Here is a 56986-nt window from a genome sequence, read left to right as displayed (position 1 = left end):
GGGCTCAGGCCGCCGGTTGCTCCCATCACGTCCAGCTTGCCCGGGATGGTGAGGTGCATCTCCCAGAAGCGGTTGGTGCCGGTCCACGGGAAATGCGGATTGCCGAGCACCAGGCCGCGGCCGTCGGGCGTGGCGTTGCGGCCGAAGGCCCAGCCGTTGGAGCCGAGTTCGCCTCCCTCGGGGTTGGCGTTGAAGCTGTGCCGGCGGATCTCCGCGACGGCCTGCGCCAGCGGCACCGTCGCCTCGCTCGTCTTCGCGCCCGGGGAGGGCGGCGCCGCGGCGAGCACGGCACCGGCCAGCGCGCCGAGTCCACCCTGGATCATCGACATCTCCGTGGTGCGCGAGAGGTCGGCGAGCGTCATCGGTCGCACCCACGGCTTGTTGCGGCAGGCCTCCGGCAGGCCGGCTGGTCCGGCGTCCTGCAGGTAGCGGTTGTAGCCGGCGACATAGCCGCGCAATGCGGCCTTGACCTCTTCGCCATTCGCGGCCCCGGCGCGTGCCAGCGCGGCATCGTCCATGTGGGAGCGCACGAACAGGTCGATCTGCGCGTTGGGCAGCCGGCCGAGGCCCAGTTCGCCCGTCGCCTGCGGGCCGAGGAACAGGGAGCGTTCGCCGCGAACCGTCAGCAGGTGCTCGGCGGTCTGGCAGACGTTGTCCTGGGCATGCGCGTAGGCCACGCCGTAGGCGATGCCCTCGTAGTCCGGCGCAGTGATGTGGGCGATGCCGTAGGTGGTGCGTTCGATGGTGACGCTGCGTGCGCCAGGTGCGGGCGTTGTCGCGCAGGCACTGAGCAGGGCCGCGAGAGCGAGGGCGATGGCGTGAGGTGCGCAGCGGAAGGTGGATGTCATGTTCAATGATTCGTAAGCGGAACGGCTGCCGATTAGAGGTCGTCCCCGCAGCCGGCCATTGCGTGATAACCCGACTCAGGTGTCGCCGGTTTGTCAGCTGCCGGTGGCGTGCTCCATGGCGGCGCCTCAGCCGCCGACGTGCGTGCGGTCGCGGAAGAGATCGTGCAGGCGCAGCGTCAGGCTCTCGCCGTCGAGAACAGAGATGAACAAGCGGCGGCGCTCGATTTCTTCCAGCAGCCGGGCCGCGCGTGGATTGCCGCTGATCTGCTCGCAGCGCGGCACCGTGAGTTCGGGAAGCACCGAGCAGCGCAGCAGAAATTCCCGCAGTTCGCCAGAAAGACCTTCGAACACTTCGCTTGCCAGGTATTCGAAAAGGTGGCGACGGTTGTGCCAGCCGCCCTTGGGCGCGATCCCCGCGGGTCGTTCCGACGTTTCGAGGCTCAGACAAAGTCCGGCCGCCCAGCCGTGGGTCCGATCCAGCAGACGCTCTGCCTGCTCGGAATCGTCCCGCCCCGTGACATGGCGCCAAAGGTCCTGCACTTCCTTCTTGGAGAAGCCCAGGGTGAGTTGCAGCGCCGACGTCGGCGGTGTCCTCAGCCCCCGAAGCGCGTGCGGTACCAGTTCGCGGCCTGCATGCGCGAGGCCAGGTCGAGCCGGTCGAGGATGCGCGCGACATGGCGCTTGACGGTGTGCGGGCTCAGGTCCAGGGTCCTGGCGATCAGCTTGTTGCTGAGCCCGGCGGTCAGCAACGCGAGGACTTCGAGTTCTCGCGGACTGAGGCCCGCATCCTGCTGGGCTGCCCGGCTGCGCGGCTTTTCCTGCGCGCCGGCCTGGAACTGCCGGGCCGTCTCGGCCCATTGGCGCAGAACTGCCAGCCCTTCCCTGGACGCAGCACCGTCCCACGTGGCGAGCGACAGCCGGGTCAGGACCGGGAGGCCCACGATCAAGACCTGGCCCACATTGCCGCTCGCCGTCACCTGCTTGATCAGCGGCTCCAGCGCTCGCCACGCGGCAGCCGGCGAACCATCGGCCAGCTCGGCGAGTGCCAGTTGCGTTCGCACGGTCACGTCCAGGTAGACCGAGTCGAGCAGGGACGACTTCGTCACCAGTTCGCGCAACATCGCGAGGCCCTCGCCGAGGTGGCCGTCGTGCAAGGCCAACTGCGCTTCGAAGCTGTGTATGAGCATCTGCGTGCAAGGGTTCTCGCGGCCTGGCTCGACCTGGAACGAGCGCAGGTGCGTGCGCACGGCCGTCCAGTCGTCGAGGGCGACGCAAGCCTTCACGAGGATGCCGAGGACGGCGAGATACATATCGCTGGAGCGGTCCAGCAATGAAGCGTGCGCGGCGATGACGTCGCGCGTCGCGCGCAGGTTGTCCATGTCGTCCCTGGCAACCTGGTACAGGACCTTCAGCGTGGCCAGCCGGATGCGCAAGCCCGAGGGCTCGCCGAGCCAGCGGGAATCTTCTTCGATGTCCTGCAGCACCGTTCCCAGTTCGGCGAGCCTGCCTTGCCAGAGCAGCACCCAGGCTTCCATCACGTGCAGGGACCAGTGCCCCTCGCCTGCGGCGGCCCTGGCGCCGCGCAGCAGGCGTTGAAGCTGCGCGCTCACGCCGGGGCGGCCGAGAAAGATGTTGAAGAGCGCCATGCAGCGAAACCACAGTTCGGCGCTGTCGCCTCGCGTCAGCAGGTCGACGACCTTGGCGAGGCGATTGCCGGGTCCGTCGACCGGGCCGTGATGGCCCTCGTACCAGAAGTCGATCACCTCGCTGAGCGTCTCGGTTTCCAGGTCCATGGGCCGGGAGCGAATGGCCTGGCCCAGGCGTTTGGCCGCCTGCATCTGGCCGCAGAAGATCATGGCCAGCGCCTGCATGGCCCGGGCGTGTTGCGCATCGTCGTGACGCGCCAGCGCGTCGAAGCCGGCCGCGGCATGCTCCATGCTCGACCGTACCGTGGCGTACTGGTATCGCGGCCACGCGCACAAGCCTCGGGCATAGGCCAGCCAGGGCGAGCGGGCCTGGATGTCGGCCGGGAACTGCTCGATCATGCGGATGATCTGGGCGCTTCTGTCGTCCGCCAGCATGTGCGCCGTCCCGTCGGCCAAGCTCTGCTCGGCCTCCTGCCAGGCGCCCGCGCGCAGGTAGGTGAGCGTGCGGCGCAGGGGGTCCGCCTCGCCCTGGCCGGCGAGGCGCAACAGCGTCGGGACTTCTTCGGGATGGAGCCGGCGCAGTCGCTCCTCCAGGAAATCGCGAAAGAGGTCGTGCAGGCGCAGCGTGAGCTCGTCGCTGTCGAGCATCGAGCTGAATAGCCGGCGCCGCCCGAGTTCCTCCAGCAGTTCAGCCGCGCGCGGGTTGCCGCTGATCTGCTCGCAGCGCGGCACCGTGAGTTCGGACAGCAACGAACAGCGCAGCAGAAACTCCTGCAGTTCGCCCGGGAGATCTTCGAGGACTTCGGTGGCCAGGTAGTCGAACAGGTGGCGGCGGTTGTACCGCGCTTCCATCGGCGCCCTGTTGGCCGACTTTTGCGATGCCTCGAGGCTCAGGCAGAGTCCGGCGGCCCAGCCCTGGGTCCGCTCGAGCAGGCGATCTGCCTGCTCGGGGTCGTCTTCGCCGGTGGCGTGGCGCCACAGATCCTGTACTTCCTTCCTCGAGAAGCTCAGCGCGGTCTCGTCGAACTCGGCGACTTCCCGCCGCGCCCGCCAGCGCCCGAGCGCCAGCGGCGGCTCCACGCGCGAGGCAATCACCAGCGTCCAGTTCGGCGGCAGGCCTTCGAGCAACTGGTTCAGGAACTCGAAGACGCGCGCGTCCGTGACGGCATGCAGGTCATCCAGCACGAGCACGCCGCCGTCCGGCGTGTCGGTGGCTTCGAGCGTGTTGAGCAAGGCCGACGCCGCCTCGCGCAGGCGTCCCTGGTCCACCCGCTCGAGCAAGGCCTCTGGCGCCAGGCGCCATGGAGGATCCAGCGGCTCCAGCGCTTCGATCAGGTAGGCCAGCAGCCGCTGGAGATCGTCGTCTTCGTCGGTGGTGAGCCAGGCGACCGCACAGCCCGCGGGAAGCCGTTGCAACTGTCGCGACAGGGCAGCCGTCTTGCCGTAGCCGGCCGGTGCCACCAGAAGCACCAAGCGCCGGCTCGCCAGCGCCTCGCCGAGCTGCCGCTCGAGCTCGCTGCGTTCGATCAGGCCGCTGCGGAAACGGGGCGTCTGGATCTTGGCTCTGGCGAGGCTGGCGGATTGCATGCGCCCCTCAGCCGTTGAAGCGTGCTCGGTACCACTCGGCCGCCTGCATGCGCGAGGCCAGGTCGAGCCGGTCGAGGATGCGTGCGACATGGCGCTTGACGGTATGCGGGCTCAGGTCCAGGGCCCGTGCAATCAGCTTGTTGCTTCGGCCTTCGGCCAGCAATGCAAGGACCTGGAGTTCCCGGGCACTGAGACCCCCTTCCTGGGGTCCCGAGGCACGCGGCTGCACCTGCGAGCCGTCTTTGAACCGGCGCGCAATCTCGAGCCATCGGCGCAGGGCTGCGAGCCCTTCCCCGGAAGCGGCGCCACCCCACGGCGCGAGCGACAGCTCGGTCAAGCCTCGCAGGCCAGTGACCAGGACTTGCCCGACATCGCCGCTGGCCGATACGCGCTCGATCAGCGGCTCCAGCGCTCGCCAGGCGGCTGCTGGCGAACCACCGGCGAGCTCGGCGAGCGCAAGCTGTGTCCGCACCGTGGCATCGAGGCTGTTGGTGTCGAACAGGGCTGATCTTGTCGCCAGGTCGCGAAGCGTCGTCAGTGCCTCGCCAAGGTGTCCTTCGTGCATTGCCAGCTGCGCCTCGGAGGCGCGCAGGAACATCTGCAGGCTGGCGTTCTCGCGGCCGCTATCGACGTGAAACGAAGGCAAGTGCATGCGCACGGCAGGCCAGTCCCCGATGGCGGCGGAGGCCCTCACGGCGACGGCGAGGTACGACAGTGCCAGTTCGCCTGAGCGTTCCAGCAAGGCGGCATGCGCGGCGATGGCGTCGCGGGTTGCGCGCACGGCGTCCCGGTCGTCGCAGATCACCTGGTACATGACCTTCAGTGTCAGCAGCCGAATGCGCAAGCCGGGGGGCTGGCCCAGCCACTGGGAATCTTCCTCGATCTTCTGGAATGCGGCTTCCAGCTCGGCGATCCTGCCTTGCCAGAGAAACAGCCAGGCTTCCGTCAGGTTCGCATTGGCCTGCAGGGACCAATATCCGTCGCCTGCGGCCGCCCTGGCGCCGTGGACCAGGCGCTGGATCTGCGCGCTCATGCCGGGGCGGCTGATGAGCACGTTGACGCGAGTCTGGCAGCGAAGCCACAGTTCGGCGCTGCCGCCTCGAACCAGCAGGTCGACGACCTTGGCAAGGCGCTCGCCGGGTCCGTCGACCGGGCCGTGGTAGGCCTCGTACCAGCAGTCGAGCAGCTCGCTGAGCGTCTCGGTTTCGAGGTCCATGGGACGGGAGCGAACAGCCTGGCTCAGGCGCCGGGCATCTGCCATGTGGCCGCAGAAGAACATGGCCAGCGCCTGCATGGCCCGGGCGCGCTGCGCGTCGTCGTGCCGCCCCATGGCGTCGAACCCGGCCGCGGCGTGTTCCATGGCCGACCGTACCGCGCCATACTGGTAGTGCGGCCAGGCGCACAGGCCCCGGGCGTAGGCCAGCACGGGCGACTGGGCCTGGATGTCGGCGGGAAACTGCTCGACGAGGCGAATCACCTGGTTGCCTTCGTCGCAGGCCAGCATGTCTGCCGTGGCATCGGCCAGGCTCTGCTGCGCTTCGTCCCAGGCGCCCGCGCGCAAGAGCATGAGCGTGCGGCGCACCGGGTCTGTCTCGCCCTCGGCGGCAAGGCGCAGCAGGGCCGGGACTTCCTCCGGATGGATACGGCGCAGGCGCTCTTCCAGGAAGTCGCGGAAAAGATTGTGCAGGCGCAGGGTCAGCTCTTCGCCGTCGAGCACGGAAGTGAACAGCCGGCGATGCTCGATGTCCTCCAGCAGCAGCGCCGCGCGCCGATTGCCGCTGATCTGCTCGCAGCGCGGCGCCGTGAGCTCGGAAAGCAGGGAGCAGCGCAGCAGAAACTCCTGCAGCTCGTCCGGCAAGTCCTCGAGAACCTCGCTGGCGAGGTATTGGAAAAGGTGGCGGCGGTTGTGCCAAGTGCCCGTGGGCGCACTGGCCGTCGATTTTTCGGATGCTTCGAGGCTCAGGCAGAGCCCGGCGGCCCAGCCTTGAGTGCGCTCGTGCAGGCGCCCCGCGCGCTCCGGATCGTCCTGCCCGGTGGCATGGCGCCACAGATCCTGCACTTCCTGCCGCGAGAAGCTCAGGGCCGTCTCGTCGAACTCGGCGATTTCGCGCCGCGCGCGCCAGCGCCCCAGCGCCAGCGGCGGCTCCAGGCGCGTCGCAATGACGAGCGTCCAGTTCTGCGACAAGCCTTCGAGCAGGTGGCCCAGGAACTCGAATACGCGGGCGTCCGCGACGGCATGCAGGTCGTCCAGCACGATCACGCCGTTGGCCGTGTCGGTGGCCTCGAGCGCGCCGAGCAATGCGGCTGCGGCCTCGCGCAGCCGGCCCTGGGCCACGAGCTCGAGCAAGGCCTCGGGGGCCAGGCGCCACGGCGGATCGAGGGGTTCCAGCGCTTCGATCAGGTGGGAGAGGAGCCGCTGCAGATCGTCTTCCTCGTCCGCCGTGAGCCAGACGACGGCGCAGCCTGGAGGAAGCCGCTGCAGCTGTCGCGACAGCGCGGCCGTCTTGCCGTAGCCCGCTGGTGCCACCAGAAGCACCAATCGTCGGCTCGCCAGTGCATCGCCGAGGTGCTGTTCCAGATCCTCGCGCTGGATCAGTCCGCTCCGGAAGCGGGGCGCCTGGATCTTGGCTCTGGCGAGGCTGACGGACTGCATGGGAATCGGACTATAGACCTGCGGCACAGCCGTGCAACGGCGGCAAATCCGCATGGATCACCGTTGAATCATCTCGCCGGGTAGGAGAAGATGAAGACTGTTTCGATGCCCGGGGCTTGGCCGAACGACATGCGAAGACGCCTCTTTCTTGCGAGTGCCACGGCGACGCCCGTCACCCTGAGCGCCTGGCCAGCCCATGCGGAGGACTACCCGGTCAAGCCGATCCGCCTGGTTGTGCCCTTCGGTGCCGGTGGTGCGGCCGATTTCACTGCGCGCGTGGTCGGCCGGGTTCTCGGCCAGCGGCTCGGCCAAAGCGTGCTGGTGGACAACCGCCCGGGCGCGGGCGGTGCGGTTGCCGGCGAATCGGTGGCCCAGGCCGCGCCGGATGGCTACACGCTGCTACTGATGACCAACGCCACGGCGGTGAGCCAGAGCCTGTTCAAGCGCCTGCCTTTCGATGCACGCAAGGACTTCTCCCCGATCTCCTCGCTGGGCCAGTTCGATCTGGCGCTTGTCGTGCCAGGCACTTCGAGCTTCGAGAGCCTGCGGGCATTGCTCGCGTTCGTCCGGCAGCAGACCGGCGGACTGAATCTCGGCACCGTCAACGTCGGCAGTACCCAGCATCTCGCGGCCGAGCTGTTCAGGTTGTCGGCGCAGGTCGACTTGCAGGTGGTGCCGTTCAACGGCACGCCGGCCGTGATCGCCGCACTGCGCAGCGGGCAGATCGATGCGGCCGTGGAGTTCCTGCCACCGCTCATGCCGCAGATCCAGGCTCAGAATATTCGCGCTTTGGCCGTGTTCGGCGAAACGCGTTCGCCACAGCTGCCGCTGGTGCCCACGGTGGCACAGAGCGCCGGGATCGAGGGTTTCAACGTGAGCTCGTGGAGCGCGCTGGCCGCGCCCGCGAAAACGCCCCGCGACATCGTCACTCGCCTCGCACGCGAGGTACGGCAGGTGCTCCAGTCGGAAGAGGTGAAGAAGCAGTTCGCGGACGTGAGTGTCGAGCCGCGCGCCAGCAGCCCTGAACAACTGGCGACGCTGCTCGACTACGAGATCAGGCGCTGGGGCGAGGTGATCGCGCGTGCCCGCATCCCGCGCCAATGAGCTCTGGTGTGCTGGCCCTACAGCAGCGACTCGATCGGCAGCAGCGACAGGAAGTCGACCCACAGGCGCCGCAGCCAGCGCGTATCGGGCTCGCTGCTGTAGCGTGTCTCGCCGTCGGGGCCGCGGTCGATCCACTCCATGCCGCCTTTTTGCGGCAGGCGCACCTCGTAAGCCTGGGTCGGCACCGCCTGGTCGATCTCCACGCCCAGGCGCCGGGCGAGCGTGGGGCTGTCGATCACGACGCCCATCTCGGTGTTGAGGTGCACCGAGCGCGGATCGAGGTTGAGGGAGCCGACGAAGATGCGGCTGCGGTCCACCGCGAAGGTCTTGGCATGCAGGCTCGCGGCCGAGCTGCCGCCGGGATTGCGGCGCTTTTCCTCCTCCGGCGGAGGCGGCGGCGCGGCGCCGGGCTTGAGCTCGTAGAGGATGACGCCGGCCGTCAGCAGCTCCTTGCGGTAGCGGGCATAGCCGGCGTGCACCGCGGCGACATCGGTCGCGGCCAGCGAGTTGGTCAGCACGCGCACCACCACGCCGCGCCGGGCCAGCGCGGCGAGTTCCTGCGCGCCCTCCGCGCCGGGCACGAAGTAGGGCGACACCAGGTCGAGTTCGCGCCGGGGCTCGCCCATCGCTTGCTTGAGCAGGGGGAACATGAGCTGCTGCTCGTGCCCTTCGGGCGCCTGCACCTTCGACGGCAGGTCGCTCACGACGTGCGCATCGGCCCACTCGAAGGGCAGGCGGCGCGCGGCCACCTCGCGCATCAGCGGCGTCTGGCGCACGGCCTCCAGGTAGTCCTGCGTCTGCGGCTGCTGGCGCAGGCCGGCCCATTGCGCGAGCAACCGCGCCGCCGCGTCGGGTGGCGGCTTGCCGAGCAGGGCAGTGGCAGGGTAGGCGGCCTCGCTGTTCCAGTACAGGTCGAACTGCCGCGAGACCTCGCGCACCACGGGCCCGACCGCGACGACGTCGAGGTCCTGGAAGCCGAGCAGCTGGTGGGCCCCGTAGTATTCGTCGCCGACGTTGCGGCCGCCGACGATGGCGACCTGGTTGTCCGCCGTGAACGACTTGTTGTGCATCCGGCGGTTGACGCGCGAGAAGTCGAGCGCGAAGTCCCCGGCCCGCAGGCCGCGGTTGGGGAAAGGATTGAAGAGCCGGACCTCGAGCTTCGGATGCGCATCGAGCACGGCCAGCGTGCCGTCCAGCCCGCTGGTGTTGTTGTCGTCGAGCAGCAGGCGTACGCGCACGCCACGCTCTGCCGCCGCCCAGGCGGCCTCGAACAGCAGCTGCCCGGTGGTGTCGCCGCGCCAGATGTAGTACTGCATGTCCAGGCTGCGCTCGGCCGCCTGGGCCAGCGCCATCCGCGCCGCGAAGGCCTCGCGGGCGTCGATCAGCGGCAGGATGCCGGTGAGTCCCGGATGCGCGGCCAACTCCGGCGCCAGGGCTTTGCCGAGGAAGGTGTCGTCGGTGCCGGTGAAGGCGGACGACGGCGAGCGCTGGACCGTCGCCGGCAGCGTCGCGCAGGCCGCGAGGACGAGGGCCAGCGAAAGTGCAAGGAAGGCGCGCAGGGATCGCATGCCGGCGAGCGTAACCGGCCTGCGGGTCGCGCGAGCTTGCCTACAGCTTCGGAATCCGCAGCGTCTTGCTGATCATCAGCGTTCCCGACAGCGCGAACAGCAGGGTCAGCGGATGCAGCACCCACGGCCCGAGCATCCACGCGCCGCCCCACACCGCCTCGCCGAGACGGCCCTGCCAGGCGGCCCAGGCCAGCACGCCGACCAGCACCACGCTGGTCGGGATCGGCGTGCCCTCGAAGTACTTGACCTTGTCACCGCCCCCTGAAAGCGACTCTGCGGTGACGTTGTAGCGGGCCAGCCGGCTCACGCCGCAGCAGACGAAATAGGTGAGGATCAGGCAGTCCCACCCGCCATCAAGCCCGGCCGCGAAGCCGAGCGCCGCGGGCGCGACGCCGAAGGAGATGACGTCGGCCAGCGAGTCCAGCTCGCGCCCGAGGGCCGACTGCGTCTGCCGCCAGCGCGCGATGCGGCCGTCGAAGACATCGAAGATGAAGGCGGCAGGCGCCAGCGCCGCGGCCCAGAGGAAATGCGCGCGCTGCTGGCTCGCGACGTAGGCCATCGCGAGGAACACGACACCGACGCCGCAGGCCGCGTTGCCGAGCGTGAAGAAGTCGGCCAGGTGGAAGCCGCGGATCATCGAGAAGTGCTTGCGGGGCCGCGCCGCGACCGGGGAAGGGGTGGACATGTCTGCGCCTCGGTGGGTCGGGATGCGATGGACCTTAGCGCAACTGGCGCCGGCCGCGTGTAGTCGCCGTCCGATGCCACGGGCCCGGGCTTGCCGTCAGCTCCCCGCTCGAATGTTCTTCTCGAAGGCCTCGATGGCGGGCGGCACCTGCCGCGCCACCCGCAGCACCAGGTCGCGCCGCTGGGGCGTCTCGCGCCAGCGCAGGCGGGCTCCGCTGTCCCAGTCGGGATGGCTGCGCGCGGGCTGGGCAGCGCGCACCAGCTCGGCCAACGGGCGCCGGGCGGCTTCCAGGTCGTCCATCGGCGTGCCCGTCGACGTGTGGGCGGCAATGCGATCGACGGCGGCATGGCCGCGCTGCTCCAGCGCGCGCAGCAGCTTCAGTTGCCAGGCCGCGAGCACGACCAGCACGCGGTCCTCGACCGTGAGCTCGTGCACGTCGCGCAGCTTGTTGGCGAGCTTGCGGCCCAGCGGGCCGAAGCCCTGCGAGAGCGCGCCGCCGATGGCCCCGCCCAGCGCCGCGCCCGCGCCCAGCGACAGGCCGTGCAGCGCCAAGTCGGCCACCACGCCGACGGCCGCGCCGACCGCCACGCCCTTGCCGAGCAGGAGGCCGGCGTCCTTCAGTGCCTCGGGGTGGAAGAAGTCCATGGTCCAGCGGCCTGCCACCAGCGGCAGCGGCGCCTCGTCGGCATCGTTCTCGCGAAAGCCGTAGAGGGCCAGCAGGTCGGAGGCGCAGCGCTGCGCCTTGTCGAACACGGCTTTCTGCAGGGCGCCGACCAGGCGCTCGCGGCTGCTCGCGATCTCGAACTCGACTGCCGAGGCCGTGCGCCGAATTGCGGCCGCATCGACCAGCAGCTCGGCGATGCGCTCGCAGGCCGCTTCGCGGCGCCGGGCGGATTCTTCGTCGAGGAAGGCGGCAATCCGGTCGAGCTGCGCGCGCCGTTCGCGCAGCAGCGTGGCGAGGTCGCGGTAAAGCTCGCGCTCCGCGCCGACGAAGGGCGCGGCTGCGTCGAAGCGCACCACCACATGCAGCCCGTAGGCCGGGAGCACCGCCTTCCAGTCGTCCTCGCGGCTTCCCGCGCTACGCAGGAAGTTCATCACCGGCAGCAGCGGCCGGCCGCAGGCGCCGAGCAGCTCGATCTCGGCGCGGAACTTGGGCAGCACCGGCTCGCGCGCATCGATCACGAGGAAGGCGGCGTCGACCTCCAGCAGGGCGCGCAGCACCTTGGCCTCCTGTTCGAACACGCCGTGCGCCTCGGGCCCGGCGAGAAAGCGCCGGATGCGTTCGGGCGGCGTGAGCTCGCCGCGCTCGTCGAGGGCGTCGATGTGCTCGCGCAGCGCGACCGCATCTTCGAGCCCGGGCGTGTCCAGGAAGCGCACCGCCGCACGGCCGTCCACCTGCAGCTCGATGGCCTCGACATGGCGCGTGGTGCCGGGCTGCTGCGACACCTCGCCGAAGTTCACGCGCCGCGTGAGCGTGCGCAGCAGCGAGGTCTTGCCGGCGTTGGTGTGGCCGACCACTGCGATGCGGATGGGGTCGGGAAAGCTCACGCAATCTCCCCCACGCTTGTCACTTCGTGTACTGCGCTGCCCCCCGAGGGGGCTTTCGCGCCTTCGGGCGGCCGGGCGGCGGTCAACAGTGCCCCCACGCTCGTCACTTCGTGTACTGCGCTGCCCCCCGCGGGGGCTTTCGCGCCTTCGGGCGGCCGGGCGGCGGTCAATAGTGCCCCCACGCTCGTCACTTCGTGTACTGCGCTGCCCCCCGCGAGGGCTTTCGCGCCTTCGGGCGGCCGGGCGGCGCTCATGTCCAGCCGCGCAGCGCGCCCCGTGCTTCGTCGCTGGCTTCGATGCGCTCGAGGCCGGCATCGGCGAGCCAGGCATGCCAGCGGCTGCGCGCCTCGGGCGTGGCGCCGCTGCCCTGCAGCCAGAGCCGGCATTCGCTGCTGAGCGCCGCGACTTCGCGCAGGAAGCGCTCGGTGCCGCGGTCGGGGCTGGCGGCCGCGTTGCAGCCGACCAGCACGCGGCGCGGCCGCAGCCGTGCGAGCAGGTCCAATGCCTCGCGGCGGGCCCCGGCGCTGCCGTCGACCCGCAGCGCCTGCGCCCCCGCGGCGTCGAGCGCGGCCGGGGGCCAAGGCAACTCCTGCGGCAGCTCGAAGCCGATGGCCATCAGCGTGTCGCGGGTCTGGTCCGCGGCCAGGCCGACCAGCGCGTCATGCCGCGCGCTGCCGGGATCGGCATCGACGATCTGCCGCGGCGCCAGGGCCTCGAAGCGCGCCAGCAGGCGGCGGTGGTAAGGCTGCGACAGATCGGGCTGCAGCGCCCGGCGGCGCGAGCACCAGACGGCCGCGCACAGCAGCGTGAAGAACAGGCGCGGCAGCAGCCCGTAGACCAGGATGCAGCCGGTGAGCCACAGCGCCCAGTCGCGCTGCCCGGCGGTGGCCGCCTGCGGCGACAGCACGGTCTGCGCATCCGGCACCGGAAAGCCCAGCCAGCCCGGCGCATGCCCCAGCCACTGGACGGCGTGCACGAAAAAGGCCGGGTCGAGGATGGTGGTCTCCCAGCTCAGCGTGTAGCTGCGGAAGGCCAGTGCGAACAACAGCACGGCGAGCACCACGCCGAAGGAGAGCGACCAGATCGCATGGCTCACCAAGCCCAGCGCCCACGGCGCGAGCCGCGCACGGACCAGCAGCCGCGTGGCAGCGCGCAGCAGCAGCGGCGCCTGGCCCTGGCGCCCCCCGGCCACGCGCGCGGTAAGCGCCAGCCAAAGCCAGCCGAGGGAGAGATTGAGGGAACCCAGGGGCAGCGCCAGCCCGAGCAGCCAGAGCAGCAGGGTGAGCAGATGCAGGCCGAGCAGGCTGGCCAGCGCCACCACCACGTTGATGCTGCGCTCGCTGCCGCCGACCACGCTGCCGGCGAGCGTCAGGCCGCCGAGCACGATCAGCGCGACCAGCGCCAGCAGGATCCAGGGCGCCCAGGCACTGGCGCGGGCCAGCTCGTCCTGCAGTCCGAGGCGCTGGCCCAGGACGCGGGCCCGCTCGACGATCCGTCCGGCGCCATCGGCGCGCGCCGCCATCGCCTGGCGCATGGCCTGCGCATCGTCGAGCGGGCCGGCTTCCTCGACCAGTTGCACGGCCTCGGCGACCGCCGCATCCTGAAAAGAAAAGGGGAGCGCTCCGGGATTCAACGGCTTCCTTCGAGAAGAGCGCGGAATTATGCCCGGGGGCCACCGTGAAACTCAGGGCGGTCCGGCGATGAAAAACGGGGCCGCAACCGGCCCCGTGGTGCTGCCTCCGACGAGGCAGGAAAGTGTTGCAGGGCTGGCGGATGTCAGCGCAGTCCGAAGAAGGACAGGACGGCCACGACCACGACGACCAGACCGACGATGTAGATGATGGAATTCACGGCGCAGGCTCCTCTTGCGTTGAAGACAGCTCCACAGTGCCAGCAACCGGCTGGCGGGTTGTAGTCGCCCGACTTCGCGCACTGTAGGACTCGCCAGGGATTCCGGGTCCCTCGCCGCCGCCTTCCCGGTCGCCATCCTCGTCGTCCTCGCCCAGGAAGCCGCCGCTCTGGTGCGCCCACAGCCGCGCGTAGAGCCCGCCCCGGGCCAGCAGCGTCTGGTGGTCGCCTTGCTCGACCACGCGGCCCTGGTCGAGCACGATCAGCCGGTCCATGGCCGCGATGGTGGAAAGCCGGTGCGCGATTGCGATCACGGTCTTGCCCTCCATCAGCCGGTACAGGCTGGCCTGGATCGCGGCCTCGACCTCGGAGTCGAGCGCGCTGGTCGCCTCGTCGAGCAGCAGGATCGGCGCGTCCTTCAGCATCACGCGCGCGATGGCGATGCGCTGGCGCTGGCCGCCCGAGAGCTTGACCCCGCGTTCGCCCACATGCGCCTCGTAGCCGCGGCGGCCGCTCGGGTCGCCCAGGGTCTGGATGAAGTCGTGCGCCTCGGCGCGCTCGGCCGCCCCGCGGATCGCCGCCGCGCTCGCATCGGGCCGGCCGTAGGCGATGTTGTCGGACACCGAGCGGTGCAGCAGCGAGGTGTCCTGCGTCACCATGCCGATGTGCGCACGCAGCGAATCCTGCGTGACGTGCGCGATGTCCTGGCCGTCGACCAGGATGCGGCCGCTTTCCAGGTCGTGGAAGCGCAGCAGCAAGTTCACCAGCGTGGACTTGCCGGCGCCGGAGCGGCCGACCAGGCCGATCTTCTCGCCGGGTGCGACGGTCAGCGTGAGGTCGTCGATCACGCGGCGGCCGCCTTCGTCAGGGTCCAGGCCGTAGCGGAAACTGACGTGCTCGAAACGGACTTCGCCGCGCGGCACGGTGAGCGTGGCGGCACCGGGCGCGTCCAGCACGGTGCGTGGCCGCGACAGCGTCTTCATGCCGTCCTGCACCGTGCCGATGTTCTCGAACAGGCTGGTCATCTCCCACATGATCCAGTGCGACATGCCCTGCAGGCGCAGCGCCATCGCGGTCGCCGCCGCCACCGCGCCGACGCCCACCGCGCCTTGCGACCACAGCCACAGGCCCGTGCCCGCCATGCCGGCGGTCAGGCCCATGCTGAGCGTGTGGTTGGCAATCTCGAAAGCGCTCACCAGCCGCATCTGGCCGTAGCCGGTGGCCATGAAGTCCTGCATGGCCGCACGCGCGAAGCCGGCCTCGCGGTGCGCATGCGAGAACAGCTTGACGGTGGCGATGTTGGTGTAGGCGTCGGTGATGCGGCCGGTCATCATGGCGCGCGCATCGGCCTGGGCCTTGCCGATCTTGCCCAGCCGCGGGACGAAGAAGAACAGCATGGCGATGTAGAGCACGAGCCAGATCATGAAGGGCAGCATCAGCTGGCGGTCGAGCACAGCCGCCAGCACGATCATGGTGGCAACGTACACCGCCATGGCCACCAGCACATCGGCCAGGACGAAGATGGTTTCGCGCACCGCCAGCGCGGTCTGCATCACCTTGGCCGTGATGCGGCCGGCGAACTCGTCCTGGTAGAAGGCCATGCTCTGGCCCAGCATCAGCCGGTGGAAGTTCCAGCGCAGGCGCATCGGCAGGTTCACCGCCAGCGTCTGGTGCTTGACGATGGTCTGCAGCGCCACCACGGCAATGCTGGCGGCGAGGGCGACGCCCAGCCACATCAGCGTGGTGCCGCGCTCTTCCCACAGCCGGGCCGGCACCTGGTTGCCGAGCCAGTCGACGATGCGACCCAGCATCGCGAACAGCAGCGCCTCGAAGGCCGACATCGCCGCCGTGAGCAGCGCCATCGCGAGGATCTTTCCGCGCAGGCCCTCGGTGCAGGCCCAGAGAAAGGCGAAAAAGCCGCCTGGCGGAAGCCTGGGTTCGGCGGGAGGGTAGGGGTCGAGTAGTTTTTCGAAGTAGGTGAACAAGGAGGCGGTCTCCAGTGAGGCGTCACTGTAGCGGTGCATATGCTCATGTGCTCGGCGAGGGTTTCGCCGGGATTCCATGGCAGGGCTGTGCATCCTGGTCGCCCAAACCCTAGACTGCACGCGAGGAGCATTCGATGAGCACGACCCCACAGACCCTTCCCACCTATTTCATCTCCCACGGCGGCGGACCCTGGCCGTGGATGAAGAAGGAGATGGGCGATGCCTACGCGCAGCTCGAAGCCGCGCTGGCCGACATGCCGCGCCAGATCGGCCGCACGCCCGAGGCCATCCTGATGGTTTCCGCCCACTGGGAGGCGCCGGCCTTCACCGTGATGGGCAACCCCAAGCCGCCGATGATCTACGACTACGGCGGCTTCCCCGAGCACACCTACCAGGTGCACTACGACGCCCCCGGCTCGCCCGCGCTGGCACGCCGCGTGCAGGGCCTGGTCGAGGCGGCCGGCCTGCCCTCGGCTTTCGATGCCGAGCGTGGCTTCGACCACGGCATGTTCTCGCCGATGGCCGCGATGTACCCGAAGGCCGAGGTGCCGGTGGTGCAGCTGTCGCTCCGGCGCGGGCTCGACCCGGCCGAGCACGTGGCGCTGGGCCGCGCACTGGCGCCGCTGCGCGACGAGAACGTGCTGATCGTCGGCAGCGGCTTGAGCTACCACAACCTGCGCAACTTCGGCCCGCAGGCGCGCGAAGTGTCCAAGGCCTTCGACGACTGGCTGGCGGAAACCGTCGATGCCGATCCCGCCCGGCGGGTCGAGCGCCTGCTGGACTGGTCCCAGGCACCTGCGGCGCGGTTGGCGCATCCGCGCGAGGAGCACCTGATCCCGCTGATGGTCGCGGTGGGCGCGGCGGGGCAGGATGCGGGCGTGCGCATCTACCACGAGGACGCCTTCATGGGCGGCATCGCGGTGTCGAGCTATCGATTCGGTGCGGCTGCAGGTGATGCCGCCTGAGCGTGCGCTGCACAATCCTCCGGTGCCCGAACACACCATCTTCGACCCCGCCGCCGATGCGAGCGCGCATCGGCTGATCGCCCGCATCGACGCGCTCTCCACCCATCACGATGTGCTGCATGCCGGCCGGCGCGTGCGCTGGCGCCGGTTCGGCGAACACAACGACCTGCGGCCGCCGCTGGTGCTCCTGCATGGCGGCCATGGCAGCTGGATGCACTGGTTGCGCAACATCGAGGCGCTCTGTGCCGCGCGCGCCGTGTGGCTGCCGGACATGCCCGGCTTCAACGACTCCGACACGCCGCCGCAGCCGGAGGCCGGCCAGGCGCCGCTGGACCCGGCGCTCGATGCGCTGGTCGGCTCGCTGGCCGCCCTGATCGATGCCGAGGCGCCCATCGACCTGGCCGGCTTCTCCTTCGGCGGACTGGTCGCTTCGAAGTTCGCGCTGCGGCGCGGCCATGTGCGCCGACTCGCGCTACTGGGCAGCGCGGGACACGGCACCATGCGCCGCATGAGCGTGCAGATGATCAACTGGCGCGAGGCGAGGGACAGGCTGGAGGAGCGCTCGGCGCTGCTGTACAACCTGCGCGCGCTGATGCTGCACGACCCCGCTGCCATCGACGCCCTGGCCTTCGCCATCCACGACCTTTCCTGCCACGGCACGCGCTTTCGCAGCAAGGAGGTCTCGATGGCTGGCGGGCTGCAGGCGGCGCTGGATGCCTTTGCCGGACCGACGCTTCTGCTGTGGGGCGAGCATGACGTGACGGCCGATTCGCGCGCGCTGGTGGCCCAGCTCGCGGCGGGACGTCCGCAGCGCGAAGGCGTCGTGATCGAGGGCGCCGGCCACTGGGTGCAGTACGAGCAGGCGATGGAAGTCAACGCGCTGCTGCTGCGCTTCTTCGCCTAGCGAAGGCCCCTTGGAGCTCAGAGCGGCAGCGAAGCCGCGTGGCGCTGCCAGAAGCCCGCGTCGGGAAAGCTGCCCGTTGCCGCCGCCGCGTTGTCCGCCATGTGCTCGGCCCGGCTGGTGCCCGGGATGGTGCAGGTCACGGCCGGATGGCTCAGCACGAACTTCAGCAGCAGCTGCGCCCAGCTCGCGCAGCCGATCTCGGCCGCCCAGCCGGGCAGGGGGCTGGCGCGCAGCCGGCGCAGCAGCCCGCCGCCCCCGAAGGGCATGTTGACGATCACCGCCACGCCGCGCTCGGCTGCGAGCGGCAGCAGGCGCTCCTCGGCCTGGCGCGCGTCGATCGAGTAGTTGATCTGCAGGAAGTCGAGCGGCTCGGCGCGCAGCACTGCTTCGACATCGGCGTAGGCCGAGGCGGTGTAGTGCGTGATGCCGATGTAGCGCACACGGCCCTGCGCCTTCCAGTCGCGCAGCGTCGCCAGGTGGGTGCGCCAGTCGACCAGGTTGTGCACCTGCAACAGGTCGATGCGCTCGGTGCGCAGGCGCTGGAAGGACTGCTCCATCTGCGCGATGCCGGCCTCGTGGCCGGAGGTCCAGACCTTGGTGGCGAGGAAGGCCTTGTCGCGCTGCCCGCTCGCGGCCAGCAGAGTGCCCACCACCGCCTCGGCGCGGCCGTACATCGGCGAGCTGTCGATCAGCGTGCCGCCGGCGGCGAACAGGGCATCCAGCACGCCCGGCAGGCGCTGGTACTCGGCGCTGCCGGGGCTGACATCGAAGCCGATCCAGGTGCCGCAGCCGATCACCGGCAGGGCTTCGCGGGTGGAGGGGATGGGGCGGGTGGTCATGTCCATGGCTTTTCCGCATGATCGTCCCGGACTTGCAAAAAGAAAACATGGGACCCGAAATACTGTATAAAAATACAGTCATCTGATCGCCATGGGCCTGCCTTCCTTCGACTCCTTCTCCACTGCCGCTCGCCACAAGGTCTGGCGCGGGGACACGCTGGGCCTGGCGGATGGGCAGGTCATCGGCACCGGCCATGCGGCACTCGATGCGCAGTTGCCTGGCGGCGGCTGGCCGGTGGGCGCAATGACCGAGCTGCTGCAGGCCGCGCCCGAGGCGCATGCCTGGCAACTGCTGCTGCCCGCGCTGGCGCAGGCAGTGCAGGGCGGCGCGGGCCCGGTCGTGCTGATCGGCGCGCCGCAGGAGCCCTTCGGCCCCGCGCTCGCGGCCCAAGGCCTGCCGGTCGAGGCGCTGCTGTGGGTGCGCAGCGAAGCCAGCGCCGCAAGATTGTGGGCTTGTGAGCAGGCCCTGCGCTGCGCCGAAGAGGCCGCCGTGCTGGCCTGGCTGCCGCAGGCGCGCGTGGGCGAGCTGCGGCGGCTGCAGCTCGCGGCGGCGCAGCACGACCGCCTGCTGTTCGTGTTTCGCCCCGACGCGGCGGAACACTCGGCCTCGCCGGCGCGGCTGCGCCTGCGGCTCGCCAGCTGCGCCGCGGATGCCGCGCAGATCGACGTCCACATCCTCAAGCGCCGCGGCCCGCCGCTGGCCGCACCCCTGCAACTGCCGGCGCGCAGCGAGCGCATGACGGCGCTGCTCGCGGCCGGCCAGCTCCGGCGCAAGCTGCGGCAGCAGCAGGAGGGCGGGCTGCCGCCCAAGACCGAGGGCGCGACCGTGGTCCGCCTCGACCTCCATACAGAGCAAGGCCATGCACTGGATCGCATTGCGCTGGTCGCCTGAGATCGCAGCCGCCAAGGAGGTGCCGCTGCCATCGCCCGAGGCGCTCGGCTGGTGGGCCCTGCAGTTCACGCCGCGCGTCGCCTGGGTCGACGGCGAGGCCCTGCTGCTCGAAGTTTCGGCCTGCGAGCGGCTGTGGGGCGGGCGCCTGGCCCTGATGCGCGAGATCGCGCGGCTCAACCCGGTGCCGGACGTCCCCGTGCAGCGCGCGCAGGGCGCCACCAGCCTGGTCGCGCTGGCGCGGCTGCGCATGTTCGCGCGCGGCGAGCAGCCGCCGCACGAGCTGCCCTCCGGCCTGCCCCTCGACACCCTGAGCGCGGCCCGCGATCACCTCGCGGTTCTGTCGCATCTCGGTTGTCGCAGCTGGGGCGATGTCGAAAAGCTGCCACGCGGCGGCCTCTCGCGCCGCTTCGGCAAGGCCTTGCGCGCCGCCCTGGACGTGGCCTACGGCCTCGCGCCCGACAGCCATGACTGGCTGCAACTGCCCGACGCCTTCGAGCAGAAGCTGGAGCTGCCCGCGCTGGCCGAGGGCGCGCCCGAACTCATGTGGTCGGCCAACCGCCTGCTGGCGGCGCTGCAGATCTGGCTGCGCGCGCGCCAGCGCGGCGTGCTGGCGCTGGAGCTGCAGTGGACGCTCGACCTGAAGCGGCTCGACGGCGTCGCGCTGCCGCCGCACCAGCAGGTGACGGTGCGCACGGCCGAGCCCACGCAGGACATGGCGCACCTGCGGCGCCTCCTGTCCGAGCGGCTCGCGCTCACGACCCTGGCTGCGCCCGCGAGCTGGCTGCGCCTGCGCTCGATCGAGACTGCGCCCTGGGCCGGCGCCAGCACCAGCTTCCTGCCGGAAGACAACCGCAAGGGCGACAAGCTGCACGAGCTGGTCGAGCGCCTCAGCGCGCGGCTCGGGCCGCAGCAGGTGCTGCGTGCGGTCGCGCGGGCCGACCATCGGCCCGAATGCCGGCAGGCGTGGCAGCCGGCATTGCACAAGCTCCCGGCCGAGGCTGGCCACGCCAACAAGGCAGCCGACGCCATCTACCCACCCTGGCTCTTGCGGGAGCCCTTGCTCCTGGACATGGAAGGCGAGCGCCCGTGCTACCAGGGGCCGCTGCGCAAGCTGATCGGGCCGCAGCGGGTGGAAACCGGCTGGTGGGGCGAGGGCCAGCCCGCGGTGCGCGACTACTACATCGCGGAAAGCCCCGGCGCCGGCCTGGTGTGGATCTACCGCGAGCGGCCCTCGTCCTGCTTCACTTCCGGCACGCCGCGCTGGTACCTGCAAGGCCTGTATGCCTGAACTCAGCGACAAGCAGATGCAGAAACGCACGCGTGCCTCGGCCACGGTGCATGCCTTGCCGCCGCGGCTGCCGCAGCCGGAAGCCGGGCCGCCGATGGCTCCGATGCCGCCGGGCCTGCCGGCCTATGCCGAGCTGCACTGCCTCACGAACTTCAGCTTCCAGCGCGGGGCCTCGCATCCCGAGGACCTCGTGCAGCGCGCCTACGAGCTCGGCTACGAGGCGCTCGCGATCACCGACGAATGCTCGGTGGCCGGCGTGGTGCGGGCGTTCGAAGGGCTGCGGGAGCTCCTCGAAAACCTCGATCCATCGGAGCATCATCCTTTCCGGCTGCTCTTCGGCAGCGAGTTCCGCTTCGAGCGCTTCAAGCTGGTGGCGATCGCGCACGATCTCGAAGGCTGGGGCAACCTCTGCGAGTTCATCACCGCCGCGCGCATCACGGCGCCCAAGGGCACCTACGAGGTGAGCTGGGAAGGCAGCGACATCGCCTCGCTGCGTCATTGCGAGATCCTCTTCGTGCCCCTGCGCACGCCCGGCACCACGCCCGACGCCGAAACGCTGCGCGCCGACGTGGCCGAGGTCGCGCGCCTCTTCGCGGGCCATCTCTGGATCGCGGCCGAGCTGCCCAACGAGCTCGACGACGACCTCTGGCTCGCCACGCTGCTGCAGGCCGGCGCGCAGGCCGGCGTGCCGCTGGTGGCGGCCGGCGACGTGCACATGCACGTGCGCTCGCGCAAGCCGCTGCAGGACGTGATCACGGCCGTGCGCGAGGGCAGGGCGGTCGCCGAATGCGGCTTCGCGCTGCAGTCCAATGCCGAGCGGCACCTGCGTTCGCGGCTGCGCCTGTCGAACCTCTACCCGGCCGAGCTGCTGGCCAACACCATCGAGGTCGCGCGGCGCTGCACCTTCGACCTGAACGTGATCCGCGAGCACTACAAGTACCCGCTCGAGAACGTGGCGAACGGCGAGACGCCGGCCCAGACGCTGGTGCGCAAGACCTGGGAGGGCGCGCGCGAGAAGTATCCGCAGGGCGTTCCCGACAAGGTGCAAGGCCAGATCCGGCACGAGCTCGACCTCATCATCGAGATGCACTACGAGATGTTCTTCCTCACGGTGGAAGACATCGTGCGCTTCGCGCGCTCCAGGAACATCCTGTGCCAGGGCCGCGGCTCCTCGGCCAATTCGGCGGTCTGCTTCTGCCTGGGCATCACCGCCATCAACCCCGAGACCGGCAACCTGCTGTTCGAGCGCTTCCTGAGCCGCGAGCGCCGCGAGCCGCCCGACATCGACGTCGACTTCGAGCACCAGCGGCGCGAGGAGGTGATCCAGTACATCTACGAGAAGTACGGCCGCGAGCGTGCCGCCATCGCCGCGGTCGTGATCTGCTACCGCTCGCGCAGCGCGGTGCGCGACGTGGGCAAGGCGCTGGGCATCGATGCCCGCCTGGTCGACGAGTTCGCCAAGGACCATTACTGGTTCGACGGCGTGGTGCTCGACCAGCGGCTGGAAGAGGCGATGCAGCGCTCGGGCGTGCAGGAAGCCATGCCGCGGCTGCTGCAGTGGATCGAGCTCACGCAGCAGCTGCGCGGATTTCCGCGCCACCTGAGCCAGCACGTGGGCGGCTTCGTGCTCACGCAGAGCAAGCTCACGCGCCTGGTGCCGGTCGAGAACGCGTCCATGAAGGACCGCTCGGTCATCCAGTGGGAAAAGGACGACCTCGAGGCCATGGGCATGCTCAAGGTCGACGTGCTGGCCCTGGGCATGCTGAGCGCCATCCGGCGCGCGCTGGCCCTCGTCAACGGCTGGCGCGGCACGGCGCTGCAGATGCACCAGATACCGAACGACGACGAAGCCGTGTTCGACATGATCTGCGATGCCGACACCATCGGCGTGTTCCAGATCGAGAGCCGGGCGCAGATGTCGATGCTGCCGCGCCTCAAGCCGCGCTGCTATTACGACCTGGTGATCGAGGTGGCCATCGTGCGGCCGGGGCCGATCCAGGGCGGCATGGTGCATCCGTACCTCAAGAACCGCGAGAAGCTCCGGAAGGGCGGCGAGATCGACTACCGCTACCCCGACCTCATCCCGGCACTGGGCCGCACCCTCGGCGTGCCGATCTTCCAGGAGCAGGTGATGCAGATCGCGATGATCGCGGCCAGGTTCTCGCCCGACCAGGCCGATCGGCTGCGCCGCTCGATGGCGGCCTGGAAGCGCAAGGGCGGCGTCGAGAAGTTCCACGAGCCGCTGGTCGACGGCATGATCGACAACGGCTACGACCGCGAGTTCGCCGAAGCCATCTTCAAGCAGGTCCAGGGCTTCGGCGAATACGGCTTCCCCGAAAGCCATGCCGCCAGCTTCGCGCTGCTGGTGATCGTGAGCAGCTGGATCAAGCTGCACGAGCCCGCCTGCTTCCTGGCCGCCATGCTCGATTCGCAGCCCATGGGCTTCTATTCGCCTTCTCAACTGGTGCAGGACGCCAGACGGCATGGTGTCGAGGTGCGTGCAGTCGACGTGACGATGAGCGAGCTCGACTGCACCCTGGAAGCTCGGGCTGTTGCTCCTTCCCCCTCTGAGGGAAAGCTGGGATGGGGGCAGCAGCCACCGCAAGCCATCCCCTCCCATTTCGCCACCCGCCTCGGCACCCCCCACCAACCCGCCGTCCGCCTAGGCCTGCGCCGCATCACGAGCCTCAGCGAAGCCGGCGCCCAACGCATCGTCGATGCCCGCATCCAGGCCCCTTTCACCAGCACCGAGGACCTGGCCCTGCGCGCCGAGCTCGACGCCAAGGACATGGCTGCGCTCGCCGCGGCCGATGCGCTGCTCGCACTCTCGGGCCATCGGCGCCAGCAGGTCTGGGACGCCACCGCGCAGCGGCGCGCGCCGGCGCTGCTCAAGGGCGTGCCCATCCATGAGCGCGCGCTGCAGCTGCCGCTGGCGCCCGAGGGCGAGGAGATCGTCGGCGACTACGCCTCGCTCGGCTTCACGCTGCGCCGCCATCCGCTGGCGCTGCTGCGCCCGCGGCTCGCGCGCATGAAGCTCAGCAGTGCCGAGCAGCTGCGCGACCTGCCCAGCGGCCGGATGGTGCGCGCCTGCGGCATGGTCATGGGCCGCCAGCGCCCGCAGACCGCCAACGACACCATCTTCGTCACGCTCGAGGACGAGACCGGCAACGTCAACGTGATCGTCTGGAAGCACGTCGTCGAGGCCTGGCGCGAGCAGGTGCTGAAGTCGCAGCTGCTCGCGGTGCAGGGCACCTGGCAGCGCGACGTGGACAGCGGCGGCGAGGTGCGGCACGTGGTGGCCACCGGCTTCCGGGACCTGACGCCGCTGCTGGGGCGCCTTGCGAACAGCAGCAGGAGCCGCGACTTCCACTGAGTCACTGGCGGGAACGGCCTGCCAGCGCGTGCACGACGACGGGGCACGCCAATGCCGCTTCCCGGTGCAAACCCGGGGTACACGCGCCCTGAAATTAAGTATCCTCTCCATGAAATTGGAGAAGTCGCTTACTTACTGCTGGCATGCTTTCTGCAGCGCTCCGCGTCATGCAAGCCGCCGGCCACCCACGAGGACAGACGCCCATGACCGCCTTCGCCTACAACGCCTGGTACCCGCTCGCCTGGTCGCGGGACATCGGACGCGAGATCGTCGCGCGCCGCGTGCTCGAGGAAGACCTCGCGGTCTATCGCACGGAAGAGGGCGTCGTCGCCGCGCTCGAGGACGCCTGCCCGCACCGGCTGGCGCCGCTGACCATCGGCTGGCTCCAGGGCGATGCCATCCAGTGCGCCTACCACGGCCTCACCTTCGACTGCAGCGGCCGCTGCGTGCATGCGCCCGGCATGCCGCGCGTGCCGGAAAGCTTCCGCGTGCGCAGCTTTCCCACCGCCGAGAGCATGGGCATGGTCTGGGTGTGGATGGGCGATGCTGAAAAAGCCGACCGCAGCCAGGTGTTCCGACTGCCACAGTACGACGACCCGGCCTACAGCGTGGTCGAGGGCGATGCGCTGCTCGTGCAGGCCAACTACCTGAGCCTGGCGGACAACCTCTGCGACCCGACCCACGTGGTCTACGTGCACCAGACCACGCTGGCGAGCGCCGGCCGCGAGGAAACGCGCGTGCAGCACGAGCGCCAGGGCAACAAGGTCGTGACCTGGCGCTGGGTGATCGACGGGCCGCTGATCCCGATCTTCGAAGGCCTCAAGGATTTCGGGGGCAACGTGGACCGCTGGCACTACTACCACTATCACGCGCCCAGCATCGCGGTGATCGACTTCGGATCGGCCCGCACCGGCACCGGCGCGCCGGAGGGCAACCGCGAGGACTGCATCCAGATGTATGCCTGCCACTTCATCACGCCCATCGACCAGCGCAGCTGCGTGCAGCATTGGCTGTGCCTGAAGAACTCACCCGCCGATCCGGTGATCGACGAACGCCTGCGCAGCAACCTTCGCATGGCCTTCAACGAGGACAAGCGCGTGCTGGAGGCCATCCAGCGCAACGAGGACAAGCCGCGCCAATGGCACCGCATCAACCTCGCCCTTGACGGCTCCTCCATCAAGATGCGACGCATCGTCGAGGAGATGGCAGCCGGCGGATGAAGCTCTCCCCCAGGTTGGCTCACTTCGTGTAGCCGCCCACCCCCTCACCGGGGGCAACACCAGCGGCCCGGCAAAGCCGGTTCCGCGGTGTTCCCCGGCTCCCCAGCCATCGCCAGAAAGGACTTCGCCATGAACCTCATGCTTTCCGTGTCCACCCGCCTGCTGGCGGCCAGCCTTTGCCTCGCAGGCGCGCAGGCCGCCGCGCAGGGCACCATCAAGATCGGCGAGATCAACAGCTACAAGGCGCTGCCGCAGAACCTGGTGCCCTACAAGCAGGGTTGGCTGCTGGCGCAGGAAGAGATCAACGCCGCGGGCGGCGTGCTCGGCAAGAAGCTGGAAACCGTGTTCCGCGACGACAACGGCAACCCGGGCGATGCGGTGCGCATGGCGGAGGAGCTGCTCGCGCGCGAGAAGGTCGACATCCTCTCCGGCGTGACGCTCTCGCATGTCGGGCTGGCGCTGACCGATTTCGCGAAGCAGAAGAAGGTCTTCTTTCTCGCCTCCGGCCCGCTGAGCGACAAGGTCGTGTGGGACAACGGCAACCGCTACACCTACCGCCTGCGCTCCGGCACCTACGCGCTCGCCACCTCGGTGATCGGCGAGGCCGTCAAGCTGAAGAAGAAGCGCTGGGCGCTGGTCTACCCCAACTACGAGTACGGCCAGGCGGCGGTGGCCGCCTTCAAGGAGAACATGAAGAAGGCGCAGCCCGATGTCGAGTTCGTGGCCGAGCAGTCGCCGCCGCTCGGCAAGATCGACGCCGGCGCCGTGGTGCAGGCGCTGGCCGATGCCAAGCCGGATGCGATCTTCAACGTCATGTTCGGCAGCGACCTGACCAAGCTCGCGCGCGAGGGCAAGACCCGCGGCCTGTTCGAAGGCCGCGAAGTGGTGAGCCTGCTGACCGGCGAGCCCGAGTACCTCGACCCGCTGAAGGACGACGCGCCCGTCAACTGGATCGTGACCGGCTACCCCTACGCCAGCATCGACACGCCCGAGCACAAGGCCTTTCTCGCTGCCTACCAGAAGAAGTACAACGACTACCCGCGCCTGAACTCGGTGGTGGGTTATGCCACCGTGAAGGCGATCGCCGCGGGCCTGCAGAAGGCCGGCTCGACCGATACGGAGAAGCTGGTCGCCGCGTTCAAGGGCCTGCAGTTCGATTCGCCCTTCGGGCCGGTGGTGTTCCGCCCGCAGGACAACCAGTCCACGCTCGGCATCTTCGTCGGCCGCACCGCAGTGAAGGACGGCAAGGGCGTGATGCCCTCGGGCACCTACCTCGACGGCGCGAAGCTGCAGCCCGCCGAGGAGCAGATCCGCAAGCTGCGCAATCCCTCGTGATGAGCGCGACCCTTCCGCCGATCGGCTGCAACGGCCGCGGCGCGCAGGCCTCCTCGCTCGAGCGGCCGGTGTCGCTGGCCGAGCCGCCGATCGAGGAGCAGTTCCGGCTGGTGCACGAGAGCTGCGCCTTCGACTGCTTCGACCGCCTGCCGATGCCCGGCCAGGTCGACACCTACCTGCGCTGCATCGAGCGCTTCGGCCTGCCGGTGCACACCGCGAGCTGGTTCTATGCGCTCGGGCGCGACGAGGCGCTGCTCGCCGACAAGCTGCAGCTCGCGGCCGAGGTCGGCGCCCGCACCCACAACATCATGCTGCACTGGCACGATGCGACAGGGCGGCCCATCGGCAACGACGAGGTGGCCGACTTCTACCTGCGCGCCTACGACGAAGGCATGGCACGCGGCGTCGAGCCGGCCTTCGAGCTGCACGTCAACATGTGGAGCGAGGACCCGCGGCGCGTCGTGCCGGTGGCCGAGGCGGTGCGCCGCCGGGGCGTTCCCTTCCACTTCACGCTGGACTACAGCCATGCGATCTTCAAGATCGGCAATGCGCAGGAGCTGGCGATCTGCGGGCTGACGGAAGACGTCGCTTCAGGGCGCGCGGTGCTCGACCCCTTCGAGCCCGGCAACTTCGTGGACCAATGGTTGGAGATGGGCATCGTGCGCTGGCTGCAGGTGCGCAGCGTGGCGCCGAACGGGCCGCGCAACCGCTGGTCGCTCGGCGACTCGGGCGAGGCGGTCGCGGCCGTGCCGGAGCATTCCATCTTCCCGTACGCGAAGGGCGAGCCGGGCCGCGGCATCCTCTATCCCTTCACCCAGCCGGCGCCCGGGGAATGGCACTCGCCGTGGGCCTCGGGCGCGCTCGCCTGCACGCGCGAGGTGGTGCGCAAGGTGCTGGCCTACCACCGAACTCACGAAGAATCGCCGCTGCGCTGGATCACCACCGAGATGATCAACCTGCCCGACTACGCCCACAACGCGCGCTTCTCGCTGATCGGGCAGAACGCAGCGATCGCGCGCTTCGTGCGCGAGCAGTGGGCCGCATTCGGCCCGGCCTGATCACTTCTTCCTTGAAGCGGCGGGCTTGCGCCGGGGCTTGGGCGCGGCTGGCGCCTCGGCCGGTTCGTCGCCGGTCGCGAGCATGCGCAGCACCACGTCGCAGATGTGCTCGCGCCAGGCCGCGCGCCGGGGCCGGCTCATCAGGTCCGCGCCGATCCAGGTGGCGCAGGTGTACTGGTTCGAGAGGTAGAAGAAGCCAAGCGACATGATCGTCATGAGCACGTGCTCGGACGACACGTCGCTGCGGAACACTCCGCGCGCCTGCCCGCTCTCGAGCAGGGTGGCGACAGTCTGCACCAGCGGGAGCGCGGTGCGCTCCACCACCTGCGGTGCCTGCCGGATGTGCTTGCCGCGCAGCAGGTTCTCGTTCATCAGCAGCCGCACCAGGTTCGGGTGCGAGAGGTAGTGGTCCCACGAGTGCTGCACGAGCTGGCGCATGCCTTCGACCGGGTCCTCGGGGCTCACGAACTCGCGCTGCGCGCCGATCATGTCCTCGTAGATCTTCGCCAGCACGGCCTGGTAGAGGCGCTCCTTGTTGCCGTAGTAGTAGTACAGCATGCGGTCGACCGTGCCGGCCGCGGCGCTGACGCGCTCGATGCGCGCGCCGGCGAATCCGTGCTCGGCGAACTCCTCGACCGCAGCGTCGAGGATGCGTGTCTCCAGCAGGTCCGTGCGCTCGCGCCGCAGGCGCCGGCGCGTCGGGCCGCCTCCCTCGATCGGCGCAGGCTCGCCCGCGCGCGCGGCAGGGCGGCCGGTGCGGCCGGAGGCAGAGGATCGTTCTGGCACGGTGGATTCGCTCCTTGTCGTTCGCGTCCGGGCGACGGACGATGAAGAGGCATTCTCTCGCAAGCGATGGGCATGCCGGCCCGTCGGTCACTGGATGCGAACGATCTCGGCCTGCGGTCGCGCCTGCGGCTCGATGCTCGTGCTGCGCATCAGCTTCTCGCCTTCGCGGAAGAAGTACCAGCAGCCATCGTCAGGACTGCGTGCGTCGGTGAGCCGGCCCGGCAGCGTGGCGTTGAACTTCGCGCAGAGAGCGCCGTCATCCTTCAGCTCCCAGCGGCCCGAACCGTTGATCGCGACGTTGGAGGCGCCCTGGCTGTTGTAGTAGACCGTGCCGCCGCTGCGCAGGTCCCAGCGCACCACGCCTGCGAAAGATGTGTCGCGCAGCGTGTGGGTCTTGCCGACCAGGAGCTGCTGCAGCTCGTTGCGGTCGAGGAACTTGCGCGCCGAAGTGGATGGCTGCGAAGGGGAGGGTGAAGGCGGGGGCGGACTCAGGGCCGCCACGCGCGGTTGCTGCTGCGATTGCGGTTGCGGCTGCGGCAGAGCAGGCGGCGGCGCCTGCGCCTGTGGTGGCGCCGGCTGCACTGCCGACGGCGGCGACGCTGCCGCGACTTCGGTATCGCGCTCGCGCCGCGCCTGCGAAAGCAGGGCGTCGATGTCCTTCGGCCGCGAGTCGCGCCCCGTCGGCGCCTCGGGCGACGCCCCGGCAGCCGGTCCTGGCGGCGTGGACGCAGCCGCCGGGCTCTCCGCGGCCGGCCGCCGCGCCGCCGGGTTGAAGCTGAAGTTCGACGTCAGCGAGGTGTTCACCCACGGGAGCTGGCGCTGGCGCGTTTCGCTCAGCACGCGCACCCGCACGTTCTTGAACATCTGCTCGACCTCGAGGCCAGGGGTCATCATCTCCTCGGCGAGATTGCGGCTGTAGATGCTGTTGCGGCCGGCCGGCCCGTCCTCGGCCGGCGCGCCGGGCGCCGAGGCGAAGGCGATCAGCGTGCCGCGCGCGCCCATCTCCGCCAGCCCGCCGGCCGATCGCACGTTGCGCGTCCTGGCGGCGAAGGGGTTGTCTCGGCAGGCGTCGAGGATCACGATGCGGGGGTAGGAGCCCACCTTGTCGATCTTGCTGAGGAACAGCTCCTCGATGTCGACCGACTCGTCCTTCACCTCCTCCTGGTCGCGCAGGTTGATGTCCACCGGCAGGAGGTAGTTGCGCCCGTCGATCTGCACGCCGTGGCCCGCGTAGTACAGCACCGCGATGGCGTCGTCCTGCTGCACCTGTCGCGCGAACTCGCGCAGCGCCCGCCTGAACGGCAGTACGCCGACGTTGAGCTGCAGGTTGACCTCGAAGCCCAGCTTGCGCAGGGTGCCGGCGATCAGGCGCGCGTCGTTCACCGGGTTGTCGAGCGGCACCTTGGGGTACTGGCTGTTCCCGACCACCAGCGCGATGCGCTTTTCAGGGGGGCGGTCCTGGGCGTGCGATGGGCCCGGCAGCAGGGCGCCGGCGAAACAGAGCGACAGCAGCGCAAGGGACCGGCACACGAGCGCCTTGATGGAGCGGGGGCCGTAGATGGCATGCAGCGCGGGCATGGCCCCGACTATCCACCCGCAGACCTTCGATCGCAATGCCCGACATCAAGACGGCGGCCGCCGAGACAGTGCCACCTGAGTGCTGCGACGGTGCATCTGCGGCCCCCATCCGTCAACGATGTCCGACAGACGGGTCCTGCCGCCCGCGCAGAGTCGATTCGACTGGCCGTGTCCTGGGGGCCAGCGGGTCATCCACACACCAGGAACAGGAGCACCACCATGCGCGATTTCCTTTCCTTCGCAGCTGGCGTGGCTGCGGGCACCCTTGCCATGTACTACCTCGACAAACAAAGCGGTCGGCGGCGCCGGGCGCTGGTGCGCGACAAGCTCGTGGCGGCAGGGCACGACGCAGCGGACCTGGCCGAATCGGCCGGCAAGAGAACGGTGGACCGCCTGAAAGGCATCGTGGCCACCGGCAGGCTCGATCGCGTCGGAGGCCACGAACCCGAGAGCGACTCCCAACTGCATGAACGCATCCGCGCGCGGCTGGGGCGGGTCGTGAGCCACCCGAAGTCGATCCAGGTGGAAGTCGATCGGGGCGAGGTGTGCCTGCGAGGCCACATCCTGACCGGGGAGCTCGACGAGCTGCTGTACGACGTGGGCCAGATGCGGGGGGTGCAGACCGTGAGAAACGAGCTCACCTGCCACGACACGGCACAGGGCATTCCCGAGCTGCAAGGGAGTACCGAACCGGCTGGGCAGGCGCAGTATTGAGCAGCAGGGGCATCGCCCGACTCGAATGGAGCATCGCCGGGGCTCGCGTTTTTCGCTACGCTAGCCCGATGAACGCACTCGCCCCACAGCGCTCCGGCGTCGACATCCCCATCGGCCCGCCGCCCCCGGCGCCCGATCTGCCGATACCACCTTCACCCCCGCCCGCGCCTTCACCCCCGCCCGAGGGAGACCCGCCTCCCACCGACCCGCCCATGACGGAGCCCGGCAAGCCGCCGCCAGTGGGCGATCCGCCGCCCGGCGCATCGGCCCTCGGCCGCTCGCATTCGCGGCGCCTGCGCGAGATGTACCGCTCGGCCGGCTGGCCGTGCTGCGACGAGATCGAGGTCGAGCTGCTGGCCGCCGGCCTGCTGGAGCGCGTGCGCTGGCCACAGGGGCATGAGACGCTGCGCGTGAGCGACGCCGGCATCGCCCACATCGCGGGCAGCCTGGTGGTCAACCGGGCAGCACTCTCGCGGCACGAGGCGCTGGTGGAGCAGGTGGCGCGCGAGATGACGCGCGCCGGCCGGATCGCGTGGCGCGGGCTGAGCCTGCGCGCGCGGCTGCCGGCCGCGAAGGAGGGCGACAAGCCGCGCTGGTGCATCGCGCGGCCGGACGTGTTCTCGATCCGCAACACGAGCGTGGAGGCCTATGCGCAACCGATCGTCCACGAGGTGAAGGTCAGCCGCGCCGATCTGCTCGGCGATCTGCGCAAGCCCGACAAGCGGGCGGCCTACCTGGATGTGGGCGGGGAGTGCTGGTACGTGCTTGGGTGCGATGCCAAGGGCCGGCCGATCGCGCAGCCCGAGGAGATTCCGCCCGAATGCGGCGTGCTGGTCGCACAGGGTGCGCGGCTGGTGGTGGCACGCGCGGCCGTGCACCGCGCGCAGCCACGGCTGCCCTTCAGCGTCTGGATGGCACTCGCCAAGGCCCAGCCGGTGCCGGGCTTCGACGACGAATCGCAGGACCTGCTGGCGGGCGTCGAGGGCTGAACGCGTTCAGCCGCGACGCGGGACGGGCACTGGCCGGCCCCTCGGGGGAGGACCGTTGTCTTCTTCCTCTTCCTCGTCGTTCTCGTCCCCGTTGCCGGCGTCGTCCGTGTCCTCGGCCAGCTCTCCAACGGTGGCGGCAGTAGGATCGTCGACCGCGTCGGTCACCTCGCCGACGTCGTAAGGCACGGTGCCGATACGGTCAGGCAGGATGTCGGCATCGTCCGGTGCAGCCGTGGGATCGGCCGACGCACGTTCGCCAGTGCCCGTGGAATCGGTGTCGGTGCCGTGCGAAATCGGCAGCGCGCCTTCGCTGCCCTCCTCGGGGATGGCACTGCGGCTGCGGTCGGTCTGCACGTCGCTGCCGCTGTCGCTGGTGTCGCTCGGACCGAGCGAATCCACGTCGGTGCCGCGTGGCTCCGCGGGCGCATGCTCGCCGCCCAAAATGCTGCTGGTGGCCATGAAGATCCTCCTGTCGATGGCATGGCTCGACTCTGCGCGGCGCCACGGCGTCGCGTGTGGGCTGCGGCCGACGCCGCATGTCGGCCAGCGTGCAGGGTCTGGGCCTTCAGCCCAGCAGCCGCGGCAGGCCCTGCACGAGCAGCAGGCCGGCGACGCCCTGCAAAGTGGCGCAATGCCAGATCGGCAGCGTGTTGTCGAGCGTCGCGCGCGCCTGCGGCTGCAGTCGGCCGGCGAAGGAGCGGGCCAGCAGATAGCCGCCCATCATCATCAGCACCGCGACATGCAGCCCTTGGTAGGCCAGCAGCATGGCAACGGTGGCGCTCCAGGCCTGGGCCTGCGGGTTCAGGCCGGCCTGCGCCTGTGCGAACAGGTCGGTGCCGAAGGCGCCGGCCACGCACAGCATGGCCAGCGCCACCTGCAGCCGCAGCATTCGCTGGCCGCGCGGATCGGCATCGCGCAGGCGCCGCGGCGCTGTCGCCATCAGCAGCGAGCCGATGGCGAGAAGCGCGGCCGAGGCCCAGGGCCAGCGCAGCGCCGGCAGCGCGGCACCGGCCGGCGGGCAGGTGTCGGCCGCCATGGCGACATGCACATGCGCATAGGCAAAGGACGCGAAAACTGTCATGTCCACCGCCACCAGGATGAGCGACGCCCACCATGAATGCGACTCGGCGAGCCGGCGGCTGCCGACGGGCACCTCGACGCCTTGCGCCACTTCGACACGCGGGCGCGGCGGCGGCATGTCCGTGGCCCAGAGCCAGCGCAGCACCGCCGCGATCGCGACCGCGCCGAAGGCGAAGGCGGCCACCACCAGCTCGACTGTCAGCAGCAGGAAGAAGCCCGCCGTTCCGACGGCCGCCAGCAGCGGCCACCAGCCGTCGGTGGGAAGGCGCAGCAGGTGGAGCGGCCGCGCGTCGACGATGCTGGTGACCAGGGTCTCGCGGCCTCCGAAGGCGGTGCCGGGCAGCCAGTGCCGTCCGTCCTCGACCTCCCGCGGGAGCGACGGCTGCTCCCACAGGGGCTCGCGCGACACCAATTGCGGAATGCTGCGCACGCCGTATTCGCGCAACGGCAGCCATTCGAGCGTGCCGGCCCGCCACGGATTGCCGTGGTCCTTGTCGGGCCGTCGCAGGGTGCGCGCGGCATCGACGACGAACAGCAGCACGCCCGTCGCCAGCACGAAGGCGCCGACCGTGGACAACAGGTTGAGCGCGTTCCAGCCCAGGTCGCCGGGGTAGCTGTGCACGCGCCGCGGCATGCCCAGCAGGCCCGCGATGTGCATCGGGAAGAAGGCCAGGTTGAAGCCGCCGAACATCAGGCCGAAGACCCAGCGGCCCCAGCGCTCCGAGAGGCAATGGCCGTTGAACACCGGCGCCCAGTAGTAGAGGCCCGCGAACAGCGGGAACACCATGCCGCCGATCAGCACGTAGTGCAGATGGGCGACGATGAAGTAGCTGTCGTGCGCCTGCCAGTCGAAGGGCAGCACCGCGACCATCACGCCGGTCAGGCCGCCCAGCACGAAGATGAAATGAAAGCCCAGCAGGAACAGCGTGGGCGTGTTCGGCCGCACCTCGCCGCGCCAGAAGGTCGCGATCCACGCGAACACCTGCACGCCGCTGGGGATCGCGACCAGGAAGCTCGCTGCCGAAGTCACCGTCATCGCCAGGTCGCCCACGCCCGCGGCGAACATGTGGTGGATCCAGAGCGCAAAGCTCACGAGCCCGACGCCGGCGAGCGCGGCCACGATCGCGCGGTAGGCCACCAGCCGCGTGCCCGCGAGCGCGGGGATCATCATCGAGACCATGCCCGCGGCGGGCAGGAAGATGATGTAGACCTCCGGGTGCCCGAAGAACCAGAACAGGTGCTGCCACAGCAGCGGATCGCCGCCGCGCCCGGCGATGAAGAAGGGCCAGTCGAAGGCGCGTTCCAGCTCCAGCAGCGTGGTCGCGGCGATCACCGCCGGAAAGGCGAAGACGATCATCAGCGCCGTCACCAGCATGGCCCAGGCGAAGACCGGCATGCGCATCAGCGTCATGCCGGGCGCGCGCGTGAGCAGCACGCCGACGATGAGCTCGATGGCGCCCGCGATGGCGGAGATCTCGATGAAGCCGATGCCCAGCAGCCACCAGTCGGCGCCGCGTCCGGGCGAGAACTCCTTGCCGGTGAGCGGTGGGTACATGAACCACCCGCCGTCGGGCGCCGCGCCGAAGAACAGGGTGCAGAAGAAGACCAGTCCGCCTATCGCATAGGCCCAGAACGCATAGGCCGACAGCCAGGGAAAGGGCAGGTCGCGCGCGCCCAGCATGCCCGGCAGCAGGTAGACCGCCACCGCCTCGACGATCGGCACGGCGAACAGGAACATCATCACCGTGCCGTGCATGGTGAAGAGCTGGTTGTAGGTCCGCACCTCCACCAGCGCGTTGTCGGGCACGGCCAGCTGCGCGCGCATCACCAGTGCGAGCACACCGGCCAGCACGAAGAACAGCATCGCGGTCGCGATGTAGTACACGCCGATGCGCGTGTTGTTGACGGCCGAGAGCGCCCGCCAGCCCTGTGGCGGCTGCCAGGCGCGCTCGAGTGCCTCGCGCTCGCCCGCGGGCCGGGGCAGGGTGGACGGCAGCTCCTTCATTTCAGCTGCGCCAGCCAGGCGGCGATGGCCTGCAGGCTGGTCTCGTCAATGCGCTCGTGCGACGAAGGCATGCGTGCGCCGGGCTTCAGCTGCTGCGTGTGCGCCACCCAGCGCGCCAGGCCTTCGGCGCCGTTCGGCATCAGGCCGGCGCCCAGGTAGAGGCGGCTGCCCACGTGGGTGAGGTCCGGGCCGAGGCGGCTTTCCTCGCTCACGCCGCGCACGGTGTGGCAGGCATTGCAGCGGTGCGCGAGGAAGGCATCCCGCCCGCGCTCGAGCGCAGGCGTGGCCGGTGCCACCGCAGGCCGTGCCTGTGCGGCAAGCCAGGCATCGAAGGCCGCGGGCGGCTCGGCCACCACCTGCAGCGCCATGCGCGCATGCTGGTCGCCGCAGTACTCGGCGCAGGCACCGCGCCAGGTTCCGGGGCGATCGGCCTGCAGCTGCAGGTGCTGCATGCGGCCCGGCACCATGTCCATCTTGCCGCCGAGCGCCGGCACCCAGAAGCTGTGGATCACGTCGGCGCTGGCGAGCGCGAAGTAGACCGGCCGGCCGACCGGGATGCGCAGCTCGTTCGCACTTGCGATCTCCTGGCCCGTGGCCGGGTCGCGGTAGCGCAGCTCCCACCACCACATGTGGCCGGTGACGGCCACGATCAGCGCATCCTTGGGCGGCGCCACCCGCCAGGGCGGCTTGTGCCATTCGCTGTAGAAGAAGAGGGCCGTGAGCACGGCGCCCGGGAAGGCCAGGCCGCCGCCGAGCACCCACCAGCGTGCATTCACCCGCCCGCGGCGGCGGCGTACCGCGAGCGCCAGCAGCGCCATCACGCCGACGAAGATCAGCGTCGCGCCCGCGACGAGCACGCCGGTGACGCCCAGCAGCGTCTCGGCCACGGGGCCGGCCACGTGCAGGGCCGACTGCGTGTGAACACCGCTCATTCGAGCGCCAGCAGGTAGGCCGCCATGTCGCGTGCCTGATCGGCCGAGACGCCCATGGCCGGCATCAGGGTGTCGGGCACCATCGCGTTCGGCTGGACGATCCACCGCGCGAGCATGTCGGGCCGGTTCGGCACCTCGCCGGCGATGTAGCTGCGACGACCGAAGCCCGCGAGCGCCGGTCCGACGCTGCCGCGGGCGGCGGGCACTTCGGGGATGGCGTGACAGCTGCCGCATTGGTACTGGGCCAGCAGCGCCTGCCCTCGTTGCAACTGCGCGCGTGGGGCGTCGGCGTAAGGCAGCCGGCTTTCGCCGATGCAGCCGGTTGCGAGCGCCAGCGCGACCAGCGCCAGCAGCAGCGCGGTCCGTCGCCCGGAGCGGTCCAGCAAGAGGGCCATGGCGCGGATTGTGGCGGCGCAAACGCGCGCTGCGCCGACAGGCCGGCGCTGTTGCGCGTCGGACAATGCCGCCAGAACATGGGAACCCTCAAGACCGTTCTGCTCACGTCGGCGGTGCTGGGCCTGGCCGCCGCGGCCGGCGCGGCAGCGGTGGTGTACGGCGGGCTCTACAACGTGGCGGCGACTTCACAGCACACCCAGCCGTTGCATACGCTGCTCGAGACCGCGATGCGACAGTCAGTCCGGCTGCGTGCCCGAGACGTCGACGTGCCGCGGCTCGACGACCCGCAGCTGGTGCTGCGCGGCGCGGCCTGCTTCCGCGACAAGTGCCAGCAATGCCACGGCGGGCCCGGGACCGCGCAGGGCGACATCGGCAAGAGCATGCAGCCGCTGCCCGGCCCGCTGGTGGACGCGCGCCACCACTGGAAGGCGCGCGAGCTCTACTGGGTAACGAAGCACGGCATCAAGATGAGCGGCATGCCGGCGTGGGAATACCGCCTGGCGGAAGACGACCTGTGGGCGGTGGTCGCGTTTCTCGAGCGGTTGCCGGACCTGACGGCGCGGGAGTATGCGGAGCAGACAGGAGGCCAGGCCACCTGTGGCCCGGACGAAGCAGTGAGGGCCGGCGCTTTGGGCGATGCACGGCGCGGCGCGCGTGCGCTGCACCAGTACGCGTGCAATGCCTGCCACAGCGTTCCCGGCATCACCGGGTCTTCGGTCCATGTCGGCCCGCCACTCGATGGCATCGCGCGCCGCACGATGATCGGCGGCCGACTTGCCAATACGCCCGACAACATGGTGCGCTGGCTGCGCCACACGCACGAGGTCGATCCGCGCACGGCGATGCCGGAGATGGGCCTGACGGAGCAGGACGCGCGCGACATCGCGGCCTACCTGTCGACGCTCGATTGAATTCGCAGCCTGCCGGTGGGGCGCGGCCTTCTAGCGGGATCAGGTCGTGTAGTCGCCGCTGGCTTCGGGCTGGAACAGGATCTCGGCCACCTGGGCGCTGCCCTCGGCGCCGCCGGGCAAGACCCAGCTCGCCGTGGCGCCGAGGCGCAGGCCGATCAGGCTGATGCCCACGGGAGAGAGCACCGAAACGAAGCCCGATGCAGGCTCCGCATCCTGCGGATAGCACAGCGTCAGCTTGCGTGGCTCGCCTGAACGGGTGTCCACCAGCGTCAGCTGCGAATACATGGTCACGATGTCGGGCGGCACTTCGCGCGAACGGATCACATCGGTGGACTCGAGCAGCGCCTCGAGCACCGGATGGTGCTGGGACTTGTCGAGCAGCTTGGTCAGGCGGGCGTGATCGAGTTCGGTGAGCACGCGCTCGCCGAGAAGAGGCGTGGTGGACATGAAGCACTCCAATTGAAATGGCGAGCGCGCTGTACGAAGCAACGGCGCTCGCGAATGCGCGGGGCGGGTGCCCGGCGATCGATGGTTAGCGCTACAGAAGGGAGGAGGGGGATCGCCGGGCGGAGGAGGGTGCGGCCGGCACGTGCTCCCCGCACGGCATGGAGGCCTCGATGCGGGCCGCCCGCGCGCGAAGCACGGTCGCGCGCTTGGCGGCCATGGCAGCGTCGAGGTGGGTGCGGTCGGGGGCCGAAAGGCGCATCGGGTCATTCTAGGCTTGGTGCCAGCCGGTCGCCGCACCGGCACGCACCAACCCGGGCATTCGTGCGCCATTCCCGCGCATGGCCTCGTTGCGCAGCGAACGATCGGTCAAGTTCCGTGCGGGAAGGGCAGCGAACCCCTCGAGAACGACCCATCGACGCTGGCATGGTTGTTGCTGAAGGTCCTGCACTGTTCCGCTGGCGCCCGTCACGGCGGATATCGCAGTGCCTCCGCTAACGACGGCGGGAGCCGAGCGAACCGACAGCAGTGACGCTGTCGGTCCATCTGTTCCAACCCGTTTTCGCATCCGTTCGATGCGGTGGCCTGCCTCGACTGCTTGTGTCTACAGCGCGTCGAATGCCTGCACCCCCATCCCAGCGGACGCGTGCAGGACCCAAAAATGAAAATCGCGTTGATCGGCCACGGCATGGTGGGCCACAAATTTCTCGAGCAACTCGACGAGCTCGGCCTGGCGGATGCGCAGGTCACGGTGCTTTGCGAGGAGCCTCGCCCGGCGTATGACCGGGTGCACCTCTCCGAGTTCTTCTCGGGCAAGACGGCGGACGACCTGTCGCTGGTCGAGCCGGGCTTCTTCGAGCGCACCGGCTTCACGCTGCGCCTGGCCGCGCGGGCGGTCGCCATCGAGCGCCGCAACAACACGGTGACCACCGCCGACGGCGAGGTGGTGGCCTACGACAAGCTCGTGCTGGCCACCGGCTCGGCGCCCTTCGTGCCGTCGGTGCCCGGGCGCGATCGGCCGCATTGCTTCGTCTATCGCACCATCGAGGACCTCGAGGCCATGAAAGCCAGCGGTGCCCGCTCGAAGAGCGGCGTGGTCGTGGGTGGCGGCCTGCTCGGCCTCGAGTGCGCCAAGGCCCTGTATGACATGGGCCTGGAAACGCACGTGGTGGAGTTCGCGCCGCGGCTGATGGCGCTGCAGGTCGACGAAGGCGGCGGGCGCGCACTGCGCAACAGCATCGAGGCGCTGGGCCTGCATGTGCACACCAGCCGCAACACGGTGGAGATCGTCGATGGCGCTACCGCGCGGCATCGGATGGTGTTCGCCGACGGCACCTACCTGGAGACCGACATGATCGTGTTCTCCGCCGGCATCCGCCCGCGCGACGAGCTGGCGCGCCAGTCCTTGCTGGCGCTCGGCCCGCGCGGCGGCATCGCGATCGACAGCCAGTGCCGCACCAGCGACCGCAACGTCTACGCCATCGGGGAATGCGCCTCGTGGAACGAGCAGACCTTCGGCCTGGTCGCGCCGGGCTACGAAATGGCGCGCGTCGCCGCGAAGCAGCTCGCCGGGCAGGACGACGCCGCCTTCACCGGCGCGGACATGAGCACCAAGCTCAAGCTGATGGGCGTGGACGTGGCCAGCATCGGCGACGCACACGGCAAGACGCCGAAGTCGCGCGCCTGCCAGTACGTCGACGAGCGCAAGCAGGTCTACAAGAAGATCGTGGTGAGCGAAGACGGCAAGCAGTTGCTGGGCGCGGTGCTGGTCGGCGATGCAAGCGAATACGGCACGCTGCTGCAGATGGCGCTCAACGGCATCGCGCTGCCGCCCGAGCCGGAGTTCCTGATCCTGCCGTCGAGCGACGGCAAGGCAAAGCCGGGCCTGGGCGTCGACGCACTGCCCGACAGCGCGCAGATCTGCTCCTGCAACAACGTGACCAAGGGCCAGATCTGCGCAGCGGTCGGCGACGGCATCTGCACCGTCGCCGAGATGAAGGCCTGCACCAAGGCCGGCGCCACCTGCGGCGGCTGCGCCGCGCTGGTCGGCCAGGTGATGAAGGTCGAGATGGCCAGGCGCGGCATGGCGGTGAACAACCACCTCTGCGAGCACTTCCCGTACTCGCGCCAGGAGCTCTACCACCTGATCCGCGTCGGCGAGATCAAGAGCTTCGACGACCTGCTCGCCCGGCACGGCAAGGGCCTGGGCTGCGACATCTGCAAGCCGACGGCCGCGAGCATCTTCGCCTCCTGCTGGAACGAGTTCGTGCTGAAGAAGAATCTGGCGAGCCTGCAGGACAGCAACGACTACTTCCTCGGCAACATCCAGAAGGACGGCAGCTACTCGGTCGTGCCGCGCATGCCGGGCGGCGAGGTCACCCCCGAAGGCCTGATCGCGGTGGGCCAGGTGGCAAAGAAGTACGGCCTTTACACCAAGATCACCGGCGGCCAGCGGGTCGACCTGTTCGGCGCCCGGGTCGAGCAGTTGCCGCTGATCTGGGAAGAACTCATCGCGGCCGGCTTCGAATCGGGTCATGCGTACGGCAAGGCGCTGCGCACCGTGAAGAGCTGTGTCGGCTCGACCTGGTGCCGCTACGGCGTGGACGACAGCGTCGGCCTCGCGGTCGAGCTGGAGAACCGCTACAAGGGCTTGCGCGCGCCGCACAAGATCAAGTTCGGCGTCTCCGGCTGCACCCGCGAATGTGCCGAGGCCCAGGGCAAGGACGTCGGCATCATCGCCACCGACAAGGGCTGGAATCTCTACGTCTGCGGCAATGGCGGCATGAAGCCGCGACATGCCGAGCTGATCGCCGTGGACCTGGGCAAGGCCGAACTGATCCGGCTGATCGACCGCTTCCTGATGTTCTACGTGCGCACCGCCGACCGCCTGCAGCGCACCAGCACCTGGCGCGAGAACCTCGAAGGCGGGCTCGACTACCTGAAGAACGTGCTGATCGAGGACAGCCTCGGCCTCGCCGCCGAGCTGGAAGCGCAGATGCAGCACGTGGTCGACACCTACCAGTGCGAATGGAAGACCGCGGTGAACGACCCGGCCACGCGCCAGCGCTTCCGCTCCTTCGTCAACAGCGAGAAGCCGGACGAGCACATCGTCTTCGTGAAGGAGCGCGGCCAGATCCGCCCGGCCCGTACCGAAGAACGCACCGATGCCGCCACCGCCTGAACGACCCGAGGACCTCCGCATGACCACCGACACCCTCAACTGGACCGCCGTCTGCGCGGCCACCGACATCCTGCCCGACACCGGCGTCTGCGCGCTGGTCGATGGCGTGCATGTCGCGATCTTCCACGTCGCAAAGGCGCAGCAGTTCTTCGCCATCGACAACGTCGACCCGAAGGCTCGGGCCAGCGTGCTGTCGCGCGGCCTGGTCGGGAGCGTCGGCGACCGCGTCGTGGTCGCATCGCCGCTCTACAAGAACCACTTCGACCTGCGCAGCGGCGAGTGCCTCGAAGCGCCGGAGCATTCGGTGCGGGCGCATGCGGTGCGTGTCGAGGACGGCCGCGTGCACGTCGCGCTGGCCTGAGCCGGCATCCCCTTTTTCGTTCTTCTACGCTTTTTCAGGAATCCCCACCTCCATGGCCTACCTCGCACCCAACGAATTCGTCACCAAGATGGTCGACGCCGGCGAATCCAAGCTCCTGATGTCGACCCGCGACACGCTCATCCGCTCCTACATGGCCGGTGCCATCCTGGCGCTGGCCGCGGCCTTCGCGGTGACCGTGACCGTCAACACGGGCAATGCACTGGTCGGCGCAATGCTGTTTCCGGTCGGCTTCATCATGCTGTACCTGATGGGCTTCGACCTGCTGACCGGCGTGTTCACGCTCGTGCCGCTCGCCGTGTTCGACAAGCGGCCGGGCGCCACCTGGGGCGGCGTGATGCGCAACTGGAGCCTGGTGTTCGTCGGCAACTTCGCAGGTGCCCTCACCGTGGCGGTGTTCATGGCCATCATCTTCACCTTCGGCTTCAGCGAAGCGCCCAATGCGGTCGGCCAGCGGCTCGGCACCATCGGCGAAGGGCGCACGGTCGGCTATTCGGCGCATGGCGCCGCAGGCATGCTGACGCTGTTCATTCGCGGCGTGCTGTGCAACTGGATGGTGTCCACCGGCGTGGTCGCAGCGATGATGTCCACCACTGTTTCGGGCAAGGCCATCGGCATGTGGATGCCCATCATGGTGTTCTTCTACATGGGCTTCGAGCACTCGATCGTCAACATGTTCCTGTTCCCCACCGGCCTGATGCTGGGCGGCAACTTCACGTTGATGGACTACCTGATCTGGAACGAGCTCCCCACGGTGATCGGGAACCTCGTCGGCGGCTTGACCTTCGTCGGCCTCACGCTCTACTCGACGCACTACAAGACAGCGGCAAAGCGCGTGCTGAGCTGATTGCCGCGCCGTGCGCCAGGCCATGCGCGTGACGCTCGGCCAGCACTCGCTGGCCAAGCCCCAGTCGGTCAACCAGGATTTCCACGGCGCGATGCTGCCCACGGGAGCGCTGCAGTTCTCGAAGGGCATCGCGGTGGCGATCGCCGACGGCATCGGATCCAGCCGGGTCAGCCAGGTCGCGAGCGCGGCGGCCGTTCGGGGATTCCTCGAGGACTACTACGCCACCTCCGAGGCCTGGTCGGTGCGCCGCGCGGCCCAGCGGGTGCTGGAGGCCACCAACTCCTGGCTCCACGCGCAGACCATGCGCAGCGACGCGCGCTTCGACAAGGACAGCGGCTATGTCTGCACCTTCAGCGGGCTGATCCTCAAGGGACGCGAACTCCACCTGCTGCATGTCGGCGATGCGCGCGTGTATCGGCTGCATCCGCAGGCACTGGAGCAGCTCACCGAAGACCACCGCGTTCATCTGTCGTCGGCCGAGTCGTACCTGGGACGCGCACTCGGCGCCGGGCCCCACGTGGAGATCGACTATCGCTGCTGGGAGGCAGAGCCCGGCGAGATCTACCTGCTGGCAACCGACGGCGCCTACGCCCACCTCGATGCAGCACAGGTGCACGAAGCGCTGGGCCGGTGTGGCGGCGACTTCGACGAGGCCGCGCGACTGCTCGCGTCGGCGGCACGCGCGAGGGGCAGCGACGACGACTGCACGGTCCAGCTCCTGCGCATCGACGAGCTGCCGCCGGCCGATGCGTCTCGACTGCTGCTGCAACGCGAAAGCCTGGCGATCCCGCCGCCGCTCGCGCCCCGGGCCCGCTTCGAAGGCTTCGTCGTGGTGCGCGAACTTCACATCAGCGCGCGCAGCTACGTGCACCTCGCGATCGACGAGGCCACGGGGCGCCAAGTGGTGCTGAAGCTTCCTTCGGTCGACCTGCGCGAGGACACGGAATACCTCGACGGCTTCGTGCTCGAGGAATGGGTGGCGCGGCGCATCAACAGCCCCCATGTGCTGAAGGCCAGCCCGATCGATAGGGCGCGCACGCACCTGTACGTGGCGATGGAATACGTCGACGGCCAGACGTTGGCGCAGTGGATGATCGACCATCCGAATCCCACGCTCGACCAGGTGCGCAACATCGTCGAGCAGTTGGCCAAGGGGCTCCAGGCGCTTCATGGCCGGGAGATGCTGCACCAGGACATGCGTCCGGAGAACGTCATGATCGATCGCACCGGCACGGTCCGGATCATCGATCTCGCGTCGACCCACGTCGCGGGGCTGGCCGACAGCGCAGCGAAGCGCCGTGCGCACGCGATCGCCGGCACCTTGCAGTACACGGCGCCCGAATACTTCGTCGGCGACGGCGGCAGCACGCGATCGGACCTGTTTTCGCTGGCGGTGATGGCCTACCAGATGCTCACCGGGCACTTGCCTTACGGATTGCAGGTCACGCGCGCGCGGTCATCGCGGGACGTGGCCCGGCTCCGCTATGCGCCGCTGCGTGAGTACCGGCCGGAGTTGCCGGCCTGGGTGGATGCCGTCCTGCAGAAGGCGCTGCACCCGCAGCCGGCGAAAAGGCAGGAAGCGGTGTCCTTGTTTGCGCACGACCTCAAGGCGCCGGGCCCCGAGTTCCTTCGGCAGCGGACGCCGCCGATCATCGAGCGGCATCCGGTGCGGTTCTGGCAATGGACGACGATGCTGCTGGGCATCGGGGTTGTCGTGCTGTTGGGGCTGCGCGTGCTGGGACGCTGAAGAGGGTAGGGGATGCGGCGTAGTGGAGCCGTGGAGCGGGTGAAGGGAATCGAACCCTCGTATGAAGCTTGGGAAGCTGCCGTTCTACCATTGAACTACACCCGCAGCAGGCGCGGATTCTAGCGCTTCTCCCGGCCGCCCGCGTTGCTCCAGCGCAGCGACACGCAGGTCCCGTGGCCGCGCCGGCTGTCGATGTGCAGCCGGGCGCCGATCGCGTCCGCCTGCTCCCGCAGCCCCACAAGGCCGTAGTGCCCCGCTGCGCCTGCACTCGGGTCGAAGCCGATGCCGTCGTCGCCAATCTCCAGCTCCACATCGTCATCCGCAACGCGCTGCAGGCGGATCGTGAGTTGCCGCGCGCCCGCGTGATGTTCGACGTTGCGCAGCACTTCCTCGCACATGTGGAACACGGTTTCGGCAGGCTCGGCCGCGAGGGCAGCCAGGGCGGGTTCGATCTGGCAGTCGAGCTCGATGCCGGAGCGCTCGCTCAGGCTCTTGGCCAACTCGGCCAGCGCCGCACCCAGCCCGATGTCGCGCACCGGGTTGCTGCGCAACCGGTCGATCGCGCGGCGTGCCTCGTCCAGCCCATCGCGCGCCGCCCGCTCGGCCCGAACCAGCTCGTCCGGCAGCGCATCGGGCCGGCTGGATGCCAGGCGCTTGAGCACACGGATCTCGGTGAGCATCGCCATCATGGAATGGGCCAGCGTGTCGTGCAGCCCGCGCGCCAGGCGCAAGCGTTCGCGCACCACTGCGGCATCGCGCGATTCCTGCGCCAGCCGGTTGATCTCCTCGGTGCGCTGCTGCACGCGTTCATCCAGCTCGGCATTGAGCCGGCGCAACTCGTCGCGTTCGCGCTGCAGCGTGTCCAGCAATCGGTCGAGCGCGCTGCCCAGCCGCGCGGCTTCGTCCACACCCTGCGGCACCTCGATGCGCGTTGCACTCCCGGCCAGCACCGCGTCCGCGGAATGGGCGATCAAGCTCACCCGGCGCGTGAGGCGGTGCGCCACGATGATGCCGGTGACGGCGGCGGCCAAGCCCAGCAGGCTCAGCACGATGGTGATGCGCCATTCGATGGCCGTCGCGAAGTCTGCGACCGATTCGACCGGCTGAATGACGACGCAGCGCCAGCCGAGCCGGCGCAGCGTGCCGTCGCGGGCGTTGGGCGGGGCCGCGATCAGGTAGGGCCGGTTGTCCAGGAGTCGCCGTGTCTGGATGCGAGTGGGCAGGTCGGAACCGTCGTTGCCAAGGCCTGCGACGGTGGGATCGAAGGGCCTCACCGGATCGCCGACGTCGCGCCAGCGCTGGCCCAGAAGGGCACTCGGACCGTGGCGGACAATGCCGTCGCGATCGATCAGCAGCCATTCGCCGGGTGAGGCGCGGATCTCGGCCATCATCTTCTCCACCCAGCTCCAGCTCAGGTTCGCAGCGACGACGCCGATGATTGCCCCGTCGGCGTTGCTCACCGGCGCGGTGAGCTTGAGGAAGCGTTCGCCCGGGGAGCGACCTTCCTCGATCCACGCGCCGTCCAGGCCTTGCGAGATCCACGCGTGCTGATTGACGTTCTGGCCGACCAGTTGCTCGTCGGTCGCCTCGACGATGAAGCCGTCCGCATCCGTCAGCGCCAGCCAGATCAGGTCCGGCACGCCGCGGCGTACCGCCTCGAGCGATCGCTTCAGGCGTTCGCCTTCGCTGCGCTGCACGTCCTCGGACAGCATGGTCGCCACCACGCTGACCGCCTGCAGGCGCAGCAGCAGCACGGTGTCGAGTTCGGCATTGACGTGCTCGGCCGCGGCTTCAAGGCGCTGGCCGTGCTGCTCGAGCAGCGTCGCACGCACGAAGCTGCGCAGCCACAGGTTGGCCGCGAGTGCCAGGCACAAGGTGAGCGCGATCAGCAGCCAGCCAATCGCGGCGGCCATGGAGCGCCGTGGATCGATACGAGCTGCGAGGTTCATTGGCAGCGCATTCTCGCAAACGACCGCCATGACTATCGGCACGGGGACTTCCCCTGAGCCCTCCGGGTTTGTCTCTACCCACCGTGTGACTTCCGGCAGGCGCGCCGGCGGCCGTTCGCGGGAACAGTTGCACCCATCGCGATCCGTCCCGGCGGGGCGATGAATTCCCAACCCTGAACGTGCCGACGCGATCGGCACGACATTGAATGGAGATGAAGCGAATGCACACCACTTCCCCGAGGCAGACCGTATCCGGGGCGCCGCCGCGCTGGATCGACAACCGCTGGCTGCAACTGACAGTCGGCATCGTCTGCATGATCGCCACCGCCAACATCCAGTACGCATGGACCTTGTTCGTGCCGGAAATCCAGGGGCAGTTCGGCTGGGAGCGCGCGTCGATCCAGGTTGCCTTCACCATCTTCGTGCTTGTTCAGACCTGGCTGGCGCCGATCGAAGGCTATTTCATCGACAAGTTCGGACCGCGCCTGATCGTGGCCTTCGGCGCGCTGTTCATCGGGGCGGCCTGGGTCATCAACTCGCAAGCGACGACGCTGATGGGCTTCTACATCGGCGCGGCCGTCGGCGGCATCGGCGTGGGCTCGATCTACGCCACCTGCATCAACAACGCGCTCAAGTGGTTCCCCGATCGCCGCGGCTTGGCGGTGGGGCTGACGGCGGGCGGCTATGGCGCCGGCTCGGCCGCCACCATCCTGCCGATCGCCGCCATGATCGAATCCTCGGGCTTCCAGCAGGCCTTCCTGTTCTTCGGCCTGCTGCAGGGCACGCTGGCCTTCGTCGCGGCCTGGTTCCTGCGCGCGCCCAAGGGCGACGAGGTGCGTGCCTCGACCAAGCTCGTGCAAAGCCGGCGCGACTACACGCTGGGCGAAGCGCTTCGCACGCCGCTTTTCTGGCTGATGATCCTGATGTTCTCCTGCGTCGTCACCGGCGGCATGATGGCCGTCGCCCAGCTGGGCGTGATCGCACAGGACCTGGGGGTGAAGGACTTCAAGGTGGACCTGTACTTCGTCACCATGGCCGCACTGCCGCTCGCGCTGATGCTCGACCGCGTCATGAACGGCATCTCGCGCCCGCTGTTCGGCTGGATTTCCGACCACATCGGCCGCGAGAAGACGATGGTGATCGCCTTCACCCTCGAAGGCCTCGGCATCATCGCGCTGGGCTACTTCGGCCACAACCCCTGGGCCTTCCTGATCCTTTCGGGCGTGGTCTTCCTGGCCTGGGGCGAGGTGTACTCGCTGTTCTCCGCGCTCGCGGGTGACGCCTTCGGTACCAAGCACATCGGCAAGATCTACGGCGTGCTGTACTGCGCCAAGGGCATCGGCGCGCTCTTCGTGCCGCTCGGCAACCTGATGATGGAGGCCACCGGCACCTGGTCGAGCGTGCTCTATACCGTGGCGGCGCTCGACCTGTTCGCCGCCTTCCTGGCAGTCGTCGCGCTGCGGCCGATGCTGGCCAGGCATACGGCCGGCAACGCCGCCGCGTCGCCTGCGCCGGCGGCAGAACTCGCGATGCCCGGGCTGTCGCCCGTCGGCCGCTCGGCCTGACTGGTTCTCAGGACCCGTGCCACGGCACGGGCCCTGAATGTTCGTCTCAGGGCTTGCCCTTGCGCGCGAGCACCAGCACCGCCAATTCGGTGCGGGTGTTCGCGTGAAGCTTTTGCATGATCCGGCTGACGTGGTTCTTTGCCGTCCCTTCGGCCAGGTTGAGCGTCGCGGCGATCTGGCGATTGCCGTAGCCCTTGGCGATCAGCTCGAGCACGGCGGCCTCGCGTTCAGTCAGCGGTTTGGTCGCATCGGAATCCAACGACTGGCCCGACGCGGAGGCCTGCTTCGCGGCACGGGCGTCCGGCGCGGGCAAGGGCGGCAGCTCCTGCGCGACGCGATCGGCCAAAAGCCGGAACTGGTCCATCACCTTGCGCGCGATCTGCGGCGTCAGCCGTGACTCGCCGCGATGCACCGCCCGCACGGTGTCCAGCACCTCCTCTTCCGAAGCGTCCTTGAGCAGGTAGGCCTGTGCGCCGGCACGCACCGCGTCGAAGACCAGATCGTCGCGGTCGAAGGTGGTCAGCACCATCACGCGCGTGCGCGGCAACGCTGCAGAGATTTCGCGCGTCGCGAGCACACCGCTCTTGCGCGGCATGTGCAGGTCCATCAGCACCACGTCGGGCAGCAGGCGGCGGGCCAGTTCCACGGCTTCGAAGCCGTCGGCCGCCTGACCGACGACCTCGATGTCCGGCGCGGCGTCCAGCAGCATGGCCATGCCGCGGCGGATCAGTGCCTGGTCGTCGGCGATCAGCACGCGGATTCGCGGCGCGGCATGCGGGGTGGGGGACGACGGTTGGGCAGTGGCGCTCATGGCAGGGCTGATTGTGCGCTGAGGTGCGCAGATTTCGGACTGGCCCGCCTCGACCGCGAGCCTGGTCGTGGTCGAGACCGGAGCCCTTTCAGGCACCGCGCCGGCGCCACCGCAGAAGCGCCAGGGCATAGATGCCCAGGTTCAGCAGCACGACGAAAACGCCCACGCCGACCTGCCACTCGCGCGTCATGGCCTCGGGGTAGATCAGCCGTAGCAGGTAGTGCTGGACGAAACCGCCCTCGTAGCCCGTCTGGCCGGCTGCGTGCCGCAGTGAGTTCTCCAGTGGCGTGAGCGGACAGTCCGAGCCGGTCCAGGAGATCCAGGCGGCCCAGGCCACGGCCGGCAGGTGCAGCAGCGCCGCCAACGGCCAGCGCCACACCAGCGCGCCGCCGGCCACGACGAAGAGGATGAAAAGGCCGTGCAGCAGCAGCACGGCGTCTGCGAGCAGGCTTGCAGTCATGGGCGCGAGGGTCGCACGGGCACGGCTTTTCGGCAAAGGCGCCCCGCATGGCCGTGGGGGCTGCAGGGGCAGGGCCAAACCTATAATCGACGGCTCAGCAGATCAATAGGCAGGTGGGTTCGATGCAGGAGCTGCCCGCAGCCGGCCGCCTCTCTCAGAACTCCAATCCCAAGATGAGCCAGCCCACCTTCAGCGTCGCGGACATCCGCAAGTCCTTCCTCGATTTCTTCGCCTCCAAGGGTCACACCGTGGTGCCGTCGAGCTCGCTGGTGCCGGGCAACGATCCGACCCTGATGTTCACCAACTCCGGCATGGTGCAGTTCAAGGACGTGTTCCTCGGCACCGACAAGCGCCCCTACGTGCGCGCGGCCTCGGTGCAGGCCTGCCTGCGTGCCGGCGGCAAGCACAACGACCTGGAGAACGTGGGCTACACCGCGCGCCACCACACCTTCTTCGAGATGCTGGGCAACTGGAGCTTCGGCGACTACTTCAAGCGCGAGTCGCTGAGCTGGGCCTTCGAGCTGCTGACGCAGGTCTACAAGCTGCCGGCCGAGCGCCTGTGGGCCACCGTCTACCAGGAAGACGACGAGGCCTACGACATCTGGACGAAGGTCATCGGCCTGCCGCCCGAGCGCGTGGTGCGCATCGGCGACAACAAGGGCGGACGCTACATGTCCGACAACTTCTGGATGATGGCCGACACCGGCCCCTGCGGCCCGTGCTCCGAGATCTTCTACGACCACGGCCCCGGCATCGCGGGCGGCCCGCCCGGCTCGCCCGATGAAGACGGCGACCGCTATATCGAGATCTGGAACAACGTGTTCATGCAGTTCGACATGCAGCCCGACGGCAGCGTCAGGCCGCTGCCGGCCCCCTGCGTCGACACCGGCATGGGCCTGGAGCGCCTGGCCGCGATCCTGCAGCACGTGCACAGCAACTACGAGATCGACCTGTTCGACCGGCTGGTCAAGGCCGCCTCGCGCGAGACCGGCGAGAAGGACCTGCACAACAAGAGCCTGCGCGTGATCGCCGACCACATCCGCGCCACCGCCTTCCTCGTGGCCGACGGCGTGATTCCCTCCAACGAGGGCCGCGGCTACGTGCAGCGCCGCATCGTGCGCCGTGCCATCCGCCATGGCTACAAGCTGGGCCAGAAGAAGCCCTTCTTCCACAAGCTGGTGCCCGACCTGGTGGCGCTGATGGGCGAGGCCTACCCGAAGCTGGTGGCCGACGAGCAGCGCATCACCGAGACGCTGAAGGCCGAGGAAGAGCGCTTCTTCGAGACGCTCGCCAACGGCATGGAGATCCTGGACGCTGCCCTGGCCGGCGATGCCAAGGTGCTGCCGGGCGAGGTGGCCTTCAAGCTGCACGACACCTACGGCTTTCCGCTGGACCTGTCGGCCGACGTCTGCCGCGAGCGCGGCGTGGAGGTCGATGCCGCCGGCTTCGATGCCGCGATGGAGAAGCAGAAGGCCGCAGGCCGCGCTGCCGGCAAGTTCAAGATGGACCGCGCCGTCGAGTACGGGGGCGAGGCCAACGCCTTCACAGGCTACGAGCATCTCGAGGAACGGGCCCGCGTGCTGGCGCTGTACTTCGAGGGCTCGCCGGTGCAGGAACTGAAGGAAGGCCAGCCCGGCATCGTGGTGCTCGACACCACACCCTTCTACGCCGAGAGCGGCGGCCAGGTCGGCGACCAGGGCGTGCTGGTGGCCGAAGGCGTGCAGTTCGGCGTCGACGACACGCAGAAGATCAAGGCCGATGTCTACGGCCACCATGGCACGCAGACGCAGGGCACGCTCAAGGTCGGCGACACGGTCACGGCCCGCGTCGACACGGCGCTGCGCGCCGCCACCATGCGCAATCACAGCGTGACGCACCTGATGCACAAGGCCCTGCGCGAGGTGCTGGGCGGGCACGTGCAGCAGAAGGGCTCGCTGGTCGATGCCGACAAGACGCGCTTCGACTTCGCGCACAACGCGCCCGTGGCGCCGGCGCAAATCCTCGAGATCGAGCGCCGCGTCAACGCCGAGATCCTGGCCAACCAGGCGACGCAGGCGCGGTTGATGGACATGGAGTCGGCCCAGAAGACCGGCGCCGTGATGCTCTTCGGCGAGAAGTACGGCGAGACCGTGCGCGTGCTCGACATCGGCACGAGCCGCGAGCTGTGCGGCGGCACGCACGTGGCGCGCACCGGCGACATCGGCCTCTTCAAGATCGTGAGCGAGGGCGGCGTGGCCGCCGGCGTGCGCCGCATCGAGGCGGTGACGGGCGCGAATGCGCTGGCCTATCTGCAGGAGCTCGAGGCCACGGTCAACAGCGTCGCTGCCACGCTCAAGACGCCCGTGGCCGAGGTGCAGCCGCGCCTGGTGCAGGTGCTGGAGCAGGTGCGCGCGCTGGAGCGCGAAGTCGGCGCTCTCAAGGGCAAGCTGGCTTCCTCCAAGGGTGACGAGCTGCTGGCGCAGGCGGTGGAGGTCAAGGGCATCAAGGTGCTGGCCGCCAAGCTGGACGGCGCCGATGCCAGGACGCTGCGCGAGACCATGGACAAGCTCAAGGACAAGCTCAAGACCGCCGCCATCGTGCTGGCCGCGGTAGACGGCGCCAAGGTCCAGCTCGCGGCCGGCGTCACGGCCGACAGCATGGGCAAGCTCAAGGCCGGCGAGTTGGTCAACTTCGTGGCGCAGCAGGTGGGCGGCAAGGGCGGCGGCAAGGCCGATCTGGCCATGGCCGGCGGCACCGACGCGGCCGGCCTTCCGAAGGCGCTCGCCTCGGTGCAGGACTGGGTCGCGCAGCGGGTCTGACACCCTGCCCAGCCGGGCTCGTCCGTGCCATAGTCGCGCGAATGCAAGGGGCTTCCCGGATCGATTTCCACTTCCTCGTGCCGCCGCCGGCGGCCGCCCCCGCCCATGGCTGAGGTGCCGCCGGTCGACGTCCTGGTGATGGGGGCGGGCGCCGTCGGCTGCTACATCGGCGGCAGCCTCGCATCGGAGGGCGTGCGGGTGCTCTTCATCGGCCGTCCCCGCATGCTCGAGGCGCTGGAGCGGCACGGCCTGCGAGTCAGCGACCTGGACGGCGGCGAGCGCTACATGCCGCCGGGCAGCCTGCGCGTGGCCGAGCGGATTCCGCCCGGCGTGCGGCCCGGCCTGGTGCTGCTCACCGTAAAGAGCAGCGGCACGGCGGAGGCCGCGGCCGAGCTCGGCGAGGTGCTCCCGCCGGGCACGCCGGTGGTCTCGCTGCAGAACGGCATCTCGAACGCTGCGGCCGCGGCGCAGGTGGCGCCCGGGCTGCGGGTGCTGCCGGGCATGGTGCCGTACAACGTGGCGGAGATCGGTCTCGGCGCCTTCCACCGCGGCACGGCCGGCCGCCTGGCCGTGCAGGACCACCCGCTGCTGCGGCCCTGGCTGGCCGTGTTCGACAGCGCCGGCGTGCCGATCGACCGGCACGCGAACATGTTGCCGGTGCAGTGGGGCAAGCTGCTGCTCAACCTCAACAATCCGGTAAATGCGCTGTCCGGCCTGCCGCTGCGTCAGCAGCTCATGGACCGCGGCTACCGCCGCTGCCTCGCGGCCCTGATGGACGAGGCGCTGGAAGCGCTCGCGTGGGCCCACATCAAGCCGGCGCAGCTGGCGGCCGTGCCGCCGCGCCGCATGCCCACGATCCTGCGGCTACCCGATCCGTTGTTCAAGGTGGTCGCAGCACGCATGCTGCGCATCGACGACAAGGCGCGTTCCAGCATGGCGGACGACCTGGCGCTGGGCCGCCGCACCGAGATCAACGAACTGTGCGGCGAGGTGGTGCGGCTCGCGCGCTTCAACGGCGCCCGCGCGCCGCTGAACGCGAAGATGGTGGAGCTGATCGAAGCCTGGCCCAGACGGCCGCAGCCGCTCTCGGCGCAGGAACTGCTGTCGGCGCTGGGCCTGGGGTAGGGCGCAGAGCCCATCCGACCACGAAGGCACACCGGCATGCAGGTCCTGGTCCTCGGCAGCGGCGTCATCGGCACCACGGTGGCCTACTACCTTGCCAAGGCCGGCCACGAAGTCACGGTGATCGAGCGGCAGGACGGTCCGGCGCGGGAAACCAGCTACGCCAACGCGGGCGAGGTCTCGCCCGGCTACTCGGCCCCGTGGGCCGGGCCCGGCGTGCCGGCGAAGGCCGTCAAGTGGCTGCTGATGCGCCACAGCCCGCTGGTGATCCGGCCCATGCTCGATCCGGCCATGTGGCGCTGGGGCATCGCGATGCTGCGCAACTGCACCCAGGCACGCTACGAGATCAACAAGAGCCGGATGGTGCGGCTGGCCGAGTACAGCCGCGATTGCCTGCGGCAGCTGCGCGCCGAGACCGGCATCCGCTACGACGAGCGCTCGCTGGGCACGCTGCAGCTGTTCCGCACGCAGAAGCAGCTCGACGGCACGGGCAAGGACATCGAGATCCTCGAGGCCTACGGTGTGCCGTACCAGCTGCTCGACCGCGACGGCTGCGTGCGGTACGAGCCGGCGCTGGCCGCCGTACGACACAAGTTCGTGGGCGGGCTGCGCCTGCCGGACGACGAGACCGGCGACTGCTTCATGTTCACCCAGGGCCTGGCGCGGCTGGCCGAGGCCGAGGGGGTGCGCTTCCGCTTCGGCGTGACCATCACCGACATCGCGCGCAATGCCGAGGGTGTGGCCGCGGTCCATACCGATGGCGGCCCCTTCCATGCCGACCGCTACGTGGTCGCGCTGGGCAGCTATTCGCCGCTCCTTCTGAAGCCGCTGGGCATCCGCTTGCCGGTGTACCCGGTCAAGGGCTTCTCGATCACCGTGCCGATCACCGATGCCGCGATGGCGCCCGAGTCCACGGTGATGGACGAGACCTTCAAGGTTGCGGTGACGCGCCTGGGCGAACGCATCCGCGTCGGCGGCACAGCGCAGCTCTCGGGCTACGACCTGCGGCTGAACGATCGGCGACGCGACACGCTCGAGCATGTGGTCACCGACCTCTTCCCCGAGGGCGGCAGCGTCGAGGGAGCGGAGTTCTGGACCGGCCTGCGACCAATGACGCCCGACGGCACGCCGCTGCTGGGCGCCACGCCGATTCCCAAGCTGCTGCTGGCGACCGGCCACGGCACGCTGGGCTGGACCATGGCCGCAGGCACGGGGCGGGTGATGGCCGACCTGATCGCCGGCCGCCAGCCCGAGATCGACATGGAAGGCCTGGGCCCCGAGCGCTACGCCTGAGAAGGTATGGATGCAGCCGCCGGCGCCACGCTCGCGCCCTGGATGCGGTGCCGCGCCAGCGCCTCGGCCACGAAGCCGCTGGCCTTCATTTCTTCCACGAAGGCCGCCAGCGCCGCGGCCGCTTCTGCGCCGCGCGAGGCCGGCGTGCCCATGGCTTGCTGGATCACCATGAAGCGTCCGGGCAGCAGGCGCAGGCCCGGCGTGCGCGCGGCTTCGGCCTCGAGCACCTGGCGGATGCCCGCGGCCACCTCGACCTCGCCCGACCGCAGGCTGTCGAACACGCCCTGCGCCCCCTGCACGCGCACCAGCTGAGCCTTGCCGATCTCGCGCGTGAGAAAGAGGTCGTACGCGCTGCCGGCACCGACTGCGATTCGGATGCCCGCGCGGTCCACCTCCTCGTTGCGCTGCAAGGCCGAGCCCGCGGGCACCAGGTAGCTGCCTTCGATCAGCACATAGGGAGCCGTAAAGCGCAGGCCCTCGCTGCGTGCCGGATCGATGGCGAAGAAGCCGATGTCGGCCTGGTCGTTGCGCACCGCTTCGACCGATGCAGCGGCCTTCTCGAACACCACCAGCTCGATGGGCACGCCCAGGCGCTGCGCGAAGTTGCGCGCAAGGTCGACCGAGACGCCGACCGGTTCGCCGGTCGCGGCGTCCTTGTTGGCGAGGATCGGGTTGCCGAGGTTGATGGAGGCGCGCAGCACGCCGGCGGGCGTGAAGGCCCGGACGACCGGGGAGGGGAGGGAGGTGCTCATCGTCGCTTTCTTCGGTTGCGCCGCCCGCCGGGGTTCGCTTGGCAGCGGCGGCTCGCCCAGTGTAAGTTGGCGATCGTGGGCGAGACGCGGTCCCCTGACCCCCGGATTTGATCCAATTGATGCAGTTCTGTAGAATCAGATCAAACGGATCAAACGAGGCCTCCATGAGTACAGCCGATCTCACCGCCAAATTGCAGGGCGACCTGCTATCGCTCGAGCCCTATACCTCTGCACGCGCGGCCCGCAAGACGAGCGCGCGCAAGTTCCTGCTGGAGATCAAGGACGAGGCGATTTCCAAGGTGCTGCTCGCCTCGTTTCCGATGCTGGAACGCGCGCTGCTCGAGAAGACCGCCCAGGCCCGCGAGCGCCGCATCGAGGCCGTGGTCGACTTCATGGCGGGGCAGATGGTGCAGCCCAGCGAGATCGACAGGGAGATGGCCCAGCGGCTCGCCAAGCGGCATGCCCGCGTGCTGAACGAGTTCGGGTACTTCACGGCCGAGCAGCTGGCCGACGCCAACCGCTCGCAGGCCAGCAGCCGCAGTGCATTGGTGGACAACTGGCGCAAGCGCCGCCAGGTATTCGCCGTGCCGCATCCCGACAAGAGCGCCCGCGAGCGCGATGTCTACCCCGCCTTCCAGTTCGAGGACCACAAGCCGATCAAGGCGGTGCAGGCCGTGCTGGAAGCCTTCGGCGATCGCCGGGCGCCCTGGAAGCTCGCGCTGTGGTTCACCTCGAACAACGGCTGGCTGCCCGACAGTGCGCGGCCCGTCGATCTGCTGGCATCGAATCCGCAGGCCGTGATCGAGGCGGCCCGGCGCGATGCGGAAGGGAGCGCGGCTTGAGTTGCCGCGCGCCGAAGCCGCCCCTCGACCCTCTCTTCGATCGCTGGCCGGCCGGCGCGCCGATTCACGTCATCCATGACACGGCCTTCGCGCCCGACAGTTTCAACCCCGGGGTCGATGGCACCGGCGCCTTGTGCAAGTCCACGCGCTTTGCGCCCATTCGCGATGCCAAGGGCCGGGTCGTGCCCTATCTTTACGGCGGTGCAACCCTGGACTGCGCGATCTTCGAGACGGTCTTTCACGACGTGCCGATCGACGCGCCCGACAAGTTCGTCGCCCTCGACGACTTCGCGCAGCGCGGCCATGGCCAGCTCGCGCCGAGCCGCGAACTCCTGCTCGTGGACCTGACGAGCGAAGGGCTGCACCGGCTCAAGATCCCGAAAGAAGAGCTCATCGCCAGCCCGGCACGCGACTACGTCGACACCGCCCGATGGGCCGAAGCACTGCACCACCAATGCAAGGATGCCGATGGCCTGGTGTGGATGTCGCGCCAGCGCGATCGCGACAGGGCGATGCTGCTCTTCGGCGACCGCGTGAAGGGCGTTCTCTCCGGCAAGCGCATCGGCGGCCCGCTGGCGCGCAATGATGCGTTGCGCCAGGCCATTCTGGCCGCGGCGCTGCGCGCCGGCATCGATGCGTCCTGACGTTCAGGGCTTGCCCGCTGCCGGTTCGAGCCCGCTCTTGATGATCGCCGGCGCCGCCTGCGGCGAGGTGAAGTAGCGAATCAACTGCCTCGCCGCCTCGGGCTGCCGTGCAGTGCTCGAGATGCCGGCCGAGAACACGGTGACGCGCTGCACCTCCGCCGGCAGCGGCCCGATGTAGTCGATCCCCTGGATCGGCAACAACTCGCTGACCTGCTGCAGCCCGAGTGCAGCGTCGCCGCGCGCGACCACGGAGCCGACCCGCTCGCTCAGGATCCGTCGGCTCTTGGGCTTCACCTGTTCCTCGATGCCGAGCTTCTTGAGCAGCTCGGTCTCGTAGTAGGTGCCGCTGGCGCTCGCGGAGTAGGCAATCGAGGGTGCGGCGAGCAGGGTGCGCTTGAGCGCGTCGACCGTGCCGATGTCGGGCTTGGGCGTGCCGCTGCGCACCGCAAAGCCGATCGACGAGCGCACCAGGTCGACCTGGCTGCCCGGCACCACCTTGCCCTGCGCCACCAGGGCATCGAGGGCAGGGCGCGCCAGGATCACGATGTCGACCGGCTCGCCGCGGGCCAGGCGGCTCGGGATCGAGTCGCTGGCCGCGCCCATCGAGGCGCCGTAGGCCGTCTGCACCTTGTGGCCGGTGGCCTTCTCGTACGCGGGCGTGAGCTCGTTGTAGGCGGCCGTGAAGCCGCCGGAAGTCATCACACGGATCTCGGTGCCGGCGGGTGCGACGGCCTGGGTGCCTGCGCAGCCGGTGAGGGTGAATGCGGCCAGCAGCAAGGCGGCGCGACGCGTGAGCCTGGGAAAAGTCATGGTGTTCTCCGGAAGTAATCCGGCCCATCCTAAAAAGCCAAGCTGTCAGTTCGCGTTCACGCGGGGCAGGGTAAACGCGGCCGGCAAAGGGTTTATGCCTAGACAGCCTGAGCACTTCGGGATTATTCTTCGCCTGTGCGTTTCATTAATAAATCAATGTTTTACTAATGGAACAAAGCAAGCCCTCCTACCCAGTCCACGGATCGACACCACGATGATGAAGCCCACCCGTCGCCAGGCGCTCGCACTGGCCGTTTCCATTGCCGCCGCCGGCGCTGCCGCCCCGACCTGGGCGCAAGGCTATCCGGCCAAGCCGATCACCATCGTGGTGGCCTACCCGGCCGGCGGCGACACCGACGCGCTCGCGCGCCTTTTCGCCGAGAAGCTGGCCACGCGCGTCGGGCAGCCGGTGGTGGTGGACAACCGGCCCGGCGCCAGCGGCGTGATCGGCAGCAGCTTCGTCGCCAAGGCCCCGGCCGATGGCTACACGCTGCTGCTGGCACCCAGCACCTTCTCGATCGCTCAGCTGGTGCTGAAGACTGGCGGCGGCTCCGGCTACGACGTGCTCAACGGCTTCACGCCCATCGTGGAGACGGGCACGCTGC

General features: G+C 69.4%; 45 protein-coding genes and 1 tRNA gene (2 of these 46 cut by a window edge). 23 read left to right on the top strand and 23 right to left on the bottom strand.

Translation table 11 applies throughout. The features are described 5' to 3' along the window. The 4 genes from ACMGEZ_RS06640 to ACMGEZ_RS06625 form a co-directional block, all read right to left on the bottom strand. Nucleotides 1-848: the 5' end (the start) of an acylase gene (locus ACMGEZ_RS06640; protein WP_436821466.1), read on the bottom strand. 1531 nt of this gene lie to the left of the window's left edge; the window shows 848 of its 2379 coding nt (coding positions 1-848); the start codon lies at nucleotides 846-848; its stop codon lies beyond the left edge, outside the window. A 126-nt stretch (nucleotides 849-974) separates the two neighbouring features. Then, complete coding sequence (locus ACMGEZ_RS06635; RefSeq protein ID WP_436821465.1) at nucleotides 975-1388, bottom strand: winged helix-turn-helix domain-containing protein; 414 nt, start codon at nucleotides 1386-1388, stop codon at nucleotides 975-977. A gap of 53 nt (nucleotides 1389-1441) precedes the next feature. Beyond that, the gene (locus tag ACMGEZ_RS06630; protein WP_436821464.1) at nucleotides 1442-4081 is read right to left on the bottom strand and encodes a winged helix-turn-helix domain-containing protein; all 2640 of its coding nucleotides are present in this window, start codon (nucleotides 4079-4081) and stop codon (nucleotides 1442-1444) included. A gap of 7 nt (nucleotides 4082-4088) precedes the next feature. Beyond that, a complete protein-coding gene (locus tag ACMGEZ_RS06625; protein ID WP_436821463.1) occupies nucleotides 4089-6734 on the bottom strand; it encodes a winged helix-turn-helix domain-containing protein in 2646 nt (881 codons plus the stop codon). A gap of 129 nt (nucleotides 6735-6863) precedes the next feature. Between ACMGEZ_RS06625 and ACMGEZ_RS06620 the strand changes: the two genes are divergently transcribed. Further along, complete coding sequence (locus tag ACMGEZ_RS06620; protein ID WP_436821462.1) at nucleotides 6864-7838, top strand: Bug family tripartite tricarboxylate transporter substrate binding protein; 975 nt, start codon at nucleotides 6864-6866, stop codon at nucleotides 7836-7838. 17 nt (nucleotides 7839-7855) lie between these two features. On the opposite strand, the gene ACMGEZ_RS06615 is transcribed toward ACMGEZ_RS06620, so the two are convergent. The 5 genes from ACMGEZ_RS06615 to ACMGEZ_RS06595 form a co-directional block, all read right to left on the bottom strand. Beyond that, the gene (locus ACMGEZ_RS06615) at nucleotides 7856-9406 is read right to left on the bottom strand and encodes a phospholipase D family protein (RefSeq protein ID WP_436821461.1); all 1551 of its coding nucleotides are present in this window, start codon (nucleotides 9404-9406) and stop codon (nucleotides 7856-7858) included. Nucleotides 9407-9446: 40 nt separating this feature from the next. Next, entirely contained in the window at nucleotides 9447-10091 is a 645-nt protein-coding gene (locus ACMGEZ_RS06610) for a CDP-alcohol phosphatidyltransferase family protein (protein ID WP_436821460.1), read from the bottom strand. Between the two features lie 96 nt (nucleotides 10092-10187). Next, entirely contained in the window at nucleotides 10188-11639 is a 1452-nt protein-coding gene (locus ACMGEZ_RS06605) for a GTPase/DUF3482 domain-containing protein (protein ID WP_436821459.1), read from the bottom strand. A 250-nt stretch (nucleotides 11640-11889) separates the two neighbouring features. Next, the gene (locus ACMGEZ_RS06600; RefSeq protein WP_436821458.1) at nucleotides 11890-13272 is read right to left on the bottom strand and encodes a DUF2868 domain-containing protein; all 1383 of its coding nucleotides are present in this window, start codon (nucleotides 13270-13272) and stop codon (nucleotides 11890-11892) included. A 214-nt stretch (nucleotides 13273-13486) separates the two neighbouring features. After that, nucleotides 13487-15472 (bottom strand): ABC transporter ATP-binding protein, encoded by a 1986-nt coding sequence (locus ACMGEZ_RS06595; RefSeq protein ID WP_436821457.1) that lies wholly within the window; start codon nucleotides 15470-15472, stop codon nucleotides 13487-13489. A gap of 134 nt (nucleotides 15473-15606) precedes the next feature. Here ACMGEZ_RS06595 and ACMGEZ_RS06590 point away from each other — a divergent pair, with 134 nt between their 5' ends. Then, nucleotides 15607-16437, top strand: a complete 831-nt coding sequence (locus ACMGEZ_RS06590) for a DODA-type extradiol aromatic ring-opening family dioxygenase (protein WP_436821456.1) — start codon at nucleotides 15607-15609, stop codon at nucleotides 16435-16437. Between the two features lie 22 nt (nucleotides 16438-16459). Next, nucleotides 16460-17341: an alpha/beta fold hydrolase gene (locus ACMGEZ_RS06585; protein ID WP_436821455.1), complete on the top strand. Its 882-nt coding sequence runs from the start codon at nucleotides 16460-16462 to the stop codon at nucleotides 17339-17341. A gap of 17 nt (nucleotides 17342-17358) precedes the next feature. Here ACMGEZ_RS06585 and ACMGEZ_RS06580 read toward each other — a convergent pair whose 3' ends face one another. Further along, complete coding sequence (locus tag ACMGEZ_RS06580; RefSeq protein ID WP_436821775.1) at nucleotides 17359-18258, bottom strand: aldo/keto reductase; 900 nt, start codon at nucleotides 18256-18258, stop codon at nucleotides 17359-17361. Nucleotides 18259-18271: 13 nt separating this feature from the next. On the opposite strand from ACMGEZ_RS06580, the gene imuA reads away from it, so the two are divergent. From imuA to ACMGEZ_RS06550, 6 genes are all read left to right on the top strand, one after another. Then, a complete protein-coding gene (gene imuA / locus ACMGEZ_RS06575; RefSeq protein WP_436821454.1) occupies nucleotides 18272-19072 on the top strand; it encodes a translesion DNA synthesis-associated protein ImuA in 801 nt (266 codons plus the stop codon). Continuing rightward, nucleotides 19041-20360, top strand: a complete 1320-nt coding sequence (locus ACMGEZ_RS06570) for a Y-family DNA polymerase (protein ID WP_436821453.1) — start codon at nucleotides 19041-19043, stop codon at nucleotides 20358-20360. The genes imuA and ACMGEZ_RS06570 overlap by 32 nt, the downstream gene beginning before the upstream one ends. Then, nucleotides 20353-23733 (top strand): error-prone DNA polymerase, encoded by a 3381-nt coding sequence (locus ACMGEZ_RS06565; RefSeq protein WP_436821452.1) that lies wholly within the window; start codon nucleotides 20353-20355, stop codon nucleotides 23731-23733. The genes ACMGEZ_RS06570 and ACMGEZ_RS06565 overlap by 8 nt, the downstream gene beginning before the upstream one ends. 203 nt (nucleotides 23734-23936) lie before the next feature. After that, nucleotides 23937-24953, top strand: a complete 1017-nt coding sequence (locus ACMGEZ_RS06560; RefSeq protein ID WP_436821451.1) for an aromatic ring-hydroxylating dioxygenase subunit alpha — start codon at nucleotides 23937-23939, stop codon at nucleotides 24951-24953. A 129-nt stretch (nucleotides 24954-25082) separates the two neighbouring features. Then, the gene (locus tag ACMGEZ_RS06555) at nucleotides 25083-26288 is read left to right on the top strand and encodes an ABC transporter substrate-binding protein (RefSeq protein ID WP_436821450.1); all 1206 of its coding nucleotides are present in this window, start codon (nucleotides 25083-25085) and stop codon (nucleotides 26286-26288) included. After that, a complete protein-coding gene (locus ACMGEZ_RS06550) occupies nucleotides 26288-27346 on the top strand; it encodes a xylose isomerase (protein WP_436821449.1) in 1059 nt (352 codons plus the stop codon). The genes ACMGEZ_RS06555 and ACMGEZ_RS06550 overlap by 1 nt, the downstream gene beginning before the upstream one ends. Here ACMGEZ_RS06550 and ACMGEZ_RS06545 read toward each other — a convergent pair whose 3' ends face one another. Together ACMGEZ_RS06545 and ACMGEZ_RS06540 are read right to left on the bottom strand one after the other, a co-directional pair. Next, nucleotides 27347-28132: a TetR/AcrR family transcriptional regulator gene (locus ACMGEZ_RS06545; protein ID WP_436821448.1), complete on the bottom strand. Its 786-nt coding sequence runs from the start codon at nucleotides 28130-28132 to the stop codon at nucleotides 27347-27349. Nucleotides 28133-28219: 87 nt separating this feature from the next. Next, nucleotides 28220-29710, bottom strand: coding sequence for a caspase family protein (locus tag ACMGEZ_RS06540; RefSeq protein WP_436821447.1), 1491 nt, complete (start codon nucleotides 29708-29710; stop codon nucleotides 28220-28222). A 219-nt stretch (nucleotides 29711-29929) separates the two neighbouring features. Here ACMGEZ_RS06540 and ACMGEZ_RS06535 point away from each other — a divergent pair, with 219 nt between their 5' ends. Both ACMGEZ_RS06535 and ACMGEZ_RS06530 read left to right on the top strand, forming a co-directional pair. Then, nucleotides 29930-30424 carry a BON domain-containing protein gene (locus tag ACMGEZ_RS06535; RefSeq protein ID WP_436821446.1) on the top strand — a complete coding sequence of 165 codons (495 nt, stop codon included), beginning with the start codon at nucleotides 29930-29932 and terminating at the stop codon, nucleotides 30422-30424. Between the two features lie 68 nt (nucleotides 30425-30492). Continuing rightward, complete coding sequence (locus ACMGEZ_RS06530) at nucleotides 30493-31413, top strand: hypothetical protein (RefSeq protein ID WP_436821445.1); 921 nt, start codon at nucleotides 30493-30495, stop codon at nucleotides 31411-31413. A gap of 6 nt (nucleotides 31414-31419) precedes the next feature. Here ACMGEZ_RS06530 and ACMGEZ_RS06525 read toward each other — a convergent pair whose 3' ends face one another. From ACMGEZ_RS06525 to ACMGEZ_RS06510, 4 genes are all read right to left on the bottom strand, one after another. Continuing rightward, nucleotides 31420-31872, bottom strand: coding sequence for a hypothetical protein (locus ACMGEZ_RS06525; RefSeq protein ID WP_436821444.1), 453 nt, complete (start codon nucleotides 31870-31872; stop codon nucleotides 31420-31422). A gap of 106 nt (nucleotides 31873-31978) precedes the next feature. Continuing rightward, nucleotides 31979-34498: a cbb3-type cytochrome c oxidase subunit I gene (locus ACMGEZ_RS06520; RefSeq protein WP_436821443.1), complete on the bottom strand. Its 2520-nt coding sequence runs from the start codon at nucleotides 34496-34498 to the stop codon at nucleotides 31979-31981. Then, on the bottom strand, nucleotides 34495-35430 hold the full coding sequence (locus ACMGEZ_RS06515; protein WP_436821442.1) for a cytochrome c oxidase subunit II: 936 nt from the start codon (nucleotides 35428-35430) through the stop codon (nucleotides 34495-34497). Before ACMGEZ_RS06515 ends, ACMGEZ_RS06520 begins: the two co-directional genes overlap by 4 nt. Further along, the gene (locus tag ACMGEZ_RS06510) at nucleotides 35427-35825 is read right to left on the bottom strand and encodes a c-type cytochrome (RefSeq protein WP_436821441.1); all 399 of its coding nucleotides are present in this window, start codon (nucleotides 35823-35825) and stop codon (nucleotides 35427-35429) included. The genes ACMGEZ_RS06515 and ACMGEZ_RS06510 overlap by 4 nt, the downstream gene beginning before the upstream one ends. Nucleotides 35826-35903: 78 nt before the next feature. On the opposite strand from ACMGEZ_RS06510, the gene ACMGEZ_RS06505 reads away from it, so the two are divergent. Further along, nucleotides 35904-36737 (top strand): c-type cytochrome, encoded by an 834-nt coding sequence (locus ACMGEZ_RS06505; RefSeq protein ID WP_436821440.1) that lies wholly within the window; start codon nucleotides 35904-35906, stop codon nucleotides 36735-36737. A gap of 39 nt (nucleotides 36738-36776) precedes the next feature. Here the strand turns inward: ACMGEZ_RS06505 and ACMGEZ_RS06500 are convergent, their stop codons facing one another. Beyond that, complete coding sequence (locus ACMGEZ_RS06500) at nucleotides 36777-37184, bottom strand: GreA/GreB family elongation factor (RefSeq protein ID WP_436821439.1); 408 nt, start codon at nucleotides 37182-37184, stop codon at nucleotides 36777-36779. Between the two features lie 658 nt (nucleotides 37185-37842). On the opposite strand from ACMGEZ_RS06500, the gene nirB reads away from it, so the two are divergent. The 4 genes from nirB to ACMGEZ_RS06480 are packed head-to-tail and all read left to right on the top strand — an operon-like array spanning nucleotide 37843 to nucleotide 43335. Continuing rightward, nucleotides 37843-40362: a nitrite reductase large subunit NirB gene (gene nirB, locus ACMGEZ_RS06495; protein ID WP_436821438.1), complete on the top strand. Its 2520-nt coding sequence runs from the start codon at nucleotides 37843-37845 to the stop codon at nucleotides 40360-40362. A 19-nt stretch (nucleotides 40363-40381) separates the two neighbouring features. Then, entirely contained in the window at nucleotides 40382-40723 is a 342-nt protein-coding gene (nirD, locus tag ACMGEZ_RS06490; protein WP_436821437.1) for a nitrite reductase small subunit NirD, read from the top strand. A gap of 52 nt (nucleotides 40724-40775) precedes the next feature. After that, nucleotides 40776-41588 carry a formate/nitrite transporter family protein gene (locus ACMGEZ_RS06485; RefSeq protein WP_436821436.1) on the top strand — a complete coding sequence of 271 codons (813 nt, stop codon included), beginning with the start codon at nucleotides 40776-40778 and terminating at the stop codon, nucleotides 41586-41588. 22 nt (nucleotides 41589-41610) lie between these two features. Beyond that, entirely contained in the window at nucleotides 41611-43335 is a 1725-nt protein-coding gene (locus tag ACMGEZ_RS06480; protein WP_436821774.1) for a bifunctional protein-serine/threonine kinase/phosphatase, read from the top strand. A 31-nt stretch (nucleotides 43336-43366) separates the two neighbouring features. On the opposite strand, the gene ACMGEZ_RS06475 is transcribed toward ACMGEZ_RS06480, so the two are convergent. Together ACMGEZ_RS06475 and ACMGEZ_RS06470 are read right to left on the bottom strand one after the other, a co-directional pair. After that, nucleotides 43367-43440 (bottom strand) — tRNA-Gly (locus ACMGEZ_RS06475). Nucleotides 43441-43454: 14 nt separating this feature from the next. Beyond that, nucleotides 43455-45284 carry a histidine kinase gene (locus ACMGEZ_RS06470; protein ID WP_436821435.1) on the bottom strand — a complete coding sequence of 610 codons (1830 nt, stop codon included), beginning with the start codon at nucleotides 45282-45284 and terminating at the stop codon, nucleotides 43455-43457. Nucleotides 45285-45505: 221 nt separating this feature from the next. Here ACMGEZ_RS06470 and oxlT point away from each other — a divergent pair, with 221 nt between their 5' ends. Continuing rightward, on the top strand, nucleotides 45506-46849 hold the full coding sequence (gene oxlT, locus ACMGEZ_RS06465) for an oxalate/formate MFS antiporter (protein WP_436821434.1): 1344 nt from the start codon (nucleotides 45506-45508) through the stop codon (nucleotides 46847-46849). A 46-nt stretch (nucleotides 46850-46895) separates the two neighbouring features. Here the strand turns inward: oxlT and ACMGEZ_RS06460 are convergent, their stop codons facing one another. After that, complete coding sequence (locus ACMGEZ_RS06460; RefSeq protein ID WP_436821433.1) at nucleotides 46896-47789, bottom strand: response regulator; 894 nt, start codon at nucleotides 47787-47789, stop codon at nucleotides 46896-46898. Next, entirely contained in the window at nucleotides 47749-48120 is a 372-nt protein-coding gene (locus ACMGEZ_RS06455) for a DUF2784 domain-containing protein (protein ID WP_436821432.1), read from the bottom strand. The genes ACMGEZ_RS06460 and ACMGEZ_RS06455 overlap by 41 nt, the downstream gene beginning before the upstream one ends. 173 nt (nucleotides 48121-48293) lie before the next feature. On the opposite strand from ACMGEZ_RS06455, the gene alaS reads away from it, so the two are divergent. The 3 genes from alaS to ACMGEZ_RS06440 all read left to right on the top strand — a co-directional run bounded on the left by alaS (nucleotide 48294) and on the right by ACMGEZ_RS06440 (nucleotide 53333). After that, a complete protein-coding gene (gene alaS / locus ACMGEZ_RS06450; RefSeq protein ID WP_436821431.1) occupies nucleotides 48294-50918 on the top strand; it encodes an alanine--tRNA ligase in 2625 nt (874 codons plus the stop codon). Nucleotides 50919-51023: 105 nt separating this feature from the next. Then, nucleotides 51024-52043: a 2-dehydropantoate 2-reductase gene (locus ACMGEZ_RS06445; protein ID WP_436821430.1), complete on the top strand. Its 1020-nt coding sequence runs from the start codon at nucleotides 51024-51026 to the stop codon at nucleotides 52041-52043. Between the two features lie 36 nt (nucleotides 52044-52079). Continuing rightward, nucleotides 52080-53333: a D-amino acid dehydrogenase gene (locus ACMGEZ_RS06440; protein WP_436821429.1), complete on the top strand. Its 1254-nt coding sequence runs from the start codon at nucleotides 52080-52082 to the stop codon at nucleotides 53331-53333. Here the strand turns inward: ACMGEZ_RS06440 and ACMGEZ_RS06435 are convergent. Then, nucleotides 53324-54085, bottom strand: coding sequence for a transporter substrate-binding domain-containing protein (locus tag ACMGEZ_RS06435; RefSeq protein WP_436821428.1), 762 nt, complete (start codon nucleotides 54083-54085; stop codon nucleotides 53324-53326). The two genes, ACMGEZ_RS06440 and ACMGEZ_RS06435, sit on opposite strands and share 10 nt — an antisense overlap. A gap of 164 nt (nucleotides 54086-54249) precedes the next feature. Between ACMGEZ_RS06435 and ACMGEZ_RS06430 the strand changes: the two genes are divergently transcribed. Further along, the gene (locus tag ACMGEZ_RS06430) at nucleotides 54250-54927 is read left to right on the top strand and encodes a hypothetical protein (RefSeq protein WP_436821427.1); all 678 of its coding nucleotides are present in this window, start codon (nucleotides 54250-54252) and stop codon (nucleotides 54925-54927) included. Further along, complete coding sequence (locus tag ACMGEZ_RS06425; protein WP_436821426.1) at nucleotides 54924-55571, top strand: RES family NAD+ phosphorylase; 648 nt, start codon at nucleotides 54924-54926, stop codon at nucleotides 55569-55571. The genes ACMGEZ_RS06430 and ACMGEZ_RS06425 overlap by 4 nt, the downstream gene beginning before the upstream one ends. 3 nt (nucleotides 55572-55574) lie before the next feature. On the opposite strand, the gene ACMGEZ_RS06420 is transcribed toward ACMGEZ_RS06425, so the two are convergent. Next, on the bottom strand, nucleotides 55575-56381 hold the full coding sequence (locus ACMGEZ_RS06420) for a substrate-binding domain-containing protein (RefSeq protein WP_436821425.1): 807 nt from the start codon (nucleotides 56379-56381) through the stop codon (nucleotides 55575-55577). Nucleotides 56382-56598: 217 nt separating this feature from the next. On the opposite strand from ACMGEZ_RS06420, the gene ACMGEZ_RS06415 reads away from it, so the two are divergent. After that, nucleotides 56599-56986: the start of a Bug family tripartite tricarboxylate transporter substrate binding protein gene (locus ACMGEZ_RS06415; RefSeq protein WP_436821773.1), read on the top strand. Its footprint extends 587 nt past the window's final position; 388 of the gene's 975 nt are visible here — the first part of the coding sequence; the start codon lies at nucleotides 56599-56601; the stop codon falls past the right edge of the window.

Origin of the sequence: Variovorax stachyos, assembly GCF_051400855.1 — a bacterium.
Classification (GTDB): Bacteria; Pseudomonadota; Gammaproteobacteria; order Burkholderiales; family Burkholderiaceae_C; genus Variovorax.
The sequence above is the reverse complement of the archived record's forward strand: the minus strand, read 5'-3'. Positions and strand labels throughout refer to the sequence as shown.

What these genes read in the sequence shown, in the direction of transcription:
- ACMGEZ_RS06630 (WP_436821464.1), bottom strand. Translation starts at nt 4,081, where the DNA reads ATGCAATCCGCCAGCCTCGCCAGAGCCAAGATCCAGACGCCCCGTTTC.
- ACMGEZ_RS06625 (WP_436821463.1), bottom strand. Translation starts at nt 6,734, where the DNA reads ATGCAGTCCGTCAGCCTCGCCAGAGCCAAGATCCAGGCGCCCCGCTTC.
- ACMGEZ_RS06620 (WP_436821462.1), top strand. Translation starts at nt 6,864, where the DNA reads ATGCGAAGACGCCTCTTTCTTGCGAGTGCCACGGCGACGCCCGTCACC.
- ACMGEZ_RS06615 (WP_436821461.1), bottom strand. Translation starts at nt 9,406, where the DNA reads ATGCGATCCCTGCGCGCCTTCCTTGCACTTTCGCTGGCCCTCGTCCTC.
- ACMGEZ_RS06610 (WP_436821460.1), bottom strand. Translation starts at nt 10,091, where the DNA reads ATGTCCACCCCTTCCCCGGTCGCGGCGCGGCCCCGCAAGCACTTCTCG.
- ACMGEZ_RS06590 (WP_436821456.1), top strand. Translation starts at nt 15,607, where the DNA reads ATGAGCACGACCCCACAGACCCTTCCCACCTATTTCATCTCCCACGGC.
- imuA (WP_436821454.1), top strand. Translation starts at nt 18,272, where the DNA reads ATGGGCCTGCCTTCCTTCGACTCCTTCTCCACTGCCGCTCGCCACAAG.
- ACMGEZ_RS06570 (WP_436821453.1), top strand. Translation starts at nt 19,041, where the DNA reads ATGCACTGGATCGCATTGCGCTGGTCGCCTGAGATCGCAGCCGCCAAG.
- ACMGEZ_RS06565 (WP_436821452.1), top strand. Translation starts at nt 20,353, where the DNA reads ATGCCTGAACTCAGCGACAAGCAGATGCAGAAACGCACGCGTGCCTCG.
- ACMGEZ_RS06560 (WP_436821451.1), top strand. Translation starts at nt 23,937, where the DNA reads ATGACCGCCTTCGCCTACAACGCCTGGTACCCGCTCGCCTGGTCGCGG.
- ACMGEZ_RS06555 (WP_436821450.1), top strand. Translation starts at nt 25,083, where the DNA reads ATGAACCTCATGCTTTCCGTGTCCACCCGCCTGCTGGCGGCCAGCCTT.
- ACMGEZ_RS06550 (WP_436821449.1), top strand. Translation starts at nt 26,288, where the DNA reads ATGAGCGCGACCCTTCCGCCGATCGGCTGCAACGGCCGCGGCGCGCAG.
- ACMGEZ_RS06540 (WP_436821447.1), bottom strand. Translation starts at nt 29,710, where the DNA reads ATGCCCGCGCTGCATGCCATCTACGGCCCCCGCTCCATCAAGGCGCTC.
- ACMGEZ_RS06535 (WP_436821446.1), top strand. Translation starts at nt 29,930, where the DNA reads ATGCGCGATTTCCTTTCCTTCGCAGCTGGCGTGGCTGCGGGCACCCTT.
- ACMGEZ_RS06530 (WP_436821445.1), top strand. Translation starts at nt 30,493, where the DNA reads ATGAACGCACTCGCCCCACAGCGCTCCGGCGTCGACATCCCCATCGGC.
- ACMGEZ_RS06525 (WP_436821444.1), bottom strand. Translation starts at nt 31,872, where the DNA reads ATGGCCACCAGCAGCATTTTGGGCGGCGAGCATGCGCCCGCGGAGCCA.
- ACMGEZ_RS06520 (WP_436821443.1), bottom strand. Translation starts at nt 34,498, where the DNA reads ATGAAGGAGCTGCCGTCCACCCTGCCCCGGCCCGCGGGCGAGCGCGAG.
- ACMGEZ_RS06515 (WP_436821442.1), bottom strand. Translation starts at nt 35,430, where the DNA reads ATGAGCGGTGTTCACACGCAGTCGGCCCTGCACGTGGCCGGCCCCGTG.
- ACMGEZ_RS06510 (WP_436821441.1), bottom strand. Translation starts at nt 35,825, where the DNA reads ATGGCCCTCTTGCTGGACCGCTCCGGGCGACGGACCGCGCTGCTGCTG.
- ACMGEZ_RS06505 (WP_436821440.1), top strand. Translation starts at nt 35,904, where the DNA reads ATGGGAACCCTCAAGACCGTTCTGCTCACGTCGGCGGTGCTGGGCCTG.
- ACMGEZ_RS06500 (WP_436821439.1), bottom strand. Translation starts at nt 37,184, where the DNA reads ATGTCCACCACGCCTCTTCTCGGCGAGCGCGTGCTCACCGAACTCGAT.
- nirB (WP_436821438.1), top strand. Translation starts at nt 37,843, where the DNA reads ATGAAAATCGCGTTGATCGGCCACGGCATGGTGGGCCACAAATTTCTC.
- nirD (WP_436821437.1), top strand. Translation starts at nt 40,382, where the DNA reads ATGACCACCGACACCCTCAACTGGACCGCCGTCTGCGCGGCCACCGAC.
- ACMGEZ_RS06485 (WP_436821436.1), top strand. Translation starts at nt 40,776, where the DNA reads ATGGCCTACCTCGCACCCAACGAATTCGTCACCAAGATGGTCGACGCC.
- ACMGEZ_RS06480 (WP_436821774.1), top strand. Translation starts at nt 41,611, where the DNA reads ATGCGCGTGACGCTCGGCCAGCACTCGCTGGCCAAGCCCCAGTCGGTC.
- ACMGEZ_RS06470 (WP_436821435.1), bottom strand. Translation starts at nt 45,284, where the DNA reads ATGAACCTCGCAGCTCGTATCGATCCACGGCGCTCCATGGCCGCCGCG.
- oxlT (WP_436821434.1), top strand. Translation starts at nt 45,506, where the DNA reads ATGCACACCACTTCCCCGAGGCAGACCGTATCCGGGGCGCCGCCGCGC.
- ACMGEZ_RS06460 (WP_436821433.1), bottom strand. Translation starts at nt 47,789, where the DNA reads ATGCCCTGGCGCTTCTGCGGTGGCGCCGGCGCGGTGCCTGAAAGGGCT.
- ACMGEZ_RS06455 (WP_436821432.1), bottom strand. Translation starts at nt 48,120, where the DNA reads ATGACTGCAAGCCTGCTCGCAGACGCCGTGCTGCTGCTGCACGGCCTT.
- alaS (WP_436821431.1), top strand. Translation starts at nt 48,294, where the DNA reads ATGAGCCAGCCCACCTTCAGCGTCGCGGACATCCGCAAGTCCTTCCTC.
- ACMGEZ_RS06445 (WP_436821430.1), top strand. Translation starts at nt 51,024, where the DNA reads ATGGCTGAGGTGCCGCCGGTCGACGTCCTGGTGATGGGGGCGGGCGCC.
- ACMGEZ_RS06440 (WP_436821429.1), top strand. Translation starts at nt 52,080, where the DNA reads ATGCAGGTCCTGGTCCTCGGCAGCGGCGTCATCGGCACCACGGTGGCC.
- ACMGEZ_RS06435 (WP_436821428.1), bottom strand. Translation starts at nt 54,085, where the DNA reads ATGAGCACCTCCCTCCCCTCCCCGGTCGTCCGGGCCTTCACGCCCGCC.
- ACMGEZ_RS06430 (WP_436821427.1), top strand. Translation starts at nt 54,250, where the DNA reads ATGAGTACAGCCGATCTCACCGCCAAATTGCAGGGCGACCTGCTATCG.
- ACMGEZ_RS06420 (WP_436821425.1), bottom strand. Translation starts at nt 56,381, where the DNA reads ATGACTTTTCCCAGGCTCACGCGTCGCGCCGCCTTGCTGCTGGCCGCA.